Consider the following 57,671-nt stretch of genomic DNA (forward strand, 5'->3'; position numbering starts at 1 on the left):
CCCGGAAAAGACACACTTTTCTTTACTTAACCCCACACTACCCAGGGGTAGATACAAGAAAACCCCCGGTCATTTCGACCGAGGGTTTTTCTACTGGTGGAGCTAACGGGGCTTCACGAAAAATCCGCTCCCTTGCAGGTAAACAGGCATTTCCCAAAACTCACTGCGCCGCGCGTGCCACATTTATGCCAAATCCACGGACGTGCCACAGCAAAACACCAGGTCAATTTTCCACCACCACACCCGCCCGGCGCGACGATTACACACCCCGCCGCCATACGGGAAGCATGGCCTAGCCGTCAGCGACAGTACGACAAAACCGCCCCAGCGCTTCAGGCAATAGGCCAACAGTTTCCTACCGCGAATGTTCAGCCTCCTATAGGTTCACCCCCGCGCCGGGCGTATCCCTCATTTCCGCTTCCAGTTCCGCGCGTACCGTAGCTTCAGCTATCCCTATGAGGTTATCCACGACGGTATCTAGGTCGAGGTCTTGGTTACCGGCTATCTCGACACGTTGGGGCATGTCCAGGCCGAGTAGCTTAATCCGTCGATCAATAACGCTTAGGACGATTTTTGCGCTGTTCGTGTCCCCGTTGAGCGCGTTTTCCCAGTGCGCTTGATTCAGTGCGTCTAGCCGGGCGGCTTCTAGCTTGCGTAGTTCATTGGCTTCTTCTTTGGGTATGTCTGCCAGTGCGGTTGCTACGTCAGTGTGTGCGGTACCGAGGCTTACCCCGAGTGCCCCGGCTATGTCCCGGAAGGTCGCGCCCGCTAGTCGTAAATCGAGTGCTTTCTTCCGTCGCTCTTGGATTTCTTTTTTCTGTGCAATCGGCGCGTTCATTGCCGTGTCCTTTCTTCTTGTTTGCGGCTGTTGGGTTCTTGGCTGAGTAGGTAGCGCCCCTTAGTGTCTTTGATGATTGCGCCTTGCCGTTCGAGGTGTGACAGTGCGGCACTAAGGTGTTGTTGCGGTTGCAGGCTTGAGGGAATAGAACCGCGTAATGTGTGCTCAGTGAGGCCGATTTCAGGGCTAAGCGAGTCGCAGATTACAGAGCAAATCTCATTGAGTTGATTCCCTGCTTTCGCCATTGGTGCCGTCATAGGTGCCATAGGTTCCCGTTCTCGTGTATTGGAATCTATGGAATCTATGGGGGAATCTATTGCCCAAACCCACATGGAACCTTTGCCGAATCCGCGTCGTTTGGTAGTGATTCCCATACCTCTTCGTGCCTTCTTCACTGCTTCTTCCTTTAGCCCTGCGTCACGCGCGGCCTTGAGGACATCACGAGCTGGTGCGCTTCCTCCTTCTGCTTCGAGATAGTCGAGCACAACCATCTCAATTTCACTGCGAGAATCAATCTCATCGTCAGCTGGTGCTAGAAGGTCGTTGATACTTCGATTTGAGGCACCATCAAAAACGGCCTTGCCGACCGGTACGCCCTTGCCTTCGATGAACACGTCAGCGGATTCGATATGCGCGTCGAGTGTCACGGCATGCGGGGCAAGATTGTGCTTCGTGGTCGCAACAAGTAATTTGCCGTCTTCGTCTTTGGCGACTGCGATAACAGAGCGTGCGACTTGGCTCCATGCAATCGAGCCGGTAATCAACTTGCCGGTGTCTGCGGACTCACGTTTGCCAAAGTGAACCAAGGCAAGGAACACACACCCCAGTTCGTCGGCAATCTTGTTCATTGGGTCAAGCATGCGGCGGACTTGCTCATCACGGTTACCGTCGATACTAGAGGCCATAGCCGACTTCGCAGCGTCGAGGACAATCATGCCGATATTGTTGTCTTCGATTACCTGGCGAAGACGCGGGAAATGAGCCGGGAGGACAAGCCCGGATTCGATGGGGTCTTCTCCGTCGTACTGGAGTTCAATATCAAGGAAGTAGACGCGCTCCAGGTCAGCGTCAGCGGCTTTAAGGCGCGGGACGATAGTTGCTTCGCGGCTGTCTTCGGTGTGCAGGTAGAGCACATTGAGAGGTTGCTTATTGTCGAGGTTGCCGCGTGTAGCACCAGCAACCCATGCGCATGCAACCGTCGATTTTCCGACCCCTTCACGGCCTCCAAGCAAAGTAAGGCCATTCCACGGAATCATGTTCTCCACTAGCCAATATGTTTTCTTGGGCTGCACCGTTGAGGCTTTCACAACGTTAAAAATCGTCTTCGGCGCGCGGTTTGGTTCACTCACTTAGCGCCCTCCCCGGCGTTGATCGATAAGCCCGGCGCGCTGTCCTGCGTCTTGGGCTTGCTGAAGGTGTTCCATTGCGCGGTCAATGCCGGTTAGCGTTGCGGTGTCTAGACACTGCTGAATCGCTGCCTGCGCTTGCTGTAGGCGCTGGAAAGCTGCTTGGTTAGTCAGCTGTGCAAGCGCGTTGTTAATCAGCCCCAGCTCTGCCATACCCAGCGGGTGGGCACTGTAGCCGTTGCTGTTGCTAATGCGCCGCCATACCCGCGTGCCTGTGCTGTGCTGCTTTCCCTGCAGGCGTTGACCAAACTGCACCATATCCACGCGTTTCGAGGCGTTACCCGTGTTGATGTGTTCCTCAGCGCATTCCAGCAGTACGAGGTACGCCGGGCGATACAGGCGCGGGAAATCAGTGGCCGTTACGCCGCGCCGGGCGGTGGTGTACTGCACCATTTCAGCGGTGGAGGATACAAGTAGGGCTAGTGCGTCTACAGCTAGTGTTTCCCACACGCTAGGCATGCTGCGCCGTACTTGGTTACGATATGGGTAACAGTTGTTTTGAATTTCCCTGCGTTCGCCCGGCGCGGGGTTTTTCTTTGTGTCCACGGTTAGAAACCCCCGAAATCCGTGCTCTGGGATTGAGCAAGGGAATCCAGTTCATCGAGGTTCACGCGCAAGGTACGCGGGGTGAGTTTGTAACCGGTGATTGTTCCGGCGTTAATCATGCGCCGGATAGTTTTGGTGGATACTCCCCAGTGTTCCGCTGCCTGTTTTACTGTGGCCGGGCGGGTACATGGCTTTGAGTGGGTTACAGGATTCGGCATGGCCGTCGCTCTTTCTGCGCCCATTTTGGGCATGCAAAAGCGCAACTCACACTTCATACGAAATCTAAGTTGCGGAATGAGCGTCAACGGCGAATGCCATTGCCGAGCAGTGCGTCACCGCTCTGCCATCGGAGGGGTATTTTGAATCTCCCTGTCCACAGGTTAGCACAACAGCCTTATTGAGTCTGCGAGTACGCCGCGATAGCCCTCTGCAACTGAGACGCGTCAATCTCTAAACTCCCCTGTGGAGGCTTTGCCGATTCGCGAATCACTGCGCGGTCTACATCGTTGTTAATGAGCCGTTCAAGCGTCTGTGCCACAAGTTCAGCCCGGTATCTCCCCGCCCCCGGAATCTGCACCATAAAGGCCATATCCATTTGCCCCACGATTTTTAACGCCTCATCGTCGCGGTACGCGCTACCCTGCTCTAGATAATCGTGCTTCTTCACCGCCTCCGTGGTGTCCAGCGTGTTCTTGCCTTCACGGGCAACACGTTTCCCAAGCGCTTCAGACTTCACTTCTTTAATCGAATCTGCCCACACCCATTTACGACTAGGGGCAAAGTGAATACAGCCCACAATGCGCCGCCGCTTTAGCTCTGCTCTATCGCCGCGTACATACACGTGCCAGCATTTTCCATCGTTGCTAGTCATTACTCTCCCGCCTTAATAGTGGGGCTAATACTTGCGTCCACAACGTCCATAAGCTCCGTTGTCCGTTCAGCACGTACCTGCATGTAAATCTTCATGATTGTGTCAAGATCGTTGTCTCCCAGAATCTTGGCAATCTCTTTTACGTGCGCTCCCTTTTCCGCTAGCCGGGTCACTAACCAGCGCCGCCCCGAATGCGGTTTAATTTGCTCAGACACACCCGCCCGCTTAGTGGTGCGGTCTAGCACCGACCTGTAGGACGTATCCATCAACATCGCCCCCTTGTCGGTTGTGGTCAACAGCCGCGCCGGGCGGGTACCTCCCCCGAGGTCTGCAGCAAGGTTCACTGATACAGGGGCGGTAGCAAGGTGGTTAGCTATGTGTCCCCATAGCACCGGCACCATTGACGGCATAAAAGGAACCTCCCTGTTACCCGCCTGGCTCTTAGGCTTTTGCAGCAACATGTACGTGCTACCCCCGTCCGGTGTAATCCGTTGGGCGTTCTGCCTAACCCGAATCGAGTACCGAGGGGCATACGGAATCGGCGTATCGGAAATAACATCGTCTATCTCCAGGGCGATTGCCTCCCCGAGACGCAACCCGTGGAACAAGCACAGCACGGTCAGCAGCTTGTACGACGGCTTCATTGCGTCCACTACCGCGTGTAGCTCTTCCGTCTTTGGCAGATACGGTAATTCCCGCTCTACACGCCGTTTAGCGGCCGCTATCTCTACCGGGTTACGGTCTATCAGCTCACGCCGTACCGCTTCTTCACACGCCGCGTTAAGCCGCACATATGCCTTGTGGTTAGTTTCCGGGGTGCCATAGGCGCGGGTGATACCGTCCCACCACGAATAAACGTCGGCTTTGGTTAGTTCCACAAGGGGAATATCAGCAAGCCGTGTAACGTCCGGGTCTTTGTCACCGGGTGGCCGTGGGTCAGTAATGCGGTTGCGGACGGTACGCCGATAAGTCTGCAGCGTGGACGCGCGGACTGTAAGGCCGTCGTGATACTGCTCTAGCCAAGCTTTGACTGTGAGGGCGTGGCGCTGCTTCTCTAGCTCCTTTTCCGCCGCGCGCTGCTTTGGCGGTGTCCATTCACCAAAGGCGATTAACTTCTCTTCCGCATTGAGCCAGCCCTGTGCCAGCCCCCGAGTCTTAAAAGTCCGGGGTGCCTTGCACTCAACTCCCGCGTGCTTGTAGCGAGCTTGGTATCTGCCAGATGGAAGTGGCCGAATATTGCCGAATTTCATGCCGCCCCGCCGCCTTTCGTGCCAAATTCGTGCCAAATTTTTCTGAAAACGTGCCAAATTTGTGCCACTTCAAAGCCTACCCGTGTCCACACCTGGCGCTCTACACAAACCCAAAAACGCGCTACTATCAGGGCAGATACAAGAAAACCCCCGGTCATTTCGACCGAGGGATTTCCTACTGGTGGAGCTAACGGGACTCGAACCCGTGACCCCCACACTGCCAGTGTGGTGCGCTACCAGCTGCGCCATAGCCCCAGAATCAACATCGAAGTGGCTTTCACCCTCCGCTGTGGACTCCTCAAAGGCTACATGGCACTGTCATGTATCACCAAATCCGCATGTAGAACACTCTTTTACGTATTCGTCGAGTGCCCTAGAGCAGATCTGCCGAACATGAACTGAAGATGAATCGTGTGAGCGTGCACGGAACCTAGCGCAGGGCCACCTTGACCCACTGCCCCAGTCCGCCATCACCGGAAATGTTCTCCAGAATATCCTTGCCATCGACAAAGACGTGCGGTGAGGAAACCTTGCCCAAGCGCTTCTCAAGGTCATCGAAGTTGGCATTTGCGCTTGCCTTAGCCTCGGTGGTGTCGATGCCGGAACGGACTTCGCTGACAATTTCGTCAGCAACACCGAGCTGCTCCAGACGGTCAGCCAACTCATCATCGCTCCACGTGACAGAGTTCTGCTGGTCAGCCATCATCATTGTGCGGAAGTTCCAATATGCGCGAGCATCACCGGTCTCAGCAATCTTGCGGGCAACCGCGAAGACGCGAGTGGAGTGACCGTCACGCTGCTCCTTCTCCTGACCATCCAGGAAGTTCAGCGTGCGGTATTCAGCGACAAGCTTGCCGTCGTTTAGCGCCTTGAGCTCATCATCGTGGCCCTCTTCGCTCATCTGAGCACAGTAGTGGCACGAGAAGTCCTCAAAAATCGTGGCTGTTTTAGCCCCTTCGGCGCCGTCCTTGCTCAGTCGGATGACATCGCCGTCGAGTGCGACGGAGAAGCCGACGTCCTCATCTGGCAGTCCCTCAATCGGCTGCGACCGGCCGATGTAGATAACGCCACCAATAACAACTGCAACGACAGCAAGAAGAGCAATCAGGCCGACGACGAAGCCACTGCCCTTTTCATTTGGATTCTTAATCTTCTGACTCACACCGCTTACGATAGCGGTGTTTTCTTGCCAATGACACAATTGCGCCTGAGAAAACAGAAATGGTTGCTAGGCCGCATCGTTAGGCCCCATCACCTTGCCCCATTCCCCTGGCCTATCCCCTAGGCTTCCCCTCTAGCCAGCGGACTAGGCGTAAATGGCAAACTTCTTCCACGGCCACACGTACACAAATACAGCCAAGGCCAGAAAACCGATGTCTCGGGCGATTGACTTTAGATATGAAACCGCGTCAGCGTTCTCGTCGTAGCCACCGCCACCAAAGCACCCGCAGTCAATCTGCAGGCCGCGCGCCCACGCCGAGATAATGCCGCCGATAAACACCAGCAAGAGCGCGCCAGACAACACCGCTACCGGGCGCAGGAAAAGCCCCAATACCAGCAGGAGTCCGAGGATAACTTCGAAAGCGGGCAGCGCAACCGCTACCATCGGCACCAAATCGCTCGGCAGCAGCTCATAAGCTTGAACTGCCTGACGCGATTCCAGCGGGTTCAGCAGTTTGATAAGACCCGAGTACAACCAAACTGCAGCCAGGCCGAATCGTGCCACCACACCTACGAAATTCTTCATACACAGAAATGTTAGTACAGGCTAACTGTTTACAGCTAGCCCAACGGCTACCGATTACCCGTTCAGAACTGCCGAGACCACGTCCTGCGCCTCAGCCTGAACCTGTGCCAGGTGATCTGCGCCCTTGAAGGACTCCGCGTAGATCTTGTACTTATCTTCAGTGCCCGACGGACGCGCCGCGAACCAAGCGTTCTCCGTAACCACCTTGAGGCCACCAATCGCAGCGCCGTTGCCCGGTGCTTCAGTCAGTTTGGCTGTAATGGTCTCCCCTGCCAGGGTGTCGGCCTTGACCTGCTCCGGCGAGAGCTTCTTCAGGATTGCCTTCTGCTCACGGGTTGCGTCCGCATCGGTGCGGGCGTAAGCCGGGGCACCGTACTTATCGGCGAGCTCTGCGTAGAGCTGTGATGGAGTCTTCTCAGTCACGGCCTTGATCTCGCTGGCCAGGAGATCCAGGATGATGCCGTCCTTATCGGTAGACCACACAGTTCCGTCGTGACGCAGGAACGATGCACCAGCGGATTCTTCACCGCCGAAGCCGATGGTGCCGCCGAGCAGACCCGGGACGAACCACTTGAAACCGACTGGAACTTCCACGAGCTTGCGGCCCAAATTGGCAACGACGCGGTCAATCATCGACGAAGACACCAGCGTCTTACCGACCGCGGTCTCCTGCGACCAGCCCGGACGGTGCGCAAAGAGGTAGTCAATGGCAACGGCCAGGTAGTGGTTCGGGTTCATAAGACCCGCGTCCGGTGTGACAATTCCGTGGCGATCGGAGTCCGCGTCATTGCCGGTGGAGATGTCGAACTTATCGCGGTTACCAATCAAGGACGCCATCGCATTCGGCGAGGAGCAGTCCATACGAATCTTGCCGTCTGTATCCAGCGTCATAAAACGCCAGGTCGCATCAACCAGCGGATTGACCACAGTCAGGTTTAGGTTATGCGCATCGCCAATTGCGCCCCAGTAATCCACCGACGCACCACCCATTGGGTCGGCGCCGATACGCACGCCGGCATCACGGATGGCGTCGAGGTTGACAACATTCGGCAGGTCCGACACGTATGCGTTGAGGTAGTCGTGCTTTACGACGAGGTCTCCGGCCTTATCCACCAGCTGGCGCTTAACCCCATCCAGGCCCTTGGCCAAGTATTCATTAGCACGAGCTGCAATCCAGTCCGTCGCATCCGCGTCCGCCGGACCACCAGTCGGCGGGTTGTACTTAAAACCACCATCCCGTGGCGGATTGTGGGAAGGGGTAATCACGATGCCGTCGGCACGCGCGGAGCTACTCCCCGTCGGACCTCCCTCCACGTCGCGGTTGTACGTCAGAATCGCGTGGCTGACGGCCGGAGTCGGCGTGTAGCGATCCTGAGCGTCAACCATCACGGTGATGCCGTTGGCCGTGAGCACCTCGAGGGCGGAAATCATTGCCGGCTCGGACAGGCCGTGGGTATCGCGACCGACGTAGAGCGGGCCTTCAATGCCCTGGCCCTTGCGGTAATCCACGATGGCCTGAGTGGTGGCATGAATGTGGTCTTCGTTGAAAGCGCCGTCGAGGGAGGAACCGCGGTGACCGGAAGTACCGAAGACGACCTTCTGGTCGGGGTTATTCGTGTCCGGGTGCTTTGTGTAGTAAGCAGTGACCAGTTCCGCGACATCGATAAGGTCGGATGGCTGGGCCAATTGCCCGGCGCGCTCATGAGCCATTGTGGGTATCCTCCTGCTGAATCGGCGAACTGCGCAACCACCGATTTCACCGCCGACGAGCCGGCCGGAATGGGGAAACCGGATTTAAATGCGCTTCCTCTTCCCCAGTGTCCCCGTTTTAGGGTCAGCGCGCATGGCAAGAACCACTCGGTAAGGCAAACTCGCCCCTGCAATAGGGTGCAGTAGGTAGATTGTCGCGTGCCGACGGGAACACCTCCTGGTGAAAGATTCCGAATTGTCGGCGCCTACCTCCCCTTTCGCCACTGTGCTAGCGTTTTCACCGTGAATGAGGAATCTGTCGTTGCGAAACTGCCATCAGCAGGACGGGCGCAGGTTCTCATGGCCCTGGTTGTCGCCGGCGGTGCCGCTATTGGCGCGGTAAGTCGCTTTCTGCTCGGCGCGGCAATCGATGCGATTGTGAGCTCGGGAACTAGCGCAGTTTCGACCACTGTCATCAACTTGTTGGGCTGCTTTCTCTTCGGCCTGGTCAGCAGTATCGCGTTTGCTAATCCTCGGCTTTCCGCTTTCTGCGGTACTGGCTTTTGTGGCGGTTTCACCACTTTCTCCGCATTTGTCATTCTCTTGTTGGTGCAAGCGGACACGTCAGTCGTACTGATTGTGAGCGTCGGACTTATTCACCTGCTGTGCTGCCCTCTCGCCTACTGGTTGGGCACCAAGTGCGCACGGGAGGTCGCGGAATGACCGGCGATCTCCTCGGCTCTTTTTCCTCGGCACTCTCTGCCATCCTCGCTATCGCAGTTGGCGCGGCAGTAGGTGGAGCGCTGCGCTATGCGCTGGCCGAACTTGCGGTGAAGTGGGCTGATTCCAAACTACCCGGAACGTGGACCGCGAATATGATTGCCTGCTTCGTCGCCGGTGTCGCTGCTGTGGTGTGGTCGCGGGGAACGTCGATAAGCAATGGCATGACGCCTGCTCTGGCCTATGCGACGGTAATGATTGGCTTCGCCGGCGGCCTGTCGACGTGGTCCACACTCGCCGGAGAGATCGTACGCCTTAAGAACCAACACTTTTGGAGGGCATGTGGGTACCTTGCTCTCACACTGATTGGCGGAATAGTTTTTGCTTTCGTCGGAATGTGTTTACCCCCACTTGTGGCGAATTAGTAGCACAATAATCATTTTCTGAGAAATTAATGATCGAATTTAGGCTTTCTACCAGTAAAGTTCCACAGCATGGAAAGCTTCAGCGATTTTGCCTCAGCGGCGGATAGTTTTATTTGGAGTCCATACCTCCTCATCCCCGCGCTGATCGGCACCGGAATCATCTTGACCATTCGCCTGGGCGCAATTCACCTGGTCAAACTCGGCCCGGCACTGCGCCTCGGACTCATCGACCGTAACGACGACGACGCCGAGGGAGATATCACCAACTACCAGGCGCTGGCGACGGCTCTCGCGGCAACTGTCGGTGTCGGCAACATTGTCGGTGTCGCTACCGCAATTGGTTTAGGTGGACCCGGTGCGCTGTTCTGGATGTGGGTAACCGGCCTGCTAGGTATGGCATCGAAGTACTCCGAGGCATTCCTGGGCGTGAAGTACCGCCAGACCGATGCAGCTGGCGAACAGTCCGGTGGTCCGCAGTACTACCTGCGCAAGGCCATCCCGAATGGTTTTGGTAAGACGTTGGGCATTCTCTTCGCCGTCTTCGCTGCGCTGGCGGCGTTTGGTATCGGCAACCTAACCCAGGGCAACGCCGTGGCCTCGAACCTGGAAAACAGCTTCGACATCGATCCGACGCTCTCCGGCATGATCATGTTCATCCTGGTAGGTGCAGCTCTGATGGGTGGCATTAAGTCGATTGGCCGCATCACCGCCGGCTTTGTGCCGATGATGATTGTGCTCTACATCGGTGCGGCCGTGTGGGTGCTCGTCGCCAATGTCTCGGCGCTGCCCGAGACCTTCAAGCTCATCTTCACCGATGCTTTCACCGGCACCGCGGCCGTTGGTGGGTTCGCAGGCTCCACGCTGATTCTCGCCCTGCAGATGGGTGTTGCCCGCGGCCTGTTCTCCAACGAGTCGGGCCTGGGTTCCGGGGCTATCGCCGCTGCCGCCGCATCGACGACTCACCCAGTTCGTCAGGGTTTGGTCTCCATGACTCAGACCTTCATTGACACCATCATCGTCGTGTCCTTCACCGGCCTGGTTATCATCAGCACCGGTGTTTGGCAGGATGGCAACGTCGACACTGGCGCTCTGACTGCTGAGGCATTCTCCCGCGGTCTGCCTGGCCACTGGGGTGGCACAATCGTCACGCTGTCGGTTGTCTTCTTCGCATTCTCCACCATGCTGGGCTGGTCCTACTACGGTGAGCGCGCATTCGAGTCCCTGGTCGGTCGCCGCGGCACCGGTCTCTACCGTGCAGTCTTCACCTGCGTGGTCTTCGTCGGCGCGGTAACTCAGCTGGAAACCGTCTGGTCCGTCGCCTCGGCTCTCAACGGTCTGATGGCGCTACCGAACCTCATCGGTCTGATTGTCCTGTCCGGGCTCATTGCGCGCGAGACAAAGGCCTACCTCAAATTTGACCCGCAGTTGCGCGCAACGGCTGCAGAGATTGATAGATGGCAGTCTCAGCAAAACTTCGAGGCCTTCAGCAAGAACTAGCTGAAACTAGCAGCTGCTCGTAGGGACTACGGCAAAAACTACGAGCAGGTCTGCGCGGTCTCCGGCTTTTCGATTGCCGCAAGCGCGTCGTCAAGCACAGAGACCTTTACCAACTTCATATCGCCGCGGTCGGCAGTCACAGCTTCTGCGCAATTGCCTTCCGGCACGAAGAACATCTCGGCGCCCTCATCTCGGGCGGCCGAGATTTTGTGTGTAATGCCACCGATTTCGCCCACGTTGCCGGCAGCGTCAATAGTGCCAGTGCCAGCGAGGTGCTGCCCCTCGGTCAGATCGCCTGGACTCAGCTTGTCAATCACTCCAAGCGTCATCATGAGACCCGCCGACGGACCTCCAATGCCGCTGAGCTGGTAATCAACTTTGGTGTCGTCCGCGGATTGCGCCCCCATCCCAACGCCGAGCAGCGCGGCATTCTTTTGATGCGGGTTTTCCGCCAGTGTCACAGAAATATCGACGGCTTTCTCGGGGGCAGAGTCCTCGCCCTTAGCAGCCTTCTGCTTATCGACGGTCGCAGGCTTGACCCTCAACGTGACAGTATCGCCCGGGTTGCGTCCGGCAATAATCGCCTTGACTTGCTCGGGCTTGCTTACTGCCACCCCATCCACTGCGAGAATCACATCGTCTTCATGCAGTCGCCCATCGACAGGACTATCCGGCACTGTGTAGGCGACGGTGACTTCCATCGGCAACCCGAGATGTGCCAGTGCAGCGGAGGTGGCGTTGGCCTCCGACTCGGTGAATGCAGCCTTGTTCTCCTCTTCCACCTCGTCCTGGCTCTGGCCCGGAGGGAAGACCGCCTCAATGGGGACGATATCGTTGTCACGATCAAACCACAGACCAATGACCTGCGGCAATGTCAGGTTATGCCTGACTGCGACGGTTGTCATATCCAGCGTGCCCTTAGAGTGTTCGGAGTCCGCAGCACTGCCGCTGACCGAGATAATGCTCTTTCCCTCGACATCGCTGAGGACATCGAAGACCGGGCCAGGCCCCTGCGCGGCATAGGGCACTGTCAGCGTTGGCAGCGAGAGCACAGTTGCCAACGCGGCGATGGGCACAGCGCCCGCAACAAGAGTTTGGGTACGACGATTCACAAATAACACCCTACATTCTCGCTATCTGCCTACTGGACACCTGATGAATCTTGTCCGTGTCTGTTCGCTGGGCGCGAAGTTGCCAATAAAGTGGTGCTTTTAAGTACTCACGCGGGTCATTGCCCGGTACGGTGGGAGCATGAGTTCTAACGGATTTGGCTTTGGTCCGAACGACAATGATGACGATCGCGACGACGCTGGCAACAATGACTCCGGTCAGGGCGGTCAGGGCGGCCAGGGCGGTCCTTTCGGTTTCTTCGGGTTTCCCTTCGGTGGCATGGGCGGCGCCGGGGGCTTCGGTTTCGGCGGCCCCGGGCAGCCCGGCAGCGGCGCCTCCGGCAAGGGGGACCAGCCGAACTTGGGCGATATTCTCAACCAGTTCGGCGAGATGTTCTCCGGCATGGGGCAGCGATTCCAGGAGTCTAACTCTGGCCCTGTCAACTACGATGCGGCCGAGCGCGTTGCGCGGACCCGTCTTGGTAACCCGGCTCCGGTGAAGGACTCGGCCCGCGAGGCGCTGACTGATTCCTTGCGCCTGGCAGAACTGTGGCTAGATGATGTCACCTCCCTGCCGGCTGGTGTCAACCGCGTAGAAGCGTGGAATAGCTTGCAGTGGTTGGAGAACACCAAGTCGACATGGACTCGCCTTGTCGATCCCGTCGCCAGCCGCATGAGTGATGCCTCCCTCGAAGGCGTTCCAGAGGAAGCTCGCGAGATGATGGGCCCGATGCTGGGCATCATGCGCCAGATGAACTCGATGAGCTTCGGTACTCAGCTAGGAAATGCGCTGGCTGAATTGGCACAAACGAGCCTGACTGGCTCTGACCTCGGGCTGCCACTACACACCACTGGTGCGGCGGTACTGCTGCCAACGCATCTCGTCGCTCTCGCGGAGGAACTCGAGGTTCCAGCGCGCGATCTGTTTATCTACGCCACTGCCCGCGAAGCTGCCCACCAACGTCTCTTCGACCGCGTGCCATGGCTGGCTGAACGCATGATTTCCTCTGTCGAGGAGTACGCTGCCGGCATCGTCATCGACTACTCCGCGATTGAAGAGGCCGCCCGCGGTCTGGATATTGAGAACATGCAGGATCCGCAGCGTATGCAGGAAGCTATGAGCGAGCTGCAGAATATGGATCTGAGCCCGAAGATTCGTTCACGTAACGAGAATGCTCGTACTCGTTTCCAGACGCTGCTAGCACTGGTCGAAGGGTGGGTGGACATGGTTGTCACCGATGCCCTCGGTGAGCGTCTACCGGGTGCCGCACAACTGGATGAAGCCTGGCGTCGTCGCCGCGCCACCGAAGGTGCTGAACAGGCACTGGAGAAGGCCACCGGCATTGACCTCGGATCCCCCAAGGTGCGTGAGGCAACCAACTTGTGGCACCGTCTGACCACCGCTGTGGGCATCGAGCGACGCGACAAGGTCTGGGATCACCCGGACTTCCTGCCCGTGGCAGAGGATTTGGATGAACCCGCGGCCTTTATTGATTCGGTTCTTGGCGGCTCGGAAAACGATGACTTCGACCCGATCGCAGAGCTTGAAGAGCAGCTGCGCAAAGAAGCCGAAAAGCGCGCGGCTGAGGGCAACGACAGTGACGCCGACGAGGACAATTCTGGCGACGCCGACGACGATAAGTAGCGAGTTAGCTCTGGGTTCCCCAGCGCTGATATGCCTCTAAATAGCCCCGTGCCCGTTCGTGGTACGGGGCTTTTGCCGCCCAATACCAGAACTCTTCGGTATGACCACCGTCGACGAAAGTGTGCACCAGTTCGTGCACAATGACGTCGTCGAGGACGTACCCCGGGACGTCGGCAAGCCTGTGCGAAATGCGAATGCGCCCAGGACTATCGACACCGCCGGTGACGGATGCCCACCTGCGCGACATGTTCTTGACCCATTTGATTGACTCGAACCGCGGGCGATCTTCCAGCACCGTACGAGAGAGCAGCCGTGCGCGGCGCTCCAGCTCGGAATTATCCAGGTTGCTGCCAACTTTTCTCCGCACTCGCGCAACAATTTCATTGACCTGCTGTTTTTCCGCAGCGGCGCTGAGATCGTCCGGAACCATGACAATGATCCGGTTTCCCTCCGCGCGGGCGGACACAGTACGGCGGCGGCGCTTCGAGCGCCGAACCTCAACATCCGGGCCGTACTCAGGTCGCTTGGTGCTCATGCTTTTTAAGCGTATATGCTCTGCGCTGCGATTGCGTAAAAGCTGGCCCCGGGGTAAAAGATATTTTTATGGGGGAATACAGGGATACGTCTCGGGGGCGGGATGGTACGGCTGGCGTAATAGGTTCGCACACACCCGCGGCACAAACACTTGCCGCGCCTGCCACGGACTACGCGCTGCGGCCGGAGGTACCGATTGTCATGCGCCCAGGCGCGCGGATTCAGTTCGGCGTGGAACCGGAGCGCAGCATGATTCTGCCGCTTTCCGACGGCACCCCGCCGGGGCCTGTCTTCTCGGCGCTTCTTGCAGCTCATAGAGGTAGCACCTTAAGCGAGGCCTTTACTGACAGTCACGACAAACTGTCACCGCAGTTCATTACCGCACTTATCTCCGACCTTCACCGAGCCGCGCTGGTCCAAAAACCACCGACACGGCGGAGGATTACGCTGATCGGTCGGGACAGCTTGCGCACCGGACTTTTAAAGGAGCTTCGTCGCACGGGTTGTGGTAGTTGGACGACGGCAATGTCGCCCACTCGCAATGCGACGCTGAAAATATCTCAATCCACACCGGAAGAGATCGGGCTCGCGGTGGTCACGGGCATGGAAGTACCGAGCATGCCCTTGGTTCGCGCTCTGTTTCATCGTGGAATTGAGCATCTGCACACGCATTTCCGCGATGGGGCACTGATTCTTGGGCCGCTTGTTCACCCAGGTCAAGGGCCCTGCTCGATGTGTTTCGAAGCTTATCGACGAGACCGCGACCCCGTCCGGGCACTGATTGCGCTACAGCTTCGCACTTTTACGCCCGTAGCCGCACCGGAATGGCTGAACACAGCGGTGCCACTGTTGGTTGGGCAGCTGCGGCGGCCGGATCTCTCAGATCTATGTGCAACGGAGGTGCGCATAGATCTGGAAAGCCTCGATATCACCCGCACTACGGTTGCTCCCCACCCGCAGTGCCCAGTGTGTGGTCATGGCAACTCGCAGATGCAGTTCATGTAATTCGAAGTGCCTTGAGCAGAATCTGGCTAGGAATTCACAAAAGAATTGACGATTCCCAAGATGCCTTCGCCGAAATGATTGAGCTTCGCTTCTCCAATTCCCGGAATTTGCAGAAGTTCCTCCGGCGTAGTCGGCTGCTGCTCACCGATGGCCAGAAGGGTCGCATCGGAGAAGATCACGAATGCGGGGACGGTCATTTCCCTCGACATTTCCAGACGCCATGCACGCAATGCTTCCAGTAGTGCAGGATCCGCACTGACTGGGCACTCTTCACAGCGCCCTGAGATCCGCTCGGCATCGGTATGCAATGGCTTAGTGCAGCCCTTGCACTGTTTGGACTGCTGACGCTTACTGCGGGAACTAGAGCTCCTTGAGCTTCGCTGTGCCTCAGCCGAGTAGTCAGAGACATCAATGTCGAGTTCATCGAGGAATCGTGTGCGGCGACGTGACCTGCGGCCGCCTTCTGTCCGCGACAATGACCAAGATAGCTCCAGATGTTCGCGGGCTCGAGTAATGCCGACATAGAACAGACGGCGCTCTTCTTCGATGGCTTCCGCCCCCTGTGCAGGAGATCGGTCGAATTTATTCAGCGCATGTTGGATAGGCAGCGAACCGTCGGTAAGCCCAACGAGGAACACCGCATCCCACTCCAGCCCCTTGGCTGCATGCAGGCTAGCCAGCGTCACGCCATCCAGCGTCGGTGGATGTTTGGCCTGCTGCCGGGTGTGCAATTGGCCGAGGAGCGCCTGGATATTGACCTCGGTGTTGGCATGAACGATGTCCTTACACAGGTCAAATAGGGCGCGCAGTGACTGCCAACGTTCCCTGGCACCAGCGCCTTCCGGCTCTTGGTCAGTCATGCCAAGACCCGCGAAAACCTGCTTGACCAAATCCAATAGATTCGTGCCCTGCAATGTCGGAACGGTCCGTGAGGAACGGGAAACTCGCACAAGTGCGGCGATGGCATCGCGGATCTCGGGACGCTGGTAGAAACCGTCCCCGCCACGAACCTGGTAGGCGACTCCTACCTCGGACAGAGCCTGCTCAAAAACTGCGGACTGTGCGTTGATGCGGTACAAAACGGCAATCTCCGATGCCGGCGTTCCCGCGTCGATAAGCCGCTTGATGCTGCGCGCGGTCGCGCGAGCTTCCATCGGCTCATCGTCGTACTGATTGAAAGTCGGCTCCGGGCCGTCTTCACGCTGCCCAATCAGTTTCAGCCGCGAGCCGGCGATACGCCCCTGCGCACGGCCGATGACATTGTTGGCCAACTCGACGACCTGTGGGGTCGATCGGTAGTCCCGCTGCAGGCGAACCACTGTGGCTTCCGGATAGTCCCGAGAGAAGTTCATCAGATATTGCGGAGTCGCACCTGTGAAGGAGTAAATCGTCTGGTTGGCGTCCCCGACAACTGTGAGGTTGTCGCGGTCTCCCAGCCAGGCGTTGAGAACTCGCTGCTGTAACGGGGTGACATCCTGGTACTCATCGACGACGAAGCACCGATACTGGTTGCGGAATTCCTCCGCCACTGCACGGGAATTCTCCATCGCACCGGCGGTGTGAATGAGCAGGTCGTCGAAGTCAAGCAATAGCCCGTCAGGAGTGGTTTTTATGTCCTCGTAAGCGCGATAGCAATCGACAATTTTTTCCGCAGACAGAGGCGCCGTGCGCCCATGCTCCCGCAGCGCGGCTTGGTACTGATCCGCACCGGCCAAAGTCGCCTTCGCCCACTCAATCTCGCCCATGACATCGCGGATTGTTTCCTTGGAGGTGTCCAGGCCCACTCGACGTACTGCTTGGGCGACAACACGGAATTTCTTGTCATCCAACAGCTGCCAGGGCATATCACCGGCGACTTGGGGCCAGAAGTAGCGCAGCTGGCGAAGAGCTGCCGAGTGGAAAGTACGCGCCTGGACTCCAGGCGTTCCCATCTTTGCCAGGCGGTCGCGCATCTCCCCTGCTGCACGCGAGGTAAATGTCACCGCTAATACCTTCTGCGGCTGCACAAACCCCTGGTCAATGAGGTACTTGATGCGATGAGTAATTGTTCGGGTCTTACCTGTACCGGCTCCAGCAAGAATGCACACCGGCCCCATCGGAGCCGTTGCTGCCTCGCGCTGGTCTGGATCCAGCCCAGCTAGATAATCCGGCTCGTTCACATCCGCCTCTGAGTAAGTCAAAAAGTTGTTAGACCCCATTTTTTAAACTGGTCGAGTGCTATTCGTCATTGCTGTAGACACGGCGGACGTACAGCAGCCGGTCGCCTGGCTCCACCGACTCACACTCCGGTGAATCAATTCGGTACAGCTCACCCGAGCGCACCACGCCGAGTGCAATATCCGCGAGGTGCCGTGGGCTGGCACCGATTTCCTCTTCGGTGACCAGCCTCTCTGCAACAGAGAATCCTTCATCCGGGCTCAGGAGGTCTTCCATCATCTCAACCACCGAAGGAGTCACCGTGGCCAGCCCCAGCATTCGGCCGGCGGTTTCAGAAGAAATAACCACTTGGTCTGCACCTGACTGCGTCAACAAGTGGCGGTTTTCTGATTCACGCACCGAGGCCACAATTGAGGCACCCGGCGCCAACTCACGGACCGACAACGTGACCAGCACCGCTGTGTCATCTTTGTTCGGTGCAACGACTATAGAGCGGGCACGCTGAATACCAGCTAACTTCAGCACATCAGATTTAGTAGCCGACCCATGCACCGTCGCCAAGCCTTGATTCGAAGCGTGGTCGAGTGCTTCCTTGTCCGTATCAATGACAACGATTTCTGCCGGATCTACGCCGTCCGCGAGAAGAGCTGCAATGGCAGAACGACCCTTGGTGCCGTATCCGATAACGACGGTGTGGTTGCGCAACTGTCTCCTCCAGCGCTGAATTTGCAGGGTTTTCCGAGACTCTTGGGTCAAAACGGTCAGAGTAGTACCGACCAAGAGAGCAAGGAAGGCCACACGCAGTGGCGTAATGATCAAAATATTGAGTAATCGAGCCCTCTGAGTCACCGGCGTGATGTCACCGTAGCCCGTCGTCGACAGGCTGACAGCCGAGTAATACACCGCATCGATGAAGGTGAGAGGCTCCGTGTATCCGTCGTGGTCGTAGTAGACCACGACGGATGCAATCAGCAGCAAAAACACGGCGTAGTTCAAACGACGTATGATTAGCCGCCAAGGATTCTTCGGCGCGGACTCAGGCAGACCAATGACTCCCAGCAGTGCATGCCCGGGAAGATCATTGAGCCCGGTTTCGTATCCCGAAGATTTCCGAATTGGATTACGCAACCGCTCCTCGCCTGCCTTTCATGAAAACTCCTCCCGGTGAAAAATAGCGCATACAAACTGCTGCTTTCACCTGGATAACTGGCCACGGCCACGCGGCAGTTACATACGTAGATGATTATCCAATCAGCTCGCGCATCTTCCTGTCTAACTCTATCCTGCTTGGCAGTAGCGCTTCATCTGGTATTAGCGTCCGTCCTGCCGAAACGTAGAAGAACCCGGCTTCAATGTCTTCGGGGGCAGTTTCCATTCCCATCTCGCGCAGCCTATCCGACCACGCCAGGCGGTAAATCGCCAGCTGTAGCGCCGCTACTTCCCTTTCCTTTCCGCGCGGCATCTGGCCTGTCTTCCAGTCAATGACGCTCCACTTCCCGTTGTCGTTAAACACCGCGTCGATTCGGCCGACGACCCGCCTCTGCCCGATGGCAATTTCAAACGGCACCTCTACATGCGTTGGCGTGCGGTCAGCCCACTCAGATGCCTCGAAGTTCGCCTTCAATTTCTCCAGTTCGCGTTCGGACGCGACTTGTTCTGTGCCGAGGAAGTCATCCAGTTGATCCCCGAAGAGATCCTCATCGTCCAGCAGACTGTGTGCACCGAAGCGATTCTCCAACCAAGCGTGGAATGCCGTACCTCGGCGCGCGAATCGGTTTGGCTTAAACGGCACCGGGCGTGCTTTCCGACGAGCAAACGCGACCGGATCCGCAATCATGGCTTGGTATTCGCTAGTGGACATGCTTGTCGGCATTGGTAGATGAATCTCCGCGGCCTTAGCTCGACGGATTTCATCCACGAGAATGGTCGTTTCCGTTTCCCATACCTCAGACAGGTCACCTGCAATGGGGCGCTCATCCTGGTCTTCGCCCATGTAGCGCATGACGCTTTCGGCTGCTCGCTGCACACTATCTCGGCGGTTGCCCAGGGTATCGACGGGCCAGACCACCCCATCAACCGCAGTGTCGCAGTCCAAATCGACTTCAGTGTCCTCTACCTCAGGGTCCTCCCCATCTGTCCACGACACCACATAGTCACTGAATTGCGTGGCGATGGCTGCGAAGTCCGCCGACACGTCAGTGGGATTCTTCAAGCTCGGATTAGGCCGCCTGCTTGCAGTAACAATGAGCTTTTTTGCAGAGCGAGTCATGGCAACGTAGAAAAGGCGCTGCTTCTCTTCCCTTTCCACTTCTCGCAGCTCTTCCTTGTAGGCTTTGATCACCTTGTTGAGGTCGGTCTGGTTATCTGCGCCTGATATGTCCAGTTCGGGGGCATTGCTATCGACAGAATCCGCGACAGGAGCCCAATCGCCTGCTGCAAGCTGTGTTGCATCCTCTGTTGTATCTGCACTAGCCGTTAGCGGATCCACTTGGGTAATTGCACCAGGAGGAAGTTGAACTGAATTGGTGAGCCACGATGACAAATCAACTTTGTCGAACTTGCTGGTGGTGATGCCCGGAACAGCAACGGTTTCCCACTCCAAGCCCTTTGACTTGTGCATAGTCATGATTTGGACACAGTTTTCCGGCATGTTCATAGGTGCCCGTTCCAAGCCATCATCGTGTTCGACAGCGAATTCCAGATAGTTCAAAAACCCTGTCACATCGTCCGAGACATTTTGAGAATACGTCGCAGCGATATCGACAAACCTATCCAGATGTGCGGTTGTCGGCCTGGTTATCGCGGTAGCGGAACCGTACTGTCCAGCCGCTGCTTCTACGCGAATTCCAAACTCAGTAGCGATGTCCTCGACCAGTTCCGGCAGAGGCTTATTCAGCGAGAACCGACGTAGTTTTCGTAGGCTTGCACCCAACTGTGCGATGCGCACCATTGCTTCATCTGTGTAGTTCAGTGACTCGCTGCAGACCAACCGCCCATTTTTTTCCGCACTGCCGCGCGCCAGCGGGGTGCCGTCGTAAAAACGAATATCCGGGTCGGCGATGGCGTGCCCCAGCCCCACCGCGGACGATGCTGCTTCGGCATCTTCCACGAGCTTGTCATACTGGCGAGCGAGCTGGGAAAGCGGTGAGGAGTCTGAAGTCTCTTCGACGTTGCCCTTCTTTCGGGCCAACTCGTCCTTTCCTGCCATTGCCAGCTGATCTACACGAGTGCGAAGTGCCTCTACATCTGCGGCACCCAAATTGAACTGTGGGCTGAGTAGCAGACGCAGAGCATCCTGGTCTGAACTGGGGTCGACCAATATCTTCATCACCGAGGTGATATCCATGACCTCGGGCAAGTGCAGTAATCCAGCGAGTCCCACAATGATTGCAGGCACACCCCGCTCAGACAGTGCATCTAAATAGACAGCCGATTCAGCATTTGTCCGAACCAGGATGGCGGCATCGAGCTTGTTGCCAGCTGCTTCACATTCGCGTAATTGCACCTCCATGCAATCTGCGATGTATGCAACTTCTTCCTCACCGGTTGCAGTGAAAGCAAGCTGCACCTCGCCCTGGCCTGCTTTTGGCCCTGCATCCAGTGCCTCTACCGTACGAGCCTGCCCCGCAAAAGCACGGTCGGAGACTGCGTTAGCAAGCTGCAGCACTGACCGCGGGTTTCGCCAAGAAATGGTCAGTTGCTTTTTCTCCGCTGGCTGCCCATCCGACCGCGGAAAATCATTGACAAACTGCACAAGGTTTTCGGCCGTTGCTCCTCGCCAGCCATAAATTGCCTGCATCGGATCGCCGACAGCGGTGACACAACCACCGGAGAACAGCGCACGCAGGAACAGCCGCTGTGTGTGCGACGTGTCCTGGTACTCGTCGAGCATGATGATCTTAAAGCGACGCCGCTCCTCCTCCCCGACTTCCGCGAAGTCGGTGGCTAGCCGGGCCGCCCGAGCCATCTGCATACCGAAGGTGGCGACATTTTCTTCATTGCACCGAGCTCGAACCTGCTCTACCAGCGGCAAAATCTCTAATCTCTCCCGCTGCTTATCGACGATGCCCTGTAGATCGCCAATTAGTCCCTCGCGTTTACCCTTCTGCGGGGTCTGCTCAATATTGCTGATGAACGCTTCGGTTTCCTCGCGAATCGCCTGCGGGGTAGATAAGTTTGAGTCGATGTTCGACCCCAGCTCAATAATGCGACTAGCCAGCGTTGATGGTGCAATATCGACATCAATTTCGGTCACATTGCGAGCTGTTTCCCAGGCCAACTGCCACTGCGTCGCGCCATCCATAATGGTGACCCCCGGCTCCGTCGGCAGCAAAAGACCATAATTGCTCACGACTTCAGAGGCATAAGCATCGTAAGTAAGCGTGGTTGGGGCAATGACCTCGAGGCTTGCTAATACCTCTGGTGAAGCTTGTGCACGAAATGCAGCGGAGGAAGCAAGCGCATTCAGCTGTTGGCGGATACGGACGCCGAGCTCGCGCGCTGCCTTCCTGGTGAAGGTCAAACCTAGAACTTCTTCTGGGCGGATAAAGCCGTTGGCGACCAACCACACGACACGGGCAGCCATTGTCGCTGTTTTACCAGCACCGGCACCGGCGACAACAAGCATTGGTTCCATCGGTGCACCGATTACCGCCGCTTGTTGCGGAGTGGGCGGAAAGTCCTGCCCCATCATCTCCGACAGGGTGACGGGATCAATGATGGTTCGTTCCTCCGACATGACTACCGATTCCCTTCTGCTGCCGGGCACGCCTTCGAAAGCGTGCAGAACTTGCAATGATCACCAGCGAGCGCCAAGGCACGCGGGCCAGACGTCGCACGTGCTACCTGCTCCACGCGACGCTCCCAGTCAGCCAACTTGTCTTCCGTGAGCTTTGACTGTTCTCGGCTAGTGATAATGGTCTTATTGTGTGACTTTCGCGGAAATACCAGGTATGCCCCAGATTGTTCAATGCCTTCGCCGTTGTCCACAGTAAGCCCATCTCCGCTTTCAACGAGCTTCCCCTTCGACAACGCCAGCTGATATGTAGCTAGCTGTGCGTGTCCTTCTACTTCTTTACCGGAGGGCGCTGTCTTACCGGTTTTAATATCGACGATTTGAACTGCACCATCAGCGTCTTCAATCAACCGGTCGATTCGTCCGACAATCACGATGTCATCGTTGATGTTGACTTTTACCGGAACCTCGGTTCCGATATCTTTCTTAGTCTCAATCCACCGCTGCCAATCCTCCAGCCCGGTCAACCAGGTCTCTTCCTCAGTACGCTTACGCCACTCCGGATCATCGGACAGGTCCCCAAAAACACGCCGGATCTCAGACTGAGCCTCAGGCACAGTCACTCCCTTGGCGACTGCTTCTACCGCCTGATGCAGTAGAGAGCCCAGATACATGGCCGATGTCGGTGCTGATTTATCCAACATGGCCTTCAACGGACAACTCAGGGTTGCTTCCACCTTGGAGGGATTGATCCTCATCGGCTTCTTGTCATTTACCGGCTTCGAAGTCGACGGTGCACGGAGCCCCCACCAGGTGTCTGGATGTGCGCCAGCAACCTCAACCTGCGCCAATCGCGCGAGTTGACGTGCAGCTTGTCGACGCCGCGTCTCAGTCTCCGCATCGTCCACAACGGCTGCACGCAGTTCTGCCAGCAGTGACTCCACAGAGAGCACCCGTGGCAGGCCTTCACCGGCCCATGCGACATCTTCTTCCTCTGCAACATCCGGATTGCCGGCGTTTGCTTCATTAGCCGTAGCCCCGACTCCGTTCGCAGACGACGAGGCTTCCGACTGTTTCGCCAGCTCCGTCACCGAATTACCGAGCTTTTCAACGAGCTCGATAATAAACGGACTGGGAACCCCAACATCGTCAGGAGAATCGACTGCGGTCAGCAGTACCCTGTCGCTCGCCCGTGATACCGCGACGTGCAGCAAACGACGTTCCTCCGCCAACGCATCGGCCATGGAATTGATGTACTCCCGCGGCCCAATTCCGTGATCGACGAGACCGATGAACTCGTTCTGCTTCATCACCGAGCCAGTCACACCGAGGCTGGGCCACTGGCCTTCCTGGACTCCGACAACTGCTACTGCTTTCCACTGCCTGCCCAGAGCCGCATGGGCTGAGAGAATGCGCACGGCATCTCGCTCTACCCCGCTACGGTCACGTGCGCCGATGGGCAGCTCCTGCTCTTCCACAGAAGCGATAAAACCGTCAACCGTCAGTTTTGGATTCAGCTCCACACGGTCACCAGCAAAGTCGAACAGTGCCATCACAGCATCCAAATCGCGGTCAGCCGATGCGCCAGCTGTACCGCCGCGCAACGATGCCGCCACCAGATGGTCTGCCAAACCAGTGGACTGCCAAATTGCCCACAAAGTTGCTTCCACACCATCGCGCAACGCTTCACGAGCTGCGCTCAACAGATCCAGCGGCACCTGCAGCGCCTGACGTTCACGCTGCGAAAGAGACTCAATAAGCTCCAGCTGTTCAGCTGTGAGTCCCTCTGCCTTCAAGATTCCGATGAGCTGAGTCATCGCTGCCCCGCCGAACAGGTCGGCCTTTCGAATTCCGCGCAGCAGACGCTCTTTGACAATCGGATCCATGTTGACCAATGGGCCGGAGAGGAACTCGTCCCACTCCACGTCATCGAGCTGGTTCATAGTTGCCCGCAACGCCACCATCAGCGCTCGCACCAATCGCTGATGACTTAGCACGATGTCCGTTGGGTCAATCTGCACAGGCACACCCGCACGCGACAACGCACGGAACAGAGAGGACTCCCCTGCACCGGACCGGACGATGACCGTCATATCCTTCCATGCCACTCCCTCGTCGATATGAAGGCGCCGGAAGTAGTCCGCGACTGTGGCTCGCTGTGCACGTTCAGAAGGATGAATAGCTATTTTTACTGCACTCTTAGCTGCGTACGAGTTTTCCGCGGCGCCGGCCTCGCTGTTGTTTCCGACTTCGGATTCACGAGCTTCCTGTGCTCCAACTGAACCGACAATGCCACGGTATGCAGGAGCCTGAGGCAAGCGCTGAGAAACTGCGTTGACTAAATCCGCGATATCAGCGTTACAGCGGTAAGACTGCTGCAAGTGGATTGCCTTGTACTCGACCTCACCAGTCCCCCGGAGATAGTCATTATTAGCACCGCGGAAATGGAATACCGATTGATCTTCATCACCAGTAATGACGGCTACGGCTGCCTGCGACACAAACCGATCCACAAGACGCGCAGCTTCCGGGGATAGGTGTTCAGCATCATCGACCAGCACCACCGACTTTCCCCACCGAGCCAGTGCTTGCGCGTCTGCATCCAGCTCCATCAATGCCGCAGAGACAATCTCTGCAGCGTTCAGGCTGGGCTCCCACGCCAACCGCATAGTCTGCTGATACTCCGCCATAAACTTGCCAGCCGCACACCACGACTCAATGCCATAGTCCACGCCGAGCTGCTGAAGCCTCGGGGCATCAATCCCCCGCTCAGCTGCACGCAGCAGAAAGTCACGAACTGCACGGGAAAAACCGACTAATGGGAGAGCCGGGCGCAACCGCTCTGGCCAATACGCACCACCATCTTCCGCATGTCCGACCAAAAGTTGCCGCACGACAGCATCTTGGCGTGCACCAGTGGTCAACGATGGTTCAGGCTCTCCCCGACTGACGGCGGCATCACGTACTACTGCATAGGCAAGTGAATGCACGGCACGCACCATGCCACCTTGGCCTGCCCCGACCGAACCGCCTTCCCCCAGTTCAGAGGCAAAACGCCTGTCAATATCCCGCCTCAATTCCGCAGCGGCCTCTTTTGACTGTGACACCACCAAAATGCTGTCCGCCGGAATGCCCGCCTGCATGTAGTCCACCGCGAGATCTGCCAGCAGCGAACTCTTTCCAGTCCCTGGGCCGCCTAAAACGCGCACAACAGACTGGTTTACAAGCTTGTTCTCTACCACGAGCGCCTGATTATGGGAAGGGAAAAGCGCCTCTACCGCAGTACCCAACCACTGCCGACGACGAGGAGGTTCCTCCTGGACGAACCGAACCTTCGGCATTCCATCTACGTTCATGTGCACCATTGTGGCACAACCTCCGGACCGATACTCGAACACCCATTCGAAATAAGGAGAAAAATACCCCCGCCCCAAAAACTCCCGTAAATACTGCCCGGCGTTACTTAGACACAAACGCGCGAACTAGCGAAGCCGCGCGGAACAGACCGCGATACGCACTCGGCTGCGATTCTGGACTAACAGCGTGGACAAAAAGTCGATAACACATCGCACGAACGAGCAACTGACCGAAATCCGGCAGGTGATCGAAGCGCCGCAGTAGCTCCTCATCAGCCCCCATCATGGACAGACAATCCACTGCCGCCAAGGCAGCTGTCCAACCACGGACATGCCACGCTGGCACGATATCGGTGAGAACCGGGGCGGCCGTGCCGTCGTAAAGCAGCGTGCCGACGAGGTCTGCGTGACAGACCTGCAGAAGCTCCGTTGGCACAACCATCTCTGCCCGCAGCTGGAGAAGATCACCGGAGATCGTGAGAGCCTCGGCACAATCGGCGCGGGGGACGCTATCCGCGTCGAGAAGCTGCTCGAGGATGCCGATTGGGTCAGAGTCCCAAGCTGCGCGATTACACATGACGAAGTAATCGGGCTCCTTATCAAGGAGGAACTGTGGCCGTTCAATACTGGCAAGCGACTCTTCCACGCGACCAGCGGCCACAATGGTTTCATCGGCACGTGGCGCGAATCCCCCCGGGATGAAATGACGAGCCTGCCACCCAGCAATAACCAAGCGGCCGTCACTGGTACGCACAGATTTCGCCACTCGGACGCCATCGACATCTAGCGCACTGCGAACCTTTGCAGACCACAGCGCCTGCGCCGAATTATGTACCGGCGAAAGGACAATGGAATCGTCGTAGACCCAGCCATTGTCCCAAGCTCGCCCGGCACGATGCGGCTCGCCCTCGGCACCAAAGGCCTCTAAAACACGGTCGGGAGGAGTGGCGATCATAATCTGCTACTACCTTGCTTTCTGAGTCGGTGCGGCCGTATCGTCGTCCGCCCCAAATGGGTACGGCCAGCCGTTGACAGAACACGTCTTACCATCGACCTGATAGACCTCGCTGCTGTCGATTTTGTGCAGTTCATCGTTCGACACGCTCAGGGTCTGCTGCATCATGATTGGCGCGATACCGCCGTCCCTCGGACAGGGCTCGTGAACCGCGTACCCAAGTCCGTGACCAACCTCGTGATTAATAAGGTATTGGCGATACAATCCCAGGTCCCCCTCAAAAGGCAGGGCACCTCGAACCCACCGGGCGATACTGACGACCACGCGCCCAGGCTCACCTTCCCGCTGCCCAGACAGGTAACAGGAGGTCTCCATTCCCAAGGTGTTGCCGCACAGCTGATGTGCGGTTCCAGTCGCGGAAAGCTGCACGACAATCGTCGGATCCTGGTCGCGAGGCACTGCCTCGAAAGAAAAATCTGGATTAGCTGTCCAGCCACGTGGATCGGCCAGAATCGAGTTCACCGTCTCTGCAAAGGCGCGCTCGCCACCAATCGAAGGAACATCAATGTTGTCTTCAATTTCCACGGAATACCTGACCGCATTGTCGCGCCCCTCCCCAACACGGGGATGCGCCACGGTGACATCTTTAAAATTTCCCGAGGGTTCCGTGGCAAAGGCCGGACCGGGTGGCAACTGCCCTCCCTCGTAACCATCACCGTATCCCTCACCGGGCACCGGACCAGGGCGACCATTGCCACTCTGCGAGGCGACAGTGCCAGTGCCGGAACCTGAAGAATCATCTTCAGCAGTGAAGATGTCGAAGAGAATGATGACTGTGAGCACCACAAGTACAGGGATGGCATAGGCTCGCCACCCCCAACTCCTTGCAATGCGTACGAGAAAGGGTTCTTGCGTCATTAGGCGAAGAAGCCAACCTTACGGTCTGCGTTATTACCGGTACGGACGTAGGCGACCTTGTCAGCATTAATCAGGTACTCCTGACCAGCGCCGTCGCTGAGCTCAATCACACCTTCGCCAGCAGCCAGCTTCTGGGAGATCGCAGCCTTGACCTCCTCACCACCAGCGACGTTTTCAATGTTCAGCTCACGCGTATTGTCTGCAAATCCAATAGTGATGTCCATAGGTGACATCATAACCATTCCCAAAGCGGCTAGGATTAGAGAGACCGATTAAGCCGTCGTGTCACGTGAGGTTACAAACAGCAAAGGAGTCGCCGTGGCAGAGTCCCAGTCCCCGACATTCGTCGAATTGGGGGTCGCCGCGGAAATCTGCGACGCACTCGCCGACGAAGGAATCACCCGCACATTTGCCATCCAGGAACTGACGCTGCCCTTGGCGCTCGACGGCACGGACATTATCGGCCAAGCCCGTACTGGAATGGGAAAAACTCTTGGTTTTGGTGTCCCCCTTATTGACCGCGTCTTTGATGACGCCCGCATTCCAGAACCGGATGGCACTGCCCGCGCAATCATCATCGTCCCCACCCGTGAGCTATGTGTGCAGGTCGGCGAGGATTTGGCCCGCGCTGCGCACTCAACCAATCTGCGTGTGTGCACTATTTACGGTGGCCGCCCTTATGAGGAACAGATTGAACAGCTAGACCGCGGTGTGGACATCATCGTCGGTACTCCCGGCCGTCTCATCGATCTTTACCAGCGCAATAATCTAGAGCTGTCAGGCGTAAAGATTTTGGTTCTCGACGAGGCCGACGAAATGCTCGACTTGGGCTTCCTGCCGGACATCGAGAAGATTCTGGCTGCGGTGCCAGATGAACGTCAGACCATGCTCTTCTCGGCAACAATGCCGGGCCCAATTCTGACTCTCGCACGTACCTTTATGAATCGCCCGGTGCACATCCGCGCTGAATCAGGCGAGGAAGAGGCCACAGTCCACGAGACCACTAAACAGATTGTTTTCCAATCGCACCAGATGGATAAGGTCTCGGTCATTGCCCGCATCCTGCAAGCCAACGGTCGTGGTCGCACCATCATTTTTGCTCGCACGAAGCGCGGCGCCGCCTCGGTTGCTGAGCAGCTCGGCGAGCGCGGCTTCCTGGTCACCGCCGTCCACGGCGATATGGGCCAGCCTGCACGTGAGCGCTCGCTGACGGCGTTCCGAAATGGCGACGTCGACGTCCTGGTCGCAACCGATGTCGCGGCTCGCGGTATCGATATCGACGATGTCACCCACGTCATCAACCACCAGGTGCCCGATGACGAAATGACCTATGTCCACCGCATCGGCCGCACCGGCCGCGCGGGACACAGCGGTGTCGCCGTTACGCTCGTCGGCTGGGATGAAACCACAAAGTGGAAGGCTATTTCTGATGCTCTCGACCTGGACATGGCCGAGATTCCGACGTGGTTTTCCACCTCCCCCGAGCTCGCTGAAGCTCTAGACATCCCCGAGGGGATCGATGAGAAGGTCGGGCCAGCCCGCCCGGTGTTGGGTTCCAGACCACCTCGCGGGCGTGGCGGAAGAGGCCCGCGAAACAACCGCTCACAGGCTCATCATCGCAATCGCGGCCAAGGACGAAGCTCAAAGCGGGCCGGCCACTCCAATTCTCATCGTCGCAGCTAGGCCGCTGCGCGTGCCAACTCCCCGCCTCACCTCTCGCCACGACCACTCGTCGACAGGACATTCCAACCGTGCTGCAGTCACCACAAGCCAACGCTGAGCCCACCACTGCAGAGACCCGACTGCGCCGCAATCGAATCGCATCAGTAGTTCTCATCATCGCCGTAGTGCTAGTCGTCGGTTGGACATGGGTCGCTTCTCCGGCTCGTAAGGTCAATCGCACTGAATCCACGGCACCGACGAGCAGCACAGCGCAAGCCCCGGCCGCGAACGATCCGGAGGCAATGCCACATACTCTCCGGCCGGTGTGGTCCACCGAATCGTCGGCAAGCACAAGCACGCAGACCATCTCCCCGGCGCCACTGGTGATGGACAACTCCCTCATCGTTGCTGAGGACCGGGGCGTGCGTGCTATCTCGCTTAACGACGGCACGGAGCGCTGGCACTATCGACGAGATATTCCGCTTTGTGCGCTCTCGGGCAGTGATGGCCAAGTTTTCGCGACTTTTCGTGGGGCAGCTGGCTGCGGTGAGACCGTTGCACTCAAGCCCGACTCGGGGCAGTATGTCGCGACCCGTAAATCGATTGCGGCTGACAGCCCTGCCGCCGTGCGCTCGAACTCATACGCGGGTGTCTACGACTCTGGATTCCTGGAGCTGTGGCGCTCTGACCTGGTCCGAGTAGTCGAGTACGGCAAGATTCCAGCGTCTCCGGAACCGAAGATGCAGCCGCATCCGGAGTGTTCGATTATCAGTGCGCTCACGCGCGTGGAGCTGCTGGCCGTCGTAAACAACTGCGATGGTCACGGGCGCCTGGTCATGCAGGCGGCAAATCCGGAGGAGTCTCGGAAACCGGAGGTCAAGAGCGATATTGACCTTGGTCCGGTAACTGCAGATATGTCACTGGTATCGATTGGCCAGGACACGGCGGCGGTACTGTCAGACAATCGCATCCGAGTTTTTCGTATGGACGGCACGATGCTAACTGAATTGGCGCTGGGTGAGACTACCCTGCGTCCAGCACCGGCGGAAGCTAACTCCAACGGCGATGCCCCGCGTGCGCCTTTTACAACGGATCTTCCCCATCACATGACGTGGTGGTCGCCGCGTGGTTTACTGGGCTTCCGCCCGAGCACCCTGGCGCCGGATTTCGAGTTTCCTGAGGCCACAGGAACCCCAGCTCCATGGGGTGAGCATGTTTTCATGCCAGTCGCTGACGGAGTCGCGGTATTGAATGCCAAGACTCTCGAGATTATCGGCACACTCCCGTTGCCTGCAGCTGCGAAGTCCACTCATGCAAATAATGCGGACAAGCCGGAAGTGCCCGTGCGCCTTGCGGTTGTCGGTGACACGCTACTAGTTCAGCGCGGTGAGTCAGTCGACGCGTTCGCCATCGAAGCTTAGAAAGAGCGGGCAGCCCAATCAATCGCCTTCGGACTAAACATACAGGCCAGCGCAGCAATTGAAGCTGCCGCCGTCGGTAGAGCAAGCAGAAAAGCGCTCGAGCGGAACATGTAATAGGCCACGCCCAGCAAGCAGAGGTTGAGCATAATAATCGGCCCGCGCCCCCATCGGGCGCCACGCAGCAACATAATCGCACCAGCGAGAACAGCGCCGAAAATGAGAAGGAACCACAGCGCGGTACCCCAACCGGAAATGACCGCGGCCTCGTCGCGGTACCCCATCAAATCACGAATGAGAAGGAAGATCCCGTAGCCCAGACCGAGGGCACATTCGGCGACACCAATCCACGCACCGACCATAACAACCTGAGGTGCGGCGATCGGCCCGTCGGCTGCCGCAAGCTGGTCGGTAGTACGCGATTTGGGCGCATTGCTGCTGTTTTTCTGGTTACTCACGCCCTACATGTTAGCCCGGTGCGAACCGATGAATACACCCTGGAGGCATACCGGCCAATGCGCCCATCACAAGTCTGCTCATGCACTATTCTTGGTGCCTGTGCGTGCGTTGCTAATCTCCAATCCGAATTCGACCAGTAACACTGCTCGACGTATGCCCGGCGTTGTGCGGGCGCTTCGCTCGGTCGAGGGGATTCGCTTGACATCCATGTTTACCGCCTACCCTGGCCATGCTGCGGAAATGGTGGCGGGTAAAACGGTTCGCGATTACGACGTCATTATTTCTCTCGGCGGCGACGGAACCATTAACGAGATTGTCAATGGGCTCATGAACTCCAACCCATTCTCCGCACTGCCAGCCACTGACCTGCCTGCCATCGCGACAATTCCCACCGGCAGCGCCAACGTTTTGGCAGGCGCGTTGGGTATTCCCCGCGACCCCGTAGATGCCGCGTGGTACATCGCAAGTCTGCTGCGCTCCCGAACCCGCAGCACTATCAGCGTTGGACATGCAGCGGAGCGATGCTTCGTGGTCAATGCCGGTATCGGCATCGATGCGGAAGTCATTTCCACCATGGAACAGCTCCGACAAAACGGTACCCGCGCCAAAGCCGTGCGCTATTTGCCGGCAATTTTCACCGCATGGAATCAGTTGCGCAAAAGCCCGCCACAAATCACCGCAACTATCGACGGCACGGAGTTTGGCCGTGATCTCGCAATGGCCGTGGTGTCTAACTCCAATCCCTGGACATTCCTCGGCGACCTCCCCATCGTCACCAACCCCACTGTGTCCCTACGCAGGGGCCTGGGCTTTTATGGCTTCACTTCCCTGAGGGGAGTGACGGGACTTGTCGCCGCAGCCAATTTAGCCGGTTTCTTCACCCGACTGCGTTCCCCCTTCCACGTCGAAGCCCGCGAACGACGCGCCGACAACGTCCAGCACATCGAGCTCACCGCTACTGCCCCACTTCGTCTCCAGTTGGACGGCGAGTACATCAATCAGTGTGAGTCCCTCAACATCCGTGTTAAGCAAGGCGCTATCAATTTTGTGGCGCGTGCCGACGATTACACCGAGGACCAGTTCACCAAGAAAGTCGCTACCCGCCCCGTGGACGAGCGCTTGCTCGTTGTGGTGACCAAAAAGGTCATGGATCGCACACGCCGACTGTTCAGTGCTAGCCAAAAAGCCGAGGCAAACCCGACTTAAACTGCAACTGTTTACTGACAAGCCAACAAAAATGCGCCATACACCCTCACTACTGCAATTACCAAAACTAATTTTACCCCCACAAAGGGCCAGTTTTGACCTGGCGTTTTAACCAAAACTTCACTTTTCTGTGAGGTTTGGCACTTTTATTCATTTTGCTCTTTACGAACCGCCCCAGTCGTGAAAACATGTAAATCGTCAGCGAGACAGGCACGCAGTTCACTGGTTGTGTAACCATGCAAGTCTCGCCTTTTTAGGCGCAAACTCTTTGGTGAGTCCCCACTACCTTTCACGTCGTATAGGCGATGGAACAGGTGGCCCCTCCCAAGATGCCTAATACCCCTGGGCAACCGGGAATGAACCCCAACCTTCGTTGAGATACGGCGATTTGTCGTGTCTGACGAAATCCATTTCCGGAGCTGCCTTCCCGCAAGGAAATTTAACCCTGCCCTCACCCGGGGCTCGTAATGTTTTAGGAGTTTGTCATGGATTGGCGTCACAAGGCCGTTTGTCGTGAAGAGGATCCGGAGCTGTTCTTCCCGGTCGGTAACTCCGGCCCGGCCCTCGCCCAGATTGCTAAGGCCAAGGTCGTTTGCAACCGTTGCCCCGTTACTGCTCAGTGCCTGGCCTGGGCACTTGAGACCGGCCAGGATGCAGGTGTCTGGGGCGGCATGAGCGAGGATGAGCGTCGCGCACTGAAGCGCCGTCGCAACCGCGGCCGCACCCGTCGCACTCGCACCAGCACCACGGTCTAATTAAAGGACTTACCCTCGTACCGTGTAATCTATACCGGTTGATACCTGTTTAACCCGATAGAAAGAGAGCCCAGCTATGAGCAAGCGTGGCCGTAAGCGCAAGGACCGCCGTAAGAACAAGGCTAACCACGGCAAGCGTCCGAACAGCTAAGTTGCCCTTAGTTGCAGCAGTCTTAGCCATCACCGGCTAAGACATCTCACTCCACTCCAGCACAACTCGGTATTGCACCGAGGGACGGGGTGGAGTTTTTTAAGCCTCCAGCGGATACCTCAACGGGTAGCAGGTCTGAAAGTGACTAGGTTCATGACACATGAATTGAATTCACCCGCGGTTTTTTGTCATAAACCTAGTCACTTTCAACACCTTTTCGATGCCTCGTCGATACCGCATCCTCGCTTTCCGGATTAACCATCCGCCAGAACCTTACCAGCGAGTTTGGAGCCCAAACCCCACCGGAGTAACGTCTGAAAACAGAGCTTTTACAGCAGCTCCAGCTAGGTTGCTCGAAAGCAATGGGGCTATAGCTCAGCTGGTAGAGCGTCGCGTTCGCAATGCGAAGGTCAGGGGTTCGATTCCCCTTAGCTCCACAAATAGCTCCACAAAAATATCCCAGGCCACATCACCGTGACCTGGGATTTTCCCATTACGCATTACCGCATTACGCAACATCGCATTAAGCATCAAAGGAATACGCGCCAAAAGATGACGCACCAAAACCTAGCCGCCAGCAGCTACCTGCGGTACTCCACCCGCGTATAGGACACGCGAATCCGAGTGGTAATGCGCTGACGGAGGTCCTCAGGGGCAGGTTGCTGGCAGCACCGGCGTAGCAGCCGTCGTATAGCTTGCTCGGAACCGAACTCTTCCAAGCACTGAGGGCATTTGTGAATGTGTTCCTCGAGAAAGCGACGCTCCTCCGAATCACACTCTCCATCCAAAAATGCGTGTAGGCGCGAGTGGACATCCTGACAGAAAGCATCTTCACAGGCGTGCCCGCGCTCTGGCGTCTGCTCCATATCTTGGCTCGACTCTCGGCTCATCGCGGAGAATCTCCCTTCTCTTCTTTCAAGAATCCACGTTCCACGGCTACGTTGTGCAACGCGTCTCGGAGCTGTTTTCTTCCACGGTGGAGCCGACTCATCACAGTTCCGATGGGCGTGCCCATGATTTCGGCGATCTCCTTGTAGGGCAATCCCTCGACATCGGCGTAGTAGACCACCATCCGGTAGTCCTCTTTGAGACTCATCAAAGCGTCACGAATTTCCTCGTCAGGAAGCTTTTCCAGCGCTTCAACCTCAGCAGAGCGCAGCCCTATCGAAGTGTGCGACGCGGTTTCCGCGATCTGTGAATCCGTGATGTCATCGGTGGCGTACTCGGCAGGACGACGCTGCGCCTTGCGGTAGTTGTTGATGTACGCATTCGTCAGAATGCGGTAGAGCCACGCTTTCAGATTCGTGCCCGGTTTGTAGGAGCGGAAGCCCTGAAAAGCCTTGATATAGGTCTCCTGCACCAGGTCTTCGGCATCGGCGGGGTTGCGCGTCATCCGCAGCGCCGCTCCATAGAGCTGATCCAAAAGCGGCATGGCGTCACGCTCAAAGCGCTGCGCAAGCTCCTCATCCGACTCATCAGTCCGGATGGCCGATGTTCCTGTCTGATCACCTGACATGCTACCTATCCTAAAACATCCGCACCCACGAGTCGGCCAGACCCCCGTCACCAGGCATTTCGTCGCTTAGCTGCACTGGTGTGCAACGATGGGAAATTATGTCGAAGAAGTCCGCCAAGAAATCCGCTGCCGCCACCCCGGCAATCGCCGTCTGTCAGAACGCCGGAATCGACTTCCACGTTCACCAATTCCCCCACGGCAGCGACAACTTCGGCGAAGAGGCCGCCTCTTGGCTACTAGAGCATCTCGGTGTCGAGCCCGAACGCATCTTCAAAACTCTCATTATCGAGCTATCCGGCAAACTCACTGGGCTGGCCATCGCCGTCGTCCCCGCCACCGGAATGCTCAACCTCAAGGCCGCCGCCGCGGCTGCCGGGGCTTCCAAGGCCACGATGGCCGACCCCCATGACGCGTCACTTGCCACCGGCTACGTTCCCGGCGGCATCTCCCCGCTTGGCGGTCGCCGCAAGCTCCCCACCGTCATTGATGAGACCGCTACTCTCGCCGACACCGTGTTCGTCTCCGGTGGTCGCCGCGGGTGGGACATCGAACTGTCACCCGCTGATCTGGTTTCGCTTTGCGACGCCACGGTCGCCGACATCGCCCGCTAACCCTGCGGCTACTCCTGCAACCTCCCCGCTGATACGGCCTTAAAACAGCTCCTCGTTGTGGCCGGGTGCTGCTCCATCGGGCCCATTCAGCAGGTGCGATCCTTCATTCGCAACATTGCCGACGGCGCGGTTGACCGGTCGGATGGTCAGCTTGTCCACCACTTCTGCGCTGGTCATGCCAACATCTCCGTCTGCTGCCCAGGCCGAGAGATCCAACCAGTCACTGACTTCGTCGTCGGCAAGCACGCGCGGCATACGATGATGAAGATCCGCGAGCTGTCTCACGGCGTCGGTGGTGAGAATTGTGGCGGAGACGATATCGCCCCAGCGCGCCCACAGCCCCGCGACGGTGAAAAGCGGTGCGTCATCGCTGAAGCTGACGAAGTAGGGCTGGCGATTCTTCCACTCGTACCAACCGTTCATGGGGATTGCGCAGGGCAGGCTGTCCCGGAAAGTCGGTTTGGACTGCCAGGTTTCCGCACGAGCATTGAAGAAAGGTGTTGTTGGCACTTCGCGGGCCCACTGCGGAATTAAACCCCAGCGCACGGTGGCAGCAATGGTTCCTGTGCGGCCGGGGTGCTCGCGGGCAAGAGCAACTATTGGCATGGTCGGTCCGATGTTGTAGCGGGAGGTGGGCAACGGGCCGTCGGCACGCACGGGCGCCAAACCGGGAATCTCAGCCGTGGTGCTGAGCAGTTCTTCGGCGACTGTGAAATTGACGAAACGACCACACATACCAACTGATTGTGCCGTTGACTCCCCCTCTAGTCGAGGTATGGAGTGAAAGTGTTCCATAATTGGTTGTGTGTGTTCCCAAAATCAGAATTGGTCCGCCCCTACTGTAAGTGTCGACGGTGCCGAGGCCGGTCGACAGCCTTTTAGTGCCACGGTGCAGATTGCCGGCTCGAAGTCGATTACGAACCGTGCCCTTGTCATCGCGGCGATATCTTCGACACCATCGGTTATCCATGGTGCTCTGCGCTCTCGCGATACCGATCTTATGATTCGCGCACTGCAGGCTCTGGGAACTGACATCAGTGCCGACTCGACATATTCGGGTGCCCCGAACCACACGCTCCGCGTCACTCCACGCATGCTTCGCGGTGGTGTCGTGGAATGTGGTCTCGCAGGTACGGTTATGCGCTTCGTGCCACCTATCGCAGCTCTTGCGCAGGGGTCGGTATTCTTCGAAGGCGACGTAGAAGCCAAGGCTCGCCCGATGTCGGCCGTGCTGGATGCCCTGCGCAGCCTCGGTGTGAACATCGCGGGCAATGGGCTTCCCTTCACGGTCAATCCGCAGGGCCCGAATCAGGGCAACCGCCTCGGTGACTCGGTCCAGGAGCAGGATCTGCCGGACATCGGCGGCGAAGTGGAAATTGACGCTTCGGCTTCGAGCCAGTTCGTCTCTGGTCTGTTGCTGTCAGCACCGCGCTACGGCCGTGGCCTGGTACTTCGCCCGACCGGTGAGATTCCTTCCCGCCCGCACATTGACATGACCCTGGACATGCTTCGCGAGGCCGGTGTGCAGGTCGAGGAGACCACGGCCGACACACCTGAGGGACCACGCACAACGTTCACCATTCACCCGACCGAAATGATGGGTCGTACTTGGCAAGTCGAGCCTGATTTGTCCAACGCCGCCGCCTTCCTGGCCGCTGCGGCTGTCACTGGTGGCAGCGTCACCGTGCCCGACTGGCCAGAGCACACCACGCAGCCGGGCGACCGCATCCGCGAGATCCTCACCGCTATGGGCGCTACCGTGACGTTCAACCGTCACGAGAGTGGCCGCACCAGCCTCACCGTCGTGGGCTCAAAGCCGTCGGAGCTGCGCGGACTCACGATGGACATGTCCGAGATTGGCGAGCTGACCCCCACTGTCGCCGCCATCGCCACCTTGGCCACTACCCGCACCGAGCTGACGGGTATCGCACACCTGCGCGGTCACGAGACCAACCGTCTCGCCGCGCTCACCACGGAAATCAACCGTCTCGGCGGTCGCGCGACCGAGCTTGACGACGGCATTGCGATCGACCCCGTTCCGCTCCACGGTGGCCTCTGGCACAGCTACGCCGACCATCGAATGGCCACCGCTGGTGCCATTGTTGGCCTGCGCACGGAGGGCGTGGAAGTCGAAAATATCGGTACCACTGCTAAGACCATGCCTGGATTCGACCTGCGCTGGCTGGAGATGCTCGGACTGGCCTCCCCCAGCCCTAGTTCGTTGGAAAAGTCAGTCGAAGCTCGAATTGATGGCGTGGACAACGGAACCGAGGCAGGGAAATAACAGTGGCGGCACGCAGGCGTGGACGGCAATGGGACGAGTCCGATGTACGCATCCGACCCGGTAAAGGGTCGCGGCCACGGACGAAGGATCGCCCCCGCCACGCCGATGCCCACTGGGGCATGGTGGTGACCAAGGATCGTGGTCGTTGGGGTGTAGTCCTCGATAACAACCCTGATGTTGCAGTGACATGCATGCGTGCCCGCGAGCTCGGCCGCACCAATATCGTTGTCGGTGACCGTGTCGGTGTCGTAGGCGATGTCAGCGGCCGTGCGGGCACACTGGCCCGCATCGTCAAGCTGGCAGAGCGCAGCACGGTTTTGCGTCGCACCGCCGATGACAATGACCCGTATGAGCGCATCGTCGTGGCCAATGCCAGCCTGCTGCTCATTGTGTGCGCAGTCGCCGATCCTGAACCTCGCACCGGTTTTGTCGAACGCGCGCTGGTCGCGGCCTACGCCGGCGGTGTCCGCCCCGTGCTCTGTCTGACTAAATCCGATCTGGCCGACCCAAAGGAATTTGCCGGGGAGTTCTCGGCACTCGGAGTGGATGTCGTTGTCTGCGGTATTAATGATGACTTGGCTCCCTTGTCAGAGCTCATCGATGTCCCCGGACGAGTGACAGCTTTGGTTGGGCATTCCGGTGTGGGGAAATCAACCCTTGTCAACCGGATTGTTCCTGAAGCCAACCGTGAGACCGGCGAAGTCAGCGGTGTGGGTAAGGGCCGCCATACCTCCACACAGTCGGTGGCGCTGATGCTGCCGTCGGAAAGCGAAGACAGCGCGACGTCGTGGATCATTGACACCCCGGGCATTCGTTCCTTTGGTCTAGCCCATGTGACACCGGAGACGCTGCTGGCGGCGTTTCCAGATATCCAGGCAGCGACAGATGAATGCCCACGTGGTTGCACCCATTTGGGACCGCCCGCGGATCCAGAGTGTGCCCTCGACAAGCTGGAGGGAGTTCAGCACCGTCGAGCGATGGCCGTGCGTCGCCTGTTGAGCGCCATCAGCGACAACGAGGATTGGGAGCTGGACATTGAAAGAGACTAGCCACACCGATTCTGTGGAGACGCCCGCTGAAGCCTCGGCTGGAGTTGAGGCGGACAAAGCAAGCTCCGGTCTCTACCCCGCTCCCGGCAGTTGGATCCGGCTGTGCATCTACACGCTGATCGTGGGTCTTGCGACGGGGCTCGGAGCTGCCGGGCTCGCGCTGATCATGCACGGCATCGAGTACGCGGTCTACGGGCAGCACGAGGGTGACGTAGCGGTCGTAACCGATGGCACCACTGGACTACAGCGCTTTGTCGGGATTGTGTTGGCGGGGCTGATTGCAGGACCAATGTGGGCAGCTCTGCGCACAAAGGCGAAGCCTATTGAAAGCGTTGAAGCGGGCATGCACGGCCGGCCCATGCCTGTGTGGTCAACTCTTGTCAATGTGTTTTTGCAGATGGCAACCGTAGCCGCAGGCGCATCCATGGGACGCGAGAATGCTCCGCGTGAGCTCGGTGCAATGGTGGCCTCGCAGATGTCGCATCGACTGGGCATCGATCCGCTACACCGCCGTATTCTGGTCGCAGCAGCGGCCGGTGCCGGCCTGGGGGCGATTTATCACATCCCGTTGGCTGGAGCTGTTTTCTCGTTAGAGATTCTGCTGGGCTCACTGAGTATTACCGCGGTGATGGTGGTGCTCGCGTGTTCAGCCATCGCCACGGTGACGTCGGGCATTGTGGTCGGCAGTAGCCCGCTCTACAGCCCAATTAATCTCTCAGACGGCTGGGGCAACCTCGGGGCAGCACTGCTCATCGGTGTTATCTGCGGTGCCATCGGCTACGCATTTCGCATTCTCAGCTCGCGGATGTCGGACAAAGCACCGACTGGCTGGCACTCTGCCTGGGCCATCCCCCTCGCATTTACGCTGGTTGGTGTGATTTCACTGTGGGTTCCAGAAGTCTTGGGCAATGGCCGTATCGCTGCGACCACAGTTCTCATGGACCGCCCGCTGCTGGGTTTTGCAGTCATCCTGCTGATTGCGAAAGCTATCGCGGTTCTCGTTACTTTCCGTTCTGGTGCCGTCGGTGGTCTCTTGACTCCCGGCTTTGCCCTTGGCGCGCTCAGCGGTTTCATCGTCGGCTGCTTCATACAGCCATTGATGCCCTCAGTTCCGCTGAGCGACTTTGCGATTCTCGGCGCGGCGGCCTTCCTGTCGGCATCCATGGCAGCCCCACTTTTCGCACTAATCGTGACCGTGGAGTTCACCGGCCAGAATTCCTCGGCTTACTTAGCGCTCTTCCTCGCTGGTGCAACTGCGACGCTGACCGTGACCATGATTCGCGCCTGGCTACGGCTCCCCCACAAGCAATCAATGCCTTGGAACCGCGAACCGGCAGTCGCGGCTGCGGTTCGCAAGCGGGCCGAGGGCTAACCGCGCGCAGCCGTGTGCGTCGAGCGACCTGTGTAGGCCCGGACAATTTCCCGGACGCCTGGGCGAAGACGGCGGAGCATTCGCAGACCCGTCGCTAAGCCCTTGCGTTGCGGGGAACTGGACTGGAGCTCCGCTTCAACCTGCGGATATTTCTTGAACGCCGCCTCCGAACGTACCTCTGGGGCGTTGTCCGGGTCAGCGACTAAGAAGCGATCCGGCAGCGACAACTTCAGCAGCGTGCGCTGGACCTGGAAGAACTGCTTCGGGAACGACCCCGTGTTGTATGGCAGGTCGTATTCCCGGCAGATCTGCTGAACCTGCTTCGAAATCTGCGCAAGCCTGTTGGATGGCATGTCCGGGAACAGGTGGTGCTCAATCTGGTAATTCAGATTTCCCGAGAGCACCGACAACGCCAGCCCACCGTGGAAGTTCGCCGAGCCCAGCATTTGGCGCAAATACCACTCACTCTTGTCCTCGGTGTTGTACTGCTCCTTGGTGAAAGTCTCGGCATCATCCGGAAAGTGTCCGCAGAAGATGACCGCGTAGGCCCAAAGATTACGAGCGAGGTTGGCCATCATGTTCGCAAAGGCCACCTCACGGTAACGCGGACCCGCCATCGCCGGGAAGAGAACGTAGTCCTTGAGCACCTGGCGCCCCGACTTGTTGAGCACCTCCATGAGCTGCGGTCGGGCCTCATCCCAGGATTTCTTACCTGCGAACACGCGCCCGAGCTCGACGTCGTAGAAGGCCACTGCCCATTGGAAAAGGCTGGCCAACACCACGTTTGTCACCGGCTGCAGCAGCGTCGAAGGCTTCCAACGGCGGTCGCGAGTCACCCGGAGAATGCCGTATCCCACATCGTTGTCCATACCGAGCACGTTCGTGTACTTGTGGTGGACAAAGTTGTGGGAGTGCTTCCACCCGCTGGATGGGCAGGAATTGTCCCACTCCCAGGTGGCCGAGTGAATCTCAGGGTCATTCATCCAGTCCCACTGACCGTGCATGGTGTTGTGGCCGATTTCGAGGTTTTCCAAAATCTTTGCCAGCCCCAGCGCTGAGGCACCCGCCCATTTGAAACCCCAGTGCGCGGTGTTCTTCCACGACTTCGGCAGCATCCCCAATTTGTTCAGGGCCATGCCGGCTGTCGGTACCATCAGCAGACCTCGACCAGTCACCTCAAGGGTGCGCTGAATGCGGATGAGCGTGCGGATGTAGCGAGCATCCTTCTGCCCCAGCGAATCGCGGTGTTGCTTTTCGATTTCCGCAAACCGACGCCCAATCTCTGCGACGTCTTCTTCGCTCAAGTGCGCATACGATGCGATATCAGAAATTGCCATGGGAAGGGTCCCAACTCCTTTAGGTAGTTTCTCCTGGTTAATACAGGTTGAGATAGATGTGGGGCGAACTTACAGTTCGATACGCGCGTGCCCCGCCGGCGCACAGACGCACGTTCGGACCCGCTCCCCCGCCACAAACGTCGCACCGGTGCGGATGTCCCGCGCTGCGCCGTCGGAGAGCTGCTGCACGCACGTCGCACAAATTCCCATCCGACAGCCGTACGGCAGGTCAACCCCGACGCTCTCGGCCGCCTCCAGGATGGTGGTTGCACCGTCTACGTCGATATCGCCTCGGCTGCCGAAACTCACCGTGCCGCCGACCTCCCCCGCCGCCGAGCGGTCAACGGTGAAACGTTCCGTCCGCAGCCCGGGAAACTCCGGCTCAAGGTTTTTCAGCAGTTCAACCGGACCACAGGCATAGGCGCTTGCCGACGATGCCAGCGCTCCAAAGTCAGCAATGATGCTGGTAACCGCCGCAGCGTCAATCCGCGGCTGCGTCTCCGTATTCCGGGCATGCAGGCGATACTTCAACGCGCTAGTGGCGCTGTGCTGTTCCAGCTCGCGAAGTTCGTTGACAAACACAGCTTCTTTCTCGCCGCGGTAGGAGTGAATATGCTCGACTTCCACCGAGGCATTGCGAGCTGAAAGATCACGCAGCATCGAAATCACCGGAGTGACGCCGGAGCCTGCGGTAACAAACGCAATGCGGGCTGGGAGCGGCTCCGGAAGATGGAAATCCCCAGCCGGGGCAGCCAGGCGGACGACAGTACCCGGCTTGACATTGGCGACGAGGTGTTGGGACACGTAGCCGTCGTTGAGCGCACGGATGTTGATAGTCAGCAGCCCGTCATGAGGCCGCGGCGCATTTGTCAGCGAGTAGGAACGCCACAGGTATTTCCCCTTGACCTCTACGCCAAGTCCGATGAACTGGCCTGGCTTGAAGTCTGTTGGCATCCCCCAACCCGGACGGATTATCAACTCTGCTGAAGTAGGAGATGTGGGATTGATGGCCTCAATCTGACCGCGCAGCTCGCGACTTGACCACAGCGGATTTAGCAAATGCGTGTAGTCATCGGGCAAAAGTGGCGTGGATAAATGCTTGAATACCCGGGAAACTTTGGTCTTAAGCCCCATTTTTGGCCCTCCTGACTGTCACGGACGAACACGCAATAACGCTGTTCATCAGCAGGCATGCCCCACCCGATTCATCATTACGTGTCCGTAGGTTACTTAGACGTAGACTACGGAGCGGTAAGTTATTGGTCAAGAGAAACAAATGATTTTGACACAAATAGCGAAATTGTCATTACCCCCACCCTCGTGCGAAACACCCCCTTTGACATGGAGCTTATCTACACAAAACAATCCCGCCTTTTATACCCCCGCTGAAAACACTTGTGCCATACAAAAAAGGGGCTGGGTTCCTAAACCCAGTCCCCTTCATCAACGCCAAGCACACGCTACTACAGGAAGTCGACCACCATGCCGAGCTCAGCTACGTCGTACCACGCCAGCGGGATCTCCAGCGCATCGCCGACAGTGAGCTCCGCATCCTCGTCACCGAGATCTGCCTTATCGACGGCATCAATCGCAGCCTCAACCTTGCTTTCCGCCTCTTCCACATCAATGTGGAGCGCTGCAACGTCGGCAAGCGAAATTGGGCCGCCGACCTTAACCACAGCATCTCCCATATCCGACTGCGGCTCCGCCTCCACATCAACGGAAATGACCACTCGACGGTGCGGGAACTTCTCTTCTGCGGCATCGAGCAGACGGAGCGACGCACGCGCCGCCTCATCAAAGGCTACGTCTGCCAGTTCCTCATCATCGCCCTCAGTAAAGAAATCGCGCAGCGCTTCAGTGACAGCAAAGCCCCAACCACCGCGGGCGTGGAAGAGCTCATCCTCCTTCAGCGCCTCAAGCATGGAGAAAGTCGCTGGGATATAGACGCGCATTAGAACTCGCCCTCGAGACCCAGTAGACCGGCAATCTCGACCACTGCGCGGTCGAACTGCTGATAGAAGACTCCCACCATGCCGTTAGAGACGGCCGCATGGATGTTCTCAATCGAATCATCTACCAGCACGCAGTCCCGTGCCGGCAGTTCAATAGCCGCAGCGGCTGCATTAAAAGCCTCTGCCGAAGGCTTCTCATGGCCAATTTCACCAGAGAGCACAACTGCGTCTACCAGGCCCTCATCTTCGAGCTTGCGAATCGGATCCGCCGATGGGCCACCTGGGTCATTCGACAGGACTGCCAGGCCAACACCATTTGCACGCGCCTCTACCAGCAAATTACGCCAACGTGCCTGGTCTTCATCCGTGCCGTCAAGGACACCACAGTAATCGATAATCATTCCGCGCATGGCCTGTAGTTTATCGCATGACCTGCACGTTTGCCTTTTTTCCAGTTCAGCGTGTTAATTGGCTGTTCGTTACGCCCATTTGTAGACGACCAGAACGGCCTTGACGGAAACCGATAGGACCATTAACAGCGAAACACTCAGCCCATTTCGCAACTGCATCCTCTCCCCAATCCCCCCCACGCCGGCCGTGAATTCCCCTTCACAAGCTGCACACTTAAAGCACTTGTAGGACAATGGTCTTCAGCAAGGGGGAACTTGCCAATGGAGCGTTTTTAGGGGGATTAATCCATGGCACCAACGTCTCACGTACCAAAATCTCAGACACCGATGCCTTACGCGCTGTCGCACGCCGCTGAGCACCGCTCCAGTGGCAGGGAATCCATTGAACCGGCAACGGGCTTTTCGCTTCTCCACACAATTCAACTTGGCCAGTCAGCTAATGCCGCCGCCTCTCAAACCGCAAAAGTGGCACCGACCTATAGCGGATGCTCCGCTGCCACCGGGACCGCTGTCATGACGGCATTACCGCCCGCCGTGGCCACTCCTGCTGCGAAAAAGACGCCGCAAACACCGCACGTTGTCCAGCACTGTGAGCAGAATCTGAGACAGGAGCTTGGCACGATTACTCGCCGCGTCTTCGACATCATCGCGGGTCGCAGGCGAGTCAACGATTTGCGTCGCATCAATATCGACCCGATTATTCACGCTGCGATACTCACCCTGTCGAAGAACACCAGCCTCAAGGGTGTCGCGTTGCAATCCTTCCACGCCAGCGCTTCCGCGGACGGCAAAAAGGTCGAGTTCCTGGGTAGTTGCCGTGTCGGTCCGAAGGTTCGCGCGTTCACTGGCACGTTCCGCCGCGGAACAGCAAAAACGCGGCCATGGACCATGACCGCGTTTCGTGTGCTTTAGTGCTTAGCGACGGCGCTTGCGAGCCGCCTTCCGACGCTGTGCTCGGTTGCCCTCAGACTCTTGATCCACGCGCTGCTGCTCTGCACTGCCGTCCTCGCTGGGACCGGAGTAGGTCATCTGCTGATTTTGCTCAGCAGCTTCCGTCGGCAGAGCTGGAGCCTGGTTTTCCTGTCCCTCAGTGTTTTCCACTGCGGGCATAACCTGCTTACGGATTAGGAACAGCTGACGAACCGATTCTTCCTTGATGCCGTCCATCATCGCGGTGAACATGTCGTAGCCCTCACGCTGGTACTCCACCAGCGGGTCAGCCTGGGCCATGGCGCGCAAGCCAATGCCCTCCTTGAGGTAGTCCATCTCGTAGAGGTGCTCGCGCCACTTCTGGTCCATGACGTTCAGGATGGTGAAGCGCTCGATATTGCGCATCTGGTCGTCGCCGCCAATTGCGGAGACCGCATCCTCAAGCTGGTCGTAGCTGGCCGAGATGTCCGCGTGCAGAGCCTTGGACAGCTCATCGGCCGAGAGGTCACCCGGAGTACCGAAGTCAGAGCCATCAATGAGCTCTTGCGCGGTAAACGTCGGGCTATAGAGCTGCTCAAGGGCATTCCACAGCTCGTCGAGGTCCCAATCCTCCACGTAACCGTCAGCGGTGGCACCGTTGACATACGCATCGACTACGTCATCCTGCATGTCACGGACCTGAGTCTTCAAATCCTCACCTTCGAGGATGCGACGGCGCTCAGCGTAGATGACCTTACGCTGCTGGTTCATAACCTCGTCATACTTCAGAACATTCTTACGGATTTCGAAGTTCTGGCTTTCCACCTGAGCCTGGACGCTCTTAATGGAGTTGGAGACAACCTTGGAGTCGATAGGAACGTCATCCGGAACATTCAGAGTGTTCATCAGCGCTTCCATGCGCTGACCGTTGAAGCGAACCATGAGATCATCGCGCATGGACAGGTAGAAGCGGGTAACACCCGGGTCACCCTGACGACCGGTACGACCACGCAACTGGTTGTCAATGCGGCGCGACTCATGGCGCTCAGTGCCCAGGACGTAGAGGCCACCGGCCTCACGTACCTTGTCAGCTTCTTCCTTCGACTGCTGACGAACACGCTCAATCTCAGCGTCCCACGCCTCTTCGTACTCTTCCGGAGTTTCCACCGGGTCCAAACCACGAGAGCGCAGATTCAGGTCGGCGATGATGTCCGGGTTACCGCCCAGCACAATGTCAGTACCACGACCGGCCATGTTAGTTGCCACGGTAACGCCTCCGAGACGACCCGCCACTGCGACAATCTCAGCTTCCTTCTCGTGGTGCTTAGCGTTCAGCACAGAGTGAGGAACACCTTCGCGCTGCAGGAGCTTGGAAAGGTACTCGGATTTCTCAACTGACGTCGTACCGACAAGAACTGGCTGGCCCTTTTCATGGCATTCGCGGATGTCCTCGACAACAGCGGCGAACTTTGCCTCCTGCGTCTTGTAAATCAGGTCGGGCAAATCCTCACGCTGCTTCGGGCGATTCGGCGGGATCGCCATGACGTTCAGCTTGTAAATCTGGTGTAGCTCAGCCGCTTCGGTCTCAGCCGTACCGGTCATACCGGACAGCTTGTCGTAGAGGCGGAAGTAGTTCTGGAGCGTAACGGTTGCCAGCGTCTGGTTCTCGTTTTTAATCTCCACCCCTTCCTTGGCCTCAATTGCCTGGTGCATGCCCTCGTTATAGCGACGGCCTGCCAGCACGCGACCGGTGAACTCATCAACGATGAGAATCTCACCATTACGGATAATGTAATCCTTGTCGCGGGTGAACAGCTCCTTGGCCTTCAGGGCATTGTTCAGGTAACTGACCAGCGAAGAGTTTTCCGGAGCATACAGGTTGGCAATACCCAGCTGATCCTCAACGAATTCAACACCCTCTTCACGAATACCGATGGTGCGCTTACGCTCATCGACTTCGTAGTGAATATCGCGCTTCATACGCGGCACGATCTTGGAAAACGCCAGGTACCAGTGCGGATCGCCATCTGCCGGACCGGAAATAATTAACGGGGTACGGGCCTCGTCAATCAGAATCGAGTCAACCTCATCGACGATGGCGAAGTGGTGCCCACGCTGCACCAAATCGTCGAGCGAATGCGCCATGTTATCGCGCAGGTAGTCAAAGCCGAACTCGTTGTTCGTACCGTAGGTGATGTCGGCAGCATAGGCCTTGCGGCGCTGGTCCGGACTGAGCTCAGAGAGAATCACGGAAGTCTCAAGCCCCAGGAAGCGGTGGACTCGACCCATCCACTCCGCGTCACGCTTAGCCAGGTAGTCATTAACCGTAACGACATGAACACCCTTGCCTGCCAACGCATTGAGGTATGCGGGCAGCACACAGGTCAGGGTCTTACCTTCACCAGTACCCATCTCGGCAACGTTGCCGAAGTGCAGTGCCGCACCGCCCATAACCTGGACGCGGTAGTGCTTCTGCCCCAGCACGCGCCAGGATGCCTCGCGCGCCGTGGCGAAAGCATCCAGCAGCAAATCGTCTACATCGGCACCGTCAGCCAGCTGCTTCTTAAACTCCTCGGTCTTGGCACGGAGTTCATCGTCTGAAAGAGCTGCGTACTCGTCTTCCTTGGCGATGACCTGATCTGCAATATTGCCAAGCCTCTTGACAGCGCGGCCTTCACCAATGCGGAGCAACTTGCTGAGCGAAAACACTAAATTGGGACCTTTCCGGCCGATTCACGTCGAACTTTAATGTGCAACGGTTGATTATACGACGAACCCGCCTTCCCTTCTAAGAGAAGACGGGCTCATGTGAGCAATTACTTACCAATACACAGCTCTGCGCGGTATTGCGTGCTCTTTTTGGTGAAGACTTACTTCTCGTCTTCGTCTGCCAGCTCAATCAGACCGTAGTCGTATGCGTGACGACGGTAGACCACGGACGGACGAGAGGTTGCCTCGTTAACGAAGAGGTAGAAGTCGTGACCGACGAGCTCCATCTCAGACAAAGCATCTTCCACCGTCATCGGAGTTGCGGAGTGCTGCTTGGTACGCACAACCTGACCCGGGGTCACGTCCTCAACCAGATCCTCGTACGGATCAGCCTTTTCCGGAGCCGCTGCCTCAGCCTCTGCAACCAGCGAAGCAGTTGCCTCGCCGACGGACATCGGTGCACGGTGGCCAGAACGGCTAATCTTGCGGCGAGCCTTCACCTTACGCAGGGAGCGCTCCATCTTGCCCAGAGCAGACTCCAGTGCAGCGTAGAAGCTATCTTCCTTGGCTTCCGCACGAGCCAGGTGACCCTTGCCAGTAGCGGTGATCTGAATACGGTCAGAGCGGTCTGCACGGCGCGGATTCGGCTCGTGCTGGAGCTCCACGTGGAAGAAGGTCAAAGTCGGGTCGAGGCGCTCAATCTTCGCCAGCTTCGCCTTAACACGATCTGCGAAGTGCTCTGGAACCTCAACATTGCGCCCGGTGATGGTCACCTGAGCGTTCGGGCTGAGTACCTCGTTGTTGTCAGCAGGTGTGGACACTTGCTACCTACCTCCCGGTATGGCCACCGCCCTTCCGTGAGCGGGATTACTCACGGCGTCTACGGTGACGAGTCTTTCTGCACCCCCAGGATACAGTTCCGGGGGTAACCAATGCCACGTTCCCCTCGTTTATTTTTCGCTTGCCGACGACACCCCTGCGTCTACGCCCGGGCGAGCACCAACACCATGTCGATGCGAATCCCCAATGACGCTGCCACCAACTCGGTTTCCGCTGCAGTGGCACCAGTAGTGGCCACATCATCAACCAGAATTACTGTCGCCTGCGCACAGCGTTGTCGCAGCTTGTCGCTAATTCCGCGCTTGAATTGCGTCAGCGGCACAATGTGGCCAGAAAGATTTCGTCTGCGTTGAGAAGCCCCCAGCTCCGCAGAATCCCGCGTGCGCCCGCCAATGCGCACCAGGGGCAATACCGAACTGGAGGGGAGCTGACTGCAAGCAAAGTCGCAGGCAATTGTTACCGGGTCCCCACCCCGTTGTCGACGGGATGACGATCTTGTCGGCGCGGGAATCAAAATGACGGGGGTAATTTCCGGGGGCATTATATGGCCATCAGAGGCTAGCCTTCGTACCGCAGCGGCGAACACGGCCCCCATGATTCGTCTGGCTTCACCACTGCCCCGTTCTTTGGCCGACAAAATGAGATGTCTCCTCGCACCCGAGTACGGACCGCAGGTCCACGCTGCTGCGCGTAACGCAGCCCGCGGTGAAAACCGCACTGGAGGTTGCTGAAGATCGTCCTTGCAATCGCGACACAGCGTCCCGGAGCAGCCGCACACCGGACAGGTTTCCGGTATCACGAGGCCGATTGCATCGCGGGTAACGTCGTAAAGCACGCGCAGAAATTCCTGCGATGACCTCCCCTGCGCCATTAATCCCCTCCCCGATTTGCGCTTATTCCACAGACACCGGAGCCATTCGACCACGCGCACCCGGAACCTGGCGCCAGAACTGCTGCTGCCCCTCGCTGGAGATCAGCTCCATAACACCGGTGGCATCTAATGCGTAACGCTTCGACGAGGTCGCGGTAACCACAGGAATTGGCGGTGTCAGGTTGAGCTTCGGCAGAACAGAGCTGGTCGCACCGTCCGGGAAGGCGCTCCACATCGGGGTGTCCCCGCTGTAACCGCCCACCGTGACCGTTTGATTCGGCGACCACGTCAGCGACACCGGGGAAACGTTTTCAGGGAGCGGCAGAGCACGCGGGTGCGTCAACTTCCACGGTTTATCGTCATGCCTTTCGATGGTGGCGATATAGACTTCACCAGCGATAATCATCGCTACCTGCGTGCCTGAAGAATCGACGCGGAATTCAGAAATACCGGCGCTCGGGCGCCCCGTGCCTGCGCCGCCGTCAAGAAGGTGATTGAGCTCAGAGGTATCAACCTCCTCCTGCTGAATCCGAGATGACGTCGACTGCCGAACCAGGCGTACGACGGTTGTACCGTCCTTCACTGTCCAGACCGCCTCGGCGTCTGGAGACCATGTCGGACGGGTGAGACTCTCGCCAGTCAGCACAGGAACCGGCTGATCTTGTATTCCGCCGAGCATCAATGTGGACTCCCCGAGGTCATACGAACCGGCACGACCGTCCACGGCCGAGCGGAACACGGCGGCAATAAGCTCGCTGCCATTGGGGTTGGTGCCCACTGCCGCGGAAAACACCGCAGTGCTGCCGCTGGCGGTCCAGCCGCGTCCCACAGGTGTGGCGTGGCCGTCAGCGATCTCGTAGATACCGCTGCGGTCGACCGTCCGCAACGGTGCGTTATCAGCCGGTAGATGATTCGGGTCGTAGAGCTGGATTGTGTCGGTGTCCTTCGTCCACGGCTCGTCGTGGCTGGCAACTAGTGGTTCGCCGTCGGCCATGAGGATCCACGGACCACGGAAATCTGCCGAATCGAGAGTCCAGATAATCTGCGCCGCGAGCATGACACGCAGTTCCTCGGAAATATCACCCAACCCGGTGATTTCGACCCTGCGGCCGTCCGCGTTGGACACAGGTCCTGCCTCCACCGCAATTGAGGCATTGGGCTTGAGCACGGTGGTGACGCCCGGTCGCAGTGGTGCTGATGGGCCGTTCTTCAGCTTCGTCAACAGATTGGTCGCGCCATCGGTGACGCCACGATAGAGCCAACGGCGATCTGTGACCAAATGATTACCCGCCGGGTCGAGGAAATAGACATTGCGAGGCACATTGTTTTCCAGGAATGCCTGACGCTCCATGACAACACCGTCGGGCAGCGAGGAAATGCGCCACTGCCCATCCGAACCGAGCTTCATCTCCACGGTTTCCTCATAGTCACCGGACTGGGGCTCATAAGCACCATCAGTACCGAATTGACCAACGCTGCGACCTCGGGCAACGAAGGACTGTCGCGATCCTCCTTCATCCCGCTGGGCGATGAGGTTGACACCGTCGAGAATGCGGGCGCTATCCTGCGGCTTCCAACTGGCCGCTAGTTCCGGGGTCATGAAGGCACGCATAGCTTGAAAATCATCAACCGGATGCGCGGCCGCGGCGAAAAAGTCGCGCAGGACAATGTCTGCATTGACATTCGGACGAGGCTGCGGAACTTCAATACGAACTTGGGGCGGCTCAAACGGACGCAGCACCTGGGGGCTGGTGTTCCGCGGAATGGTGGTACATCCTGCGGCCGTGCCCAAAATGATCACCGAGCTAAGCGCCACTGTCTTACGCAGGACGCGACGAGCCTTTGACTGTTGCTGCGCCGTCATTTAACTATCCTCCTCTCGTGCCTGTTGGGATTCGCTATCGCTAGTCCTCTGCCCCTTACCCTGATCCTGGCTCTTGACTTGCGATGCATTCGATTCCGATTCCAACTCCCGTGCACCAATTTCCTGCTGGTGCGGAATCTGATCAGGCAGCGGGGGAACTTCCAGTCCGAGCGGATGCTCACCGAAGCTCGCATCGGGCTCCAGCGGCACAGTCAGACGGAAACAGCTACCGACCGTCGGCACGCCAAATGCCTCCAGTTCCCCACCGTGCAATTGTGCGTCCTCGCGCGCGATTGCCAGGCCAAGTCCGGTACCGCCGGTGCGTCGGACGCGCGAGGGGTCAGCACGCCAGAAACGGTTAAACACCAGTTCCTGCTGCTCCGGCTTTAGCCCCACACCGTGGTCAACTACCGTAAACGAAACCGCGGAATCGCTCGCCCGCACTGTGACATCCACCGGATTGCCCTCACTGTGATCAACAGCGTTGGCCATAAGATTGCGTAGCACGCGCTCAATACGACGCGAGTCGACTGTTGCCATTACCGGTTCATCGGGCAGGTGGAAGCGGATGGGCGTACCGGTCTCCTTGGCCACGACCGTTACCTGCTGATAGGCAGCATCCACGCAGCGACGAACATCGACCTTTTCTGCGGACAGGTCAGCAACGCCGGCATCGTGGCGTGAGATCTCAAGCAGGTCATTGAGAAGCATCTCAAAACGCTCAAGCTCCTCATTCATCAGCTCAGCTGCGCGGCGAGTCGCCGGATCGAGGTCCTCAGCGCCGTCAGCAATAAGATCGGCGGCCATACGCACCGTGGTCAGAGGTGTCCTCAACTCATGCGAAACATCGGAGGTGAACTGTCGCTGCAGACTGCCGTATTCCTCCAGCTGTCTAATCTGCGTCGACAGCGATTCGGCCATCTTGTTAAAGCTCATGGCCAGTCGCGCCATATCATCTTCACCCTGCACGACCATGCGTTCGCGCAAGTGACCGTCGGCAAAGCGCTGGGCAATCTGGGCGGCGGAACGCACTGGTGTCGTCACCTGATTGGAGAAGAACCAAGTAATACCGCCGAGAAGCGCCATGATAATTACTGTCGCACCGGCGAGCAGACCACGAACCAACTTAATAGTCGATTCCTCTGCGGCCATAGAGGTGACCAGATAAAGCTCGAGCCCATCAACCGAAGTAGAAGTGGGACTACCGATAATTAACGCCGAGTACGTATCGCCGCGGTTATCAGTGACTTGGCGTACCTGATACGCAATTTGCCCTTGTCGGACTACTTCATGCAATCGTTCTGGGACATCAGCCTTAATCGGCGATGAAGCCAACACCGTGCCTCGCGGCACCGGCGCCACGAGCAGTGGTTCATAACTTGTCAGTGGTGCAGCACCGGAACCGGCTGCACGGTTCACAAGAGCATCGCGTCCCACGTTGAGCAGAGCTTGCAGCTCGTTGGACGAAGAGTTCTCAATCGCCCGCTCCACCACTGCGCGAGCACGGTCAATTTCCTCGTCGGCAGCGGTAACCTTTGCGTCGATAAGCCGCTGGGTAACAATAGTCGCCAGCGCGAAACCGAGTACCGCAATCACCATCGCGCTCAGTACCACCACAGAGGTCAGAATGCGCGCTTGGATAGACGTGCGCCAGAGCGTAACCGCCCAGGTCACTCCCCTATTGGTGAAGTCTCGAAGCTTCGTTATTAATCGACGCAAGAATCGGCTCCCACTAAAGCTGACTGGCCTTGTTTAGTCACCCGTCTTGTACCCGACACCGCGGACGGTCAGCACAATCTGGGGGTTCTCCGGATCCAGTTCAATCTTCGAGCGCAGACGCTGAACGTGAACGTTGACGAGTCGAGTATCCGAGGTGTGCTGATATCCCCAGACCTTTTCCAACAACTCATCACGGGAAAAGACCTGCTTCGGACGGGATGCAAGAGTGTGCAATAGGTCAAACTCCAACGGGGTCAGAGAAATCTCCTTGCCATCACGGAACACGGCGTGACCGGGCACGTCGATAGTCAAGTCGCCGACCTCGAGAGTCTCACTCGGGTTGTCCTCCTGACGACGCAGCCGAGCGCGCACACGCGCCACGAGTTCCTTCGGCTTAAAGGGCTTCGTGACATAGTCATCCGCACCGGATTCCAGGCCGAGGACCACATCGACCGTGTCGGTCTTCGCAGTCAACATGATGATCGGCACCGCCGATGTCTCTCGCACAGTGCGACAGACATCGACACCACTCATGCCCGGCAACATGAGATCCAGCAGAATCAAATCTGGGTTCTCCCGCTCTGCTGCCTTGACAGCTTCGAGGCCATCGTCGACTACTACTGTGTCGAAGCCCTCGCGCTCCATCACCATCGTGAGCATTTCGGCGATGGCCGGATCATCATCAACAACCAGGATTTTTGAGCTCATGCGTCATATTCTAAACGTAAAGCTATCTAGTTCTGTAGTTTCCCGTTGAGGTGGCTAGCGCAGGCGTGCACTGATCCATTCCACAAGGCGGTCCGCCCCATCGTCCCCCGTAAGCATCAGCCATGGTGACTGCCACGAGCCCTCCGCGAACTTTTGGTACGCCGCTAGTGTGCGCTCCTGCAAACCCGAGTCCTTTTCGTAGGCATCCCTAGTTCGCTGCACATCAGAGGCTTCCCGCTTGCGTGCGCGGTCGGCTGCCACTCCCACCGACGTGGCCAGACAGACCTGAACGTCGGGAAGCGGAAGCTGGAAATCCCCGAATTCGGTCTTCTCAATCCACTCGACGATCGCCGGATTCTGTGTGCGAGCCAGGGAGTAGGCCGCGTTGGACGCGACGTAGCGGTCGATAATCAGAACATCGTTCTCGTGCGCTGCATCAACAATCGCTTGACGACGTTCTTTGCGGTCCAGAGCGAACAGGAGTGCCATTGCCCAAGCGGAGTCCGCGGTGTCGCCGAGCTGACCGTGCAAGGCTTGATCGGCGAAATCAGCGAAGATTGTCTGCCGGTACGCCGGAAAGGTCATCGAAGAAACGGAGTGTCCTTGACTTCGGAGTTGATTGGTAACAGCTGTGACAAGCGTGTTCTTGCCAGCACCGTCGATTCCTTCGACTGCGATAATCAAATTCTTCTCCTCGCACACATGGCTGCGGCCTAGCCTTGGCTAGAACTAGTAGCGGTAGTGCTCTGGCTTATACGGGCCCTCGACGTCAACGCCGATGTATTCGGCCTGTTCCTTGGACAGTCGGGTGAGCTCACCGCCGAGTGCCTCGACGTGAATGCGAGCGACCTTCTCATCCAGAATCTTCGGCAGACGGTGGACAGTGTTGTCGTACTTATCACCGTTGCAGTAGAGCTCAATCTGCGCGATTGTCTGGTCGGCGAAGGAGGTCGACATTACGAAGGACGGGTGTCCGGTGGCATTACCCAGGTTGAGCAGGCGCCCCTCGGAAAGCACAATCAGAGAGCGTTCCTCGCCGTCAGCATGCGGGAAGATGTACTCGGTGACCTGCGGCTTGATCTCCACACGACGGACATCATCGCGGTGGTGCAGGCTATGCATGTCGATCTCGTTGTCGAAGTGGCCGATGTTGCCCAGCAGCGCGTGGTTCTTCATCTGCTGCATGTGCTCGAAAGTGATGACGTCCTTGTTGCCTGTGGCGGTGATGACAATGTCGACATCTGCGATGACGCTCTCAGTAGCGACGACGTCGAAACCGTCCATCAATGCCTGCAATGCGTTAATCGGGTCGGCCTCGGTGACCTGAACGCGAGCGCCCTGACCCGCCAGCGCCTCCGCGCAGCCCTTTCCCACATCGCCGTAACCGCAAACCAGCACATTCTTGCCGCCAACCAGCATGTCGGTACCGCGGTTGATGCCGTCCAGAAGGCTGTGGCGGGTGCCGTACTTGTTATCGAACTTGGACTTGGTGACCGCATCGTTGACGTTCATGGCCGGGAATGGCAGCACGCCCTGCTCTGCGAAGTGGTAGAGGCGGTGGACACCAGTGGTGGTCTCCTCTGTGACACCCTTGACCGACTTTGCAATTCGGTGCCAACGGCCGGCATCCTTCTCCAGGCTGGCGCGAAGCATGTCCTTGAAGGCAATAAACTCGTCCGAATCCGACTCTTCTGCTGGCGGCACCAGGCCAGCATCCTCGAATTCCATGCCCTTAATAACAGCCATGGTGGCGTCGCCGCCGTCGTCCAGAATCATGTTGGCATCTTCATCGCCCCAGTCGAAGATGCGGTCGAGGCACCACCAGTACTCCTCCAGCGTCTCGCCCTTCCAAGCGAAAACCGGAACACCCTGCGGGTCCTCCGGAGTGCCGTCTCGCCCAACGACGACAGCCGCAGCGGCCTCATCCTGGGTAGAGAAGATGTTGCAGGAAGCCCAGCGAACCTCTGCGCCCAGCGCCGTCAAGGTCTCGATGAGCACCGCGGTTTGAACCGTCATGTGAATGGAGCCGGAAATACGGGCACCGGCCAGTGGCTGCTGCTCTGCATACTCTTCGCGCAGGGCCATCAGGCCTGGCATCTCGTGCTCGGCCAGACGAATCTGGTGACGACCGGCCTCAGCCAGGGAGAGGTCTGCAACCTTGAAATCAATGTTCTTCGAGGACATGTAACGCTTTCTCTAGATTCTTTGACGTGAGATTCTTCTTAAAGAATCACTACTGGGGACGCGAGAATTACTCTACCGCTTCGACACAGTTTTCCAGCGCCGCCTGGTCAGACTCACTGAGTTCCCCCAGAAGACTATCGAACACCTCGGAGGCGATAGCCAACGCATCCTCCTCGCTGCCGTGTGCCTCCGAGATTCCCTCCCGGATGAAGCTGTAGTCCTCCACAATGTCACCGCCGCTAAATGGCGCACCATTCCAAATTGCAATAATCGCAGCCGCCGCGAGTGCGCAGGCCTTCTCATCGCTACTTTCGGAATCCACCCCAATGCGGCCAGCATCAATCAATGCACCAACGCGATCCTGTGAGTCGAGATCCTGAACCTCATCGAAGAGTTCAATGACCGAATCGCTTCCAAAAACCTCAGTCTCCCAGATGGACATGATAGGTGGCCACGCTCCTTTCGCGCTTCGAACCAATTGCCAGTTTTCGTCTTCGACGAGCGCTTTCCGAAGAGCGCTTTTCGACGAGCCCACGGTAATCTGGCCGCCGACCTAATAGCTGTCGTCTGCACGCGCCGCTAGCCGGAAAACCGCATGTGGCCTTACCGAAGTTCTACCCGACTTTTCGCCACTTTTACAGTGCGAGAGACTTATTTAATCCCCTCAACACAATTTTCACCCTAGAGAGAAGATAACGGGCATGTTAAGTTAGTTCCCAGACCTCGTAATGTAACTGTTATCTTTTTCGTTACAGGGCGACCTCACGCATGACACGAAAGGAGTACCTACCATGGTGAAGAAGGCTTTTGGAGCTCTTCTGCTCGCAGCCCTTCCCCTGAGCGTTTCGCTCGTTGGCTGCTCCGATAGCAATGCTGCCGAGGGGGCGAACCCGGAAAACGCCGGCTCTCAGTCGAAAATGGAGACCTCTGCTCCGCTGCCTCCAGTTCCTAGTGATGCCGAGCTGCAGCAGAGCACTGAATCGAATTCGGATTCCTCGCTGACTGAGACGACTGGCAGTCTGGTACCTCGTCCGACCACGCCATCGAGCAGCGAGATTGTAGAGGATCCGTACCTGCCACCGCAGGCGTATATCCCGCCGACTTCCACAAGCTCTAGTACGACAACTCCGACGTCGACCACATCAACACCTCCGACGACCACGGAGACCACAGAGCCCACGTCTGACGACGTTTCTTCGCCGACGCCCAGCAAGCCGGTGCCACTGCTACCGGAAGATAACTCGGAAAAGCCGAACGACAGTCTTCCGGAAGGCGACGGTGACGCAGCAGCTGAGCCGAAGCCGCCTTCATCGCAGGCGGAGTCCCAGTCGGGTACGCAAACCACAACTCCGTCCGAGACTCCTCAGAAAACTCCTTCGAACGAGCCGACGTCCCCGAAGGTGCCGACACCGCCGAACAACCAGGCCCCTTCGAAGGAGAAGGACACCACTGGCGGCAATGGGGCTATCAATAGCAAGATTTCCCCAATCCCGGAAAAGCCGAAGGACTCCGGATTCCTGGGAAATCTCTTCGATAACGACTAGGACTAACCCACCCGCGGGACGGTCGCGACAAAGACGGTTGCCCCGCCTTGGCGCGCAGTCAACTCAATATCGACTGCGTCAACAGCCGGAACCCAGGCCGCATGGCCACTGGGAACCTCAACCACGGAGTCGTCGTGACGCAACGCCACCGTGCCCGCGGTAGACAACACAACCGTGGCGGATTTTTCGTCGAGCAGAACATGTTCGCCCGGCTCCAGGTCCCGCGAACGAAGGCGGAACTCGCGCACCGGCGCGTCATAGTCATTCCAGCCATCATCGGTCAGCCGCGACTGCAGCACCGGATCTGGCAGCGGGCGGAAAGAGAGCACGCGTAGTAGCTCCACGACATCGACATGCTTAGAGGTCAGGCCTCCGCGCAACACGTTGTCGGAGTTGGCCATGATTTCCACGCCCATGCCATTGAGGTAAGCGTGCAACTGTCCCGCACCAAGGTAGATGGCTTCGCCCGGCTGTAAGCGAAGGCGATTAAGCAGCATCGACCCCAGAACTCCCGGGTCCCCCGGATACTTTCGAGCCAGTTCGCAGGTAGTCTCGGCTACTCGCGAGAACTCCTCGTCCTCGCCACTGTAATCCGCGCACTTAGCAGCCACGGCTTCGACCAGCTCATCGAGGACATCCTGGGGCAACGTCAACCACGTTGTAAACAATGCCCGCAGAGCGCTCTCGTCATCGGCGGCATCGAGCAGTCCCATGTAGTGGTCGAGCTCCGGTACC

Annotated in this window: 52 protein-coding genes and 2 tRNA genes (1 of these 54 running past the window's edge); 17 read left to right on the forward strand and 37 right to left on the reverse strand. The window is 58.0% G+C overall.

From position 1 onward, the window contains the following. Window positions 1-376: 376 nt before the first annotated feature. The 10 genes from HMPREF2857_RS05835 to pgm all read right to left on the reverse strand — a co-directional run bounded on the left by HMPREF2857_RS05835 (window position 377) and on the right by pgm (window position 8,368). Entirely contained in the window at window positions 377-838 is a 462-nt protein-coding gene (locus HMPREF2857_RS05835; RefSeq protein WP_070643104.1) for a hypothetical protein, read from the reverse strand. After that, a complete protein-coding gene (locus tag HMPREF2857_RS05840; RefSeq protein ID WP_070643105.1) occupies window positions 835-2,187 on the reverse strand; it encodes an AAA family ATPase in 1,353 nt (450 codons plus the stop codon). The genes HMPREF2857_RS05835 and HMPREF2857_RS05840 overlap by 4 nt, the downstream gene beginning before the upstream one ends. Beyond that, on the reverse strand, window positions 2,188-2,694 hold the full coding sequence (locus HMPREF2857_RS05845) for a hypothetical protein (protein WP_141752736.1): 507 nt from the start codon (window positions 2,692-2,694) through the stop codon (window positions 2,188-2,190). Between the two features lie 98 nt (window positions 2,695-2,792). Continuing rightward, complete coding sequence (locus HMPREF2857_RS11380; RefSeq protein ID WP_306297367.1) at window positions 2,793-3,065, reverse strand: helix-turn-helix domain-containing protein; 273 nt, start codon at window positions 3,063-3,065, stop codon at window positions 2,793-2,795. Window positions 3,066-3,184: 119 nt separating this feature from the next. Next, complete coding sequence (locus HMPREF2857_RS05850; protein WP_070643108.1) at window positions 3,185-3,661, reverse strand: hypothetical protein; 477 nt, start codon at window positions 3,659-3,661, stop codon at window positions 3,185-3,187. Next, window positions 3,661-4,911: a tyrosine-type recombinase/integrase gene (locus HMPREF2857_RS05855; protein ID WP_070643109.1), complete on the reverse strand. Its 1,251-nt coding sequence runs from the start codon at window positions 4,909-4,911 to the stop codon at window positions 3,661-3,663. The genes HMPREF2857_RS05850 and HMPREF2857_RS05855 overlap by 1 nt, the downstream gene beginning before the upstream one ends. 179 nt (window positions 4,912-5,090) lie before the next feature. After that, window positions 5,091-5,166, reverse strand: a tRNA-Ala gene (locus HMPREF2857_RS05860). Between the two features lie 175 nt (window positions 5,167-5,341). Then, window positions 5,342-6,073, reverse strand: coding sequence for a DsbA family protein (locus HMPREF2857_RS05865; RefSeq protein ID WP_070643111.1), 732 nt, complete (start codon window positions 6,071-6,073; stop codon window positions 5,342-5,344). Between the two features lie 144 nt (window positions 6,074-6,217). Further along, window positions 6,218-6,658, reverse strand: coding sequence for a MauE/DoxX family redox-associated membrane protein (locus HMPREF2857_RS05870; RefSeq protein ID WP_048733317.1), 441 nt, complete (start codon window positions 6,656-6,658; stop codon window positions 6,218-6,220). Between the two features lie 54 nt (window positions 6,659-6,712). Then, on the reverse strand, window positions 6,713-8,368 hold the full coding sequence (gene pgm, locus HMPREF2857_RS05875) for a phosphoglucomutase (alpha-D-glucose-1,6-bisphosphate-dependent) (RefSeq protein WP_070643113.1): 1,656 nt from the start codon (window positions 8,366-8,368) through the stop codon (window positions 6,713-6,715). Between the two features lie 282 nt (window positions 8,369-8,650). On the opposite strand from pgm, the gene HMPREF2857_RS05880 reads away from it, so the two are divergent. The 3 genes from HMPREF2857_RS05880 to HMPREF2857_RS05890 all read left to right on the forward strand — a co-directional run bounded on the left by HMPREF2857_RS05880 (window position 8,651) and on the right by HMPREF2857_RS05890 (window position 10,989). Beyond that, window positions 8,651-9,070 carry a fluoride efflux transporter FluC gene (locus HMPREF2857_RS05880; protein WP_224433822.1) on the forward strand — a complete coding sequence of 140 codons (420 nt, stop codon included), beginning with the start codon at window positions 8,651-8,653 and terminating at the stop codon, window positions 9,068-9,070. After that, window positions 9,067-9,492 carry a fluoride efflux transporter FluC gene (locus HMPREF2857_RS05885; protein ID WP_049172850.1) on the forward strand — a complete coding sequence of 142 codons (426 nt, stop codon included), beginning with the start codon at window positions 9,067-9,069 and terminating at the stop codon, window positions 9,490-9,492. The genes HMPREF2857_RS05880 and HMPREF2857_RS05885 overlap by 4 nt, the downstream gene beginning before the upstream one ends. A 69-nt stretch (window positions 9,493-9,561) precedes the next feature. Next, window positions 9,562-10,989, forward strand: coding sequence for an alanine/glycine:cation symporter family protein (locus HMPREF2857_RS05890; RefSeq protein WP_070643114.1), 1,428 nt, complete (start codon window positions 9,562-9,564; stop codon window positions 10,987-10,989). Between the two features lie 38 nt (window positions 10,990-11,027). Here the strand turns inward: HMPREF2857_RS05890 and HMPREF2857_RS05895 are convergent, their stop codons facing one another. Further along, window positions 11,028-12,101, reverse strand: coding sequence for a YlbL family protein (locus tag HMPREF2857_RS05895; RefSeq protein WP_070643116.1), 1,074 nt, complete (start codon window positions 12,099-12,101; stop codon window positions 11,028-11,030). Window positions 12,102-12,240: 139 nt separating this feature from the next. Here HMPREF2857_RS05895 and HMPREF2857_RS05900 point away from each other — a divergent pair, with 139 nt between their 5' ends. Then, window positions 12,241-13,743, forward strand: a complete 1,503-nt coding sequence (locus HMPREF2857_RS05900) for a zinc-dependent metalloprotease (RefSeq protein WP_070643118.1) — start codon at window positions 12,241-12,243, stop codon at window positions 13,741-13,743. A gap of 4 nt (window positions 13,744-13,747) precedes the next feature. On the opposite strand, the gene HMPREF2857_RS05905 is transcribed toward HMPREF2857_RS05900, so the two are convergent. Further along, window positions 13,748-14,278, reverse strand: coding sequence for a YgjP-like metallopeptidase domain-containing protein (locus HMPREF2857_RS05905; RefSeq protein ID WP_070643120.1), 531 nt, complete (start codon window positions 14,276-14,278; stop codon window positions 13,748-13,750). 68 nt (window positions 14,279-14,346) lie between these two features. Between HMPREF2857_RS05905 and HMPREF2857_RS05910 the strand changes: the two genes are divergently transcribed. After that, on the forward strand, window positions 14,347-15,282 hold the full coding sequence (locus HMPREF2857_RS05910; protein ID WP_246819629.1) for a TOMM precursor leader peptide-binding protein: 936 nt from the start codon (window positions 14,347-14,349) through the stop codon (window positions 15,280-15,282). A 26-nt stretch (window positions 15,283-15,308) separates the two neighbouring features. On the opposite strand, the gene HMPREF2857_RS05915 is transcribed toward HMPREF2857_RS05910, so the two are convergent. The 7 genes from HMPREF2857_RS05915 to HMPREF2857_RS05945 all read right to left on the reverse strand — a co-directional run bounded on the left by HMPREF2857_RS05915 (window position 15,309) and on the right by HMPREF2857_RS05945 (window position 27,627). After that, window positions 15,309-17,480 carry an ATP-dependent DNA helicase UvrD2 gene (locus HMPREF2857_RS05915; protein ID WP_016422234.1) on the reverse strand — a complete coding sequence of 724 codons (2,172 nt, stop codon included), beginning with the start codon at window positions 17,478-17,480 and terminating at the stop codon, window positions 15,309-15,311. A 19-nt stretch (window positions 17,481-17,499) separates the two neighbouring features. Beyond that, window positions 17,500-18,567: a potassium channel family protein gene (locus tag HMPREF2857_RS05920; RefSeq protein ID WP_049182182.1), complete on the reverse strand. Its 1,068-nt coding sequence runs from the start codon at window positions 18,565-18,567 to the stop codon at window positions 17,500-17,502. Window positions 18,568-18,682: 115 nt separating this feature from the next. Beyond that, complete coding sequence (locus tag HMPREF2857_RS05925; protein WP_070643121.1) at window positions 18,683-22,177, reverse strand: ATP-dependent helicase; 3,495 nt, start codon at window positions 22,175-22,177, stop codon at window positions 18,683-18,685. A 2-nt stretch (window positions 22,178-22,179) separates the two neighbouring features. Then, the gene (locus HMPREF2857_RS05930; protein WP_246819631.1) at window positions 22,180-25,530 is read right to left on the reverse strand and encodes an ATP-dependent helicase; all 3,351 of its coding nucleotides are present in this window, start codon (window positions 25,528-25,530) and stop codon (window positions 22,180-22,182) included. Window positions 25,531-25,633: 103 nt separating this feature from the next. Continuing rightward, entirely contained in the window at window positions 25,634-26,485 is an 852-nt protein-coding gene (locus HMPREF2857_RS05935; protein ID WP_048733339.1) for a TIGR02569 family protein, read from the reverse strand. 9 nt (window positions 26,486-26,494) lie between these two features. Further along, complete coding sequence (locus tag HMPREF2857_RS05940; RefSeq protein WP_049172838.1) at window positions 26,495-27,403, reverse strand: DUF3152 domain-containing protein; 909 nt, start codon at window positions 27,401-27,403, stop codon at window positions 26,495-26,497. Then, window positions 27,403-27,627: a DUF3107 domain-containing protein gene (locus tag HMPREF2857_RS05945; RefSeq protein ID WP_042388469.1), complete on the reverse strand. Its 225-nt coding sequence runs from the start codon at window positions 27,625-27,627 to the stop codon at window positions 27,403-27,405. The genes HMPREF2857_RS05940 and HMPREF2857_RS05945 overlap by 1 nt, the downstream gene beginning before the upstream one ends. Before the next feature lie 94 nt (window positions 27,628-27,721). Between HMPREF2857_RS05945 and HMPREF2857_RS05950 the strand changes: the two genes are divergently transcribed. After that, window positions 27,722-29,086 carry a DEAD/DEAH box helicase gene (locus HMPREF2857_RS05950; RefSeq protein WP_049191109.1) on the forward strand — a complete coding sequence of 455 codons (1,365 nt, stop codon included), beginning with the start codon at window positions 27,722-27,724 and terminating at the stop codon, window positions 29,084-29,086. A gap of 68 nt (window positions 29,087-29,154) precedes the next feature. Further along, window positions 29,155-30,486, forward strand: coding sequence for an Rv3212 family protein (locus HMPREF2857_RS05955; protein WP_070643125.1), 1,332 nt, complete (start codon window positions 29,155-29,157; stop codon window positions 30,484-30,486). On the opposite strand, the gene HMPREF2857_RS05960 is transcribed toward HMPREF2857_RS05955, so the two are convergent. After that, entirely contained in the window at window positions 30,483-30,941 is a 459-nt protein-coding gene (locus HMPREF2857_RS05960) for a hypothetical protein (protein WP_224783785.1), read from the reverse strand. The genes HMPREF2857_RS05955 and HMPREF2857_RS05960 overlap by 4 nt on opposite strands. Before the next feature lie 100 nt (window positions 30,942-31,041). Between HMPREF2857_RS05960 and HMPREF2857_RS05965 the strand changes: the two genes are divergently transcribed. From HMPREF2857_RS05965 to HMPREF2857_RS05975, 4 genes are all read left to right on the forward strand, one after another. Further along, window positions 31,042-32,148 carry a diacylglycerol/lipid kinase family protein gene (locus HMPREF2857_RS05965; RefSeq protein WP_246819633.1) on the forward strand — a complete coding sequence of 369 codons (1,107 nt, stop codon included), beginning with the start codon at window positions 31,042-31,044 and terminating at the stop codon, window positions 32,146-32,148. Between the two features lie 485 nt (window positions 32,149-32,633). After that, window positions 32,634-32,903 (forward strand): WhiB family transcriptional regulator, encoded by a 270-nt coding sequence (locus HMPREF2857_RS05970; protein WP_016422223.1) that lies wholly within the window; start codon window positions 32,634-32,636, stop codon window positions 32,901-32,903. A 76-nt stretch (window positions 32,904-32,979) separates the two neighbouring features. After that, window positions 32,980-33,054, forward strand: coding sequence for a 50S ribosomal protein bL37 (locus tag HMPREF2857_RS11420; RefSeq protein WP_014300525.1), 75 nt, complete (start codon window positions 32,980-32,982; stop codon window positions 33,052-33,054). Between the two features lie 364 nt (window positions 33,055-33,418). Then, window positions 33,419-33,491, forward strand: a tRNA-Ala gene (locus HMPREF2857_RS05975). A gap of 144 nt (window positions 33,492-33,635) precedes the next feature. Here the strand turns inward: HMPREF2857_RS05975 and rsrA are convergent. Both rsrA and HMPREF2857_RS05985 read right to left on the reverse strand, forming a co-directional pair. After that, a complete protein-coding gene (gene rsrA, locus HMPREF2857_RS11425) occupies window positions 33,636-33,944 on the reverse strand; it encodes a mycothiol system anti-sigma-R factor (RefSeq protein ID WP_016422222.1) in 309 nt (102 codons plus the stop codon). Further along, the gene (locus HMPREF2857_RS05985; RefSeq protein WP_016422221.1) at window positions 33,941-34,570 is read right to left on the reverse strand and encodes a sigma-70 family RNA polymerase sigma factor; all 630 of its coding nucleotides are present in this window, start codon (window positions 34,568-34,570) and stop codon (window positions 33,941-33,943) included. The genes rsrA and HMPREF2857_RS05985 overlap by 4 nt, the downstream gene beginning before the upstream one ends. A 98-nt stretch (window positions 34,571-34,668) precedes the next feature. On the opposite strand from HMPREF2857_RS05985, the gene ybaK reads away from it, so the two are divergent. Next, window positions 34,669-35,181, forward strand: a complete 513-nt coding sequence (gene ybaK, locus HMPREF2857_RS05990; protein WP_070643128.1) for a Cys-tRNA(Pro) deacylase — start codon at window positions 34,669-34,671, stop codon at window positions 35,179-35,181. 39 nt (window positions 35,182-35,220) lie between these two features. On the opposite strand, the gene HMPREF2857_RS05995 is transcribed toward ybaK, so the two are convergent. Continuing rightward, window positions 35,221-35,916 (reverse strand): SOS response-associated peptidase, encoded by a 696-nt coding sequence (locus HMPREF2857_RS05995; protein ID WP_049193311.1) that lies wholly within the window; start codon window positions 35,914-35,916, stop codon window positions 35,221-35,223. 70 nt (window positions 35,917-35,986) lie between these two features. On the opposite strand from HMPREF2857_RS05995, the gene aroA reads away from it, so the two are divergent. From aroA to HMPREF2857_RS06010, 3 genes are read left to right on the forward strand one after another with little or no spacing between them, the layout of a single operon-like run. Further along, window positions 35,987-37,465: a 3-phosphoshikimate 1-carboxyvinyltransferase gene (gene aroA / locus HMPREF2857_RS06000; protein ID WP_070643129.1), complete on the forward strand. Its 1,479-nt coding sequence runs from the start codon at window positions 35,987-35,989 to the stop codon at window positions 37,463-37,465. A gap of 2 nt (window positions 37,466-37,467) precedes the next feature. Next, a complete protein-coding gene (rsgA, locus tag HMPREF2857_RS06005; RefSeq protein WP_070643131.1) occupies window positions 37,468-38,514 on the forward strand; it encodes a ribosome small subunit-dependent GTPase A in 1,047 nt (348 codons plus the stop codon). Then, the gene (locus tag HMPREF2857_RS06010) at window positions 38,501-39,886 is read left to right on the forward strand and encodes a chloride channel protein (protein ID WP_070643133.1); all 1,386 of its coding nucleotides are present in this window, start codon (window positions 38,501-38,503) and stop codon (window positions 39,884-39,886) included. The genes rsgA and HMPREF2857_RS06010 overlap by 14 nt, the downstream gene beginning before the upstream one ends. Here HMPREF2857_RS06010 and HMPREF2857_RS06015 read toward each other — a convergent pair. The 4 genes from HMPREF2857_RS06015 to HMPREF2857_RS06030 all read right to left on the reverse strand — a co-directional run bounded on the left by HMPREF2857_RS06015 (window position 39,883) and on the right by HMPREF2857_RS06030 (window position 43,588). Then, complete coding sequence (locus HMPREF2857_RS06015; protein ID WP_049193306.1) at window positions 39,883-41,223, reverse strand: fatty acid desaturase family protein; 1,341 nt, start codon at window positions 41,221-41,223, stop codon at window positions 39,883-39,885. The two genes, HMPREF2857_RS06010 and HMPREF2857_RS06015, sit on opposite strands and share 4 nt — an antisense overlap. Window positions 41,224-41,292: 69 nt before the next feature. After that, a complete protein-coding gene (locus HMPREF2857_RS06020) occupies window positions 41,293-42,357 on the reverse strand; it encodes a flavin reductase family protein (RefSeq protein WP_070643134.1) in 1,065 nt (354 codons plus the stop codon). Window positions 42,358-42,686: 329 nt separating this feature from the next. Then, entirely contained in the window at window positions 42,687-43,178 is a 492-nt protein-coding gene (locus HMPREF2857_RS06025) for a DUF6912 family protein (protein ID WP_049172814.1), read from the reverse strand. Beyond that, window positions 43,178-43,588, reverse strand: coding sequence for an HAD-IA family hydrolase (locus tag HMPREF2857_RS06030; RefSeq protein ID WP_038627918.1), 411 nt, complete (start codon window positions 43,586-43,588; stop codon window positions 43,178-43,180). Before HMPREF2857_RS06030 ends, HMPREF2857_RS06025 begins: the two co-directional genes overlap by 1 nt. Before the next feature lie 288 nt (window positions 43,589-43,876). Here HMPREF2857_RS06030 and HMPREF2857_RS06035 point away from each other — a divergent pair, with 288 nt between their 5' ends. Further along, the gene (locus HMPREF2857_RS06035) at window positions 43,877-44,500 is read left to right on the forward strand and encodes a hypothetical protein (protein ID WP_070643136.1); all 624 of its coding nucleotides are present in this window, start codon (window positions 43,877-43,879) and stop codon (window positions 44,498-44,500) included. Window positions 44,501-44,503: 3 nt separating this feature from the next. Here the strand turns inward: HMPREF2857_RS06035 and secA are convergent, their stop codons facing one another. From secA to HMPREF2857_RS06080, 9 genes are all read right to left on the reverse strand, one after another. Continuing rightward, window positions 44,504-47,206 (reverse strand): preprotein translocase subunit SecA, encoded by a 2,703-nt coding sequence (gene secA, locus HMPREF2857_RS06040; RefSeq protein ID WP_070643137.1) that lies wholly within the window; start codon window positions 47,204-47,206, stop codon window positions 44,504-44,506. A gap of 161 nt (window positions 47,207-47,367) precedes the next feature. Then, window positions 47,368-48,027 (reverse strand): ribosome hibernation-promoting factor, HPF/YfiA family, encoded by a 660-nt coding sequence (gene hpf, locus HMPREF2857_RS06045; RefSeq protein WP_016422210.1) that lies wholly within the window; start codon window positions 48,025-48,027, stop codon window positions 47,368-47,370. 161 nt (window positions 48,028-48,188) lie between these two features. Next, window positions 48,189-48,446, reverse strand: coding sequence for a hypothetical protein (locus HMPREF2857_RS10895; RefSeq protein ID WP_141737802.1), 258 nt, complete (start codon window positions 48,444-48,446; stop codon window positions 48,189-48,191). Window positions 48,447-48,939: 493 nt separating this feature from the next. Next, window positions 48,940-50,781: an LpqB family beta-propeller domain-containing protein gene (locus HMPREF2857_RS06055; RefSeq protein ID WP_070643139.1), complete on the reverse strand. Its 1,842-nt coding sequence runs from the start codon at window positions 50,779-50,781 to the stop codon at window positions 48,940-48,942. Then, entirely contained in the window at window positions 50,782-52,455 is a 1,674-nt protein-coding gene (gene mtrB / locus HMPREF2857_RS06060; protein WP_049172804.1) for an MtrAB system histidine kinase MtrB, read from the reverse strand. 78 nt (window positions 52,456-52,533) lie between these two features. Continuing rightward, on the reverse strand, window positions 52,534-53,208 hold the full coding sequence (mtrA, locus tag HMPREF2857_RS06065; RefSeq protein ID WP_070643141.1) for an MtrAB system response regulator MtrA: 675 nt from the start codon (window positions 53,206-53,208) through the stop codon (window positions 52,534-52,536). 54 nt (window positions 53,209-53,262) lie between these two features. Continuing rightward, window positions 53,263-53,892: a dTMP kinase gene (locus HMPREF2857_RS06070; RefSeq protein WP_070643147.1), complete on the reverse strand. Its 630-nt coding sequence runs from the start codon at window positions 53,890-53,892 to the stop codon at window positions 53,263-53,265. Window positions 53,893-53,937: 45 nt separating this feature from the next. After that, entirely contained in the window at window positions 53,938-55,392 is a 1,455-nt protein-coding gene (ahcY, locus tag HMPREF2857_RS06075; RefSeq protein WP_016422204.1) for an adenosylhomocysteinase, read from the reverse strand. A gap of 67 nt (window positions 55,393-55,459) precedes the next feature. Then, on the reverse strand, window positions 55,460-55,834 hold the full coding sequence (locus HMPREF2857_RS06080; protein ID WP_070643142.1) for a DUF4259 domain-containing protein: 375 nt from the start codon (window positions 55,832-55,834) through the stop codon (window positions 55,460-55,462). Between the two features lie 349 nt (window positions 55,835-56,183). Here HMPREF2857_RS06080 and HMPREF2857_RS06085 point away from each other — a divergent pair, with 349 nt between their 5' ends. Beyond that, window positions 56,184-56,936, forward strand: a complete 753-nt coding sequence (locus HMPREF2857_RS06085; RefSeq protein WP_016422202.1) for a hypothetical protein — start codon at window positions 56,184-56,186, stop codon at window positions 56,934-56,936. A gap of 2 nt (window positions 56,937-56,938) precedes the next feature. Here HMPREF2857_RS06085 and manA read toward each other — a convergent pair whose 3' ends face one another. After that, on the reverse strand, window positions 56,939-57,671 hold the 3' portion of the coding sequence (manA, locus tag HMPREF2857_RS06090) for a mannose-6-phosphate isomerase, class I (RefSeq protein ID WP_070603450.1). Its footprint extends 470 nt past the window's final position; the window shows 733 of its 1,203 coding nt (coding positions 471-1,203); its start codon lies beyond the right edge, outside the window; the stop codon is at window positions 56,939-56,941.

Source organism: Corynebacterium sp. HMSC076C10 (assembly GCF_001812455.1).
GTDB classification, from domain to species: Bacteria; Actinomycetota; Actinomycetes; order Mycobacteriales; family Mycobacteriaceae; genus Corynebacterium; species Corynebacterium jeikeium_D.

Coding starts and splice junctions, on each gene's coding strand:
- HMPREF2857_RS05835 (WP_070643104.1), bottom strand. CDS start 838: ATGAACGCGCCGATTGCACAGAAAAAAGAAATCCAAGAGCGACGGAAG.
- HMPREF2857_RS11380 (WP_306297367.1), bottom strand. CDS start 3,065: ATGAAGTGTGAGTTGCGCTTTTGCATGCCCAAAATGGGCGCAGAAAGA.
- HMPREF2857_RS05850 (WP_070643108.1), bottom strand. CDS start 3,661: ATGACTAGCAACGATGGAAAATGCTGGCACGTGTATGTACGCGGCGAT.
- HMPREF2857_RS05855 (WP_070643109.1), bottom strand. CDS start 4,911: ATGAAATTCGGCAATATTCGGCCACTTCCATCTGGCAGATACCAAGCT.
- HMPREF2857_RS05870 (WP_048733317.1), bottom strand. CDS start 6,658: ATGAAGAATTTCGTAGGTGTGGTGGCACGATTCGGCCTGGCTGCAGTT.
- pgm (WP_070643113.1), bottom strand. CDS start 8,368: ATGGCTCATGAGCGCGCCGGGCAATTGGCCCAGCCATCCGACCTTATC.
- HMPREF2857_RS05885 (WP_049172850.1), top strand. CDS start 9,067: ATGACCGGCGATCTCCTCGGCTCTTTTTCCTCGGCACTCTCTGCCATC.
- HMPREF2857_RS05890 (WP_070643114.1), top strand. CDS start 9,562: ATGGAAAGCTTCAGCGATTTTGCCTCAGCGGCGGATAGTTTTATTTGG.
- HMPREF2857_RS05900 (WP_070643118.1), top strand. CDS start 12,241: ATGAGTTCTAACGGATTTGGCTTTGGTCCGAACGACAATGATGACGAT.
- HMPREF2857_RS05905 (WP_070643120.1), bottom strand. CDS start 14,278: ATGAGCACCAAGCGACCTGAGTACGGCCCGGATGTTGAGGTTCGGCGC.
- HMPREF2857_RS05910 (WP_246819629.1), top strand. CDS start 14,347: ATGGGGGAATACAGGGATACGTCTCGGGGGCGGGATGGTACGGCTGGC.
- HMPREF2857_RS05915 (WP_016422234.1), bottom strand. CDS start 17,480: ATGGGGTCTAACAACTTTTTGACTTACTCAGAGGCGGATGTGAACGAG.
- HMPREF2857_RS05925 (WP_070643121.1), bottom strand. CDS start 22,177: ATGTCGGAGGAACGAACCATCATTGATCCCGTCACCCTGTCGGAGATG.
- HMPREF2857_RS05930 (WP_246819631.1), bottom strand. CDS start 25,530: ATGAACGTAGATGGAATGCCGAAGGTTCGGTTCGTCCAGGAGGAACCT.
- HMPREF2857_RS05935 (WP_048733339.1), bottom strand. CDS start 26,485: ATGATCGCCACTCCTCCCGACCGTGTTTTAGAGGCCTTTGGTGCCGAG.
- HMPREF2857_RS05940 (WP_049172838.1), bottom strand. CDS start 27,403: ATGACGCAAGAACCCTTTCTCGTACGCATTGCAAGGAGTTGGGGGTGG.
- HMPREF2857_RS05945 (WP_042388469.1), bottom strand. CDS start 27,627: ATGGACATCACTATTGGATTTGCAGACAATACGCGTGAGCTGAACATT.
- HMPREF2857_RS05970 (WP_016422223.1), top strand. CDS start 32,634: ATGGATTGGCGTCACAAGGCCGTTTGTCGTGAAGAGGATCCGGAGCTG.
- rsrA (WP_016422222.1), bottom strand. CDS start 33,944: ATGAGCCGAGAGTCGAGCCAAGATATGGAGCAGACGCCAGAGCGCGGG.
- HMPREF2857_RS05985 (WP_016422221.1), bottom strand. CDS start 34,570: ATGTCAGGTGATCAGACAGGAACATCGGCCATCCGGACTGATGAGTCG.
- ybaK (WP_070643128.1), top strand. CDS start 34,669: ATGTCGAAGAAGTCCGCCAAGAAATCCGCTGCCGCCACCCCGGCAATC.
- HMPREF2857_RS05995 (WP_049193311.1), bottom strand. CDS start 35,916: ATGTGTGGTCGTTTCGTCAATTTCACAGTCGCCGAAGAACTGCTCAGC.
- HMPREF2857_RS06015 (WP_049193306.1), bottom strand. CDS start 41,223: ATGGCAATTTCTGATATCGCATCGTATGCGCACTTGAGCGAAGAAGAC.
- HMPREF2857_RS06020 (WP_070643134.1), bottom strand. CDS start 42,357: ATGGGGCTTAAGACCAAAGTTTCCCGGGTATTCAAGCATTTATCCACG.
- HMPREF2857_RS06025 (WP_049172814.1), bottom strand. CDS start 43,178: ATGCGCGTCTATATCCCAGCGACTTTCTCCATGCTTGAGGCGCTGAAG.
- HMPREF2857_RS06030 (WP_038627918.1), bottom strand. CDS start 43,588: ATGCGCGGAATGATTATCGATTACTGTGGTGTCCTTGACGGCACGGAT.
- HMPREF2857_RS06035 (WP_070643136.1), top strand. CDS start 43,877: ATGGCACCAACGTCTCACGTACCAAAATCTCAGACACCGATGCCTTAC.
- HMPREF2857_RS06055 (WP_070643139.1), bottom strand. CDS start 50,781: ATGACGGCGCAGCAACAGTCAAAGGCTCGTCGCGTCCTGCGTAAGACA.
- mtrA (WP_070643141.1), bottom strand. CDS start 53,208: ATGAGCTCAAAAATCCTGGTTGTTGATGATGATCCGGCCATCGCCGAA.
- ahcY (WP_016422204.1), bottom strand. CDS start 55,392: ATGTCCTCGAAGAACATTGATTTCAAGGTTGCAGACCTCTCCCTGGCT.
- HMPREF2857_RS06080 (WP_070643142.1), bottom strand. CDS start 55,834: ATGTCCATCTGGGAGACTGAGGTTTTTGGAAGCGATTCGGTCATTGAA.
- HMPREF2857_RS06085 (WP_016422202.1), top strand. CDS start 56,184: ATGGTGAAGAAGGCTTTTGGAGCTCTTCTGCTCGCAGCCCTTCCCCTG.